Origin of the sequence: Streptomyces sp. C10-9-1 (assembly GCF_024497955.1) — a bacterium.
Taxonomy (GTDB): Bacteria; Actinomycetota; Actinomycetes; order Streptomycetales; family Streptomycetaceae; genus Streptomyces; species Streptomyces sanyensis.
On record NZ_JANHKP010000011.1, the window covers coordinates 173,014 to 228,192 of the forward strand.

A 55,179-nucleotide genomic window follows, 5' to 3' on the forward strand; every position below is an offset into this window, starting at 1 on the left:
TCGCAACGCCTTGATCGGGAGGCGGAGCAAGGTGCGCATGTGGTCGACGATGGGCCAGCCCACCAGGCGGCGTGAGAAGCAGTCGATCACCGTCGCCAGATACAGGACCCCGCCGTCGCCCACCGGCATGCAGGTGATGTCCCCGGTCCAGCGTCTTCCGGTGAAGCAGTTCTCGTTTGATGCTCTGGAAGAACGATCGGGCGAGGGCGTTGTCGTACGTACTGGGTGTTGGCGGACTCGCGGTGAAGTCGAGCCGGAGCAGGTCCGGCACGGGGCTGGCGGACGGCTCGGGCACGGTGGTGACCTGGCCCTTGCCCAGCGGCAGCCCGGCGATGCCGTACCTGCGCACGACCCGCCCGACGCGCTTGCGGTTCACGCGCTCGCCCGCCTCGCGGAGCTCGGCGGTGATGCGGGGCTGGCCATCGGTGGCGTCCCACTCGGCATGCACGGGGCGCTTTGAACTCGGGCGAGTAGACCTTCATCACCATGAGAGATCCCTCCTATCCTGGCCCCCTGCGGGGCCGGGCTCAGAGGTGTCCACCACGCGGGGACAGGTCCCCGATCATGTGCCGCAGCGTACGTGCGGCTCCGACCCATGGACTGGAATCCACGAAACCGCCCCTGCCAGACGATCTACGCCCCCGACTGCTGCTCGCGAGCAGTGCGAGCACCCCACCACAGCCCCGCACCAGCCCCCTGACCAGCCACTTCAAGATGGCGGAGCTTCATCACTGCCGCAGTCGATCACTACCGGTCACGCCCCAGCACGCAACCGCCACGCTCGGACTCACAACCTGAGAACGCATCGCCATGCCATCGCCGTCCGCTCCCGCACCCGAAGGCCCGGATCGGTCGGCCGGCCACCCGGCACACACTTCCTTCCCTGGCCCTCTGTCTATGGGCGCGCCATGGTAGCTGCGCAGTGAGGGAACCGGCGGACGGCCTGTTCCTTGAGGGAGCAGACGGGCGGCCCGGGCGCCCCCTCTCGGGAGCGCCCGGGCCGCCTGCATTGGTTGGTGGTGTCAGTTCCTTACACTTGCTCCCACAGCACCCCCAGCATGTTCGGTGGCTCAAATCCGAACGCCGCCCCATGTCCCGTGATGCAACGGTAGGTCGTCCCGTTGTAGGTCACCGTGTCGCCGACGTAGTACCAGGTTCCTGCCGTCCACGTGCCTCTCGAGTCACCGGAATCCCCCGAGTCACTGGAGCCACCCGAGCCACCGGAGCTCTAGTCGAAGGTGAGGCTCCAGCGGTCGATATAGCCCACATCACCTCCGGCGTTGTCCTCCACCTTCAACCTCCACAGGCCCTCGGCGGATTGGGAGGAGGCGTTCACGGTGTAGGTCTTGAGGAGGTTGACACCGCTGCCGAGGGGGTCTTCCAGGAGCCATTGCCCGCCCTGGGGGCCGACGAGCCAGATCTTCAGGTCCCCGATGTAGGAGTGCTTGATGTCCACACTGACCTTGAGATTGGACGGGGCGCTGCCGGAACCGAGACCCGACGCGGCGATCGGGCTCTCCACCGTCGTGTAGTCGGAGATGGTCTTGTTGTCGGTGTTCTCGAAGTCCCCAGCGGTATAGTCCGAGGAACTGCCGCCGGAGGAGCCGCCGGAGGAGCCTTCGTTGGGGAAGGTGAGGTTCCAGGCGTCGATGTAGCCCTCGTCACCGGTGTAGGTGTCTCGTACGCGAAGCTGCCACGTACCGTTGGAGGATTCGGAGGAGGCGTTGACCGTGTACGACTTGAACACGTCGTCACCGCTGTCGCCGTTGGGGATGTCCTCCAGGTGATAGCTGCTCCCGTCGGGTGCGACGACGTGGAGGTCGAGGTCACCACGGTAGGTGTGCTTGATGTCCACGCCGACTTGGAGGTTGGACGGGGCACTGCCGCCGATGTCGTTGACAGCGATGGGACTGTGCACCGTGCTGTTGTCGACGATGTTCACATCGGTCGTGCTGCGCTTGGAGATGTGGTGACAGGGGTCCAGACTGCCAGACGGCATGGGGCAAGAACCACTACCCGAGCCGCCGGACCCGCTGGTCTGAGCGTCCTCCGTACCGGTCGACGGACCGGGGACCGGCACGAAGTCCCAGACGTAGGGGAGGTCCCCAGTCCTGATCCACCGCTGCTCCGACCTGTCGGGCTGGCACACCTGCCCCCAGGCTTCACCGTCGAGATGCTTCATGCAGGCGTCCCACGCCAGATTATAGAGCAAATTGGTGTCCTCCTTGTGTACCCATTTCTCGCTTATATCCCCACTGCAGTGGCCGAAATTAGGATCAGGATCATCGATATCAACGAAGATTTGAACCTGAAACGGTACAGGCTGGCTAGCTGCTTCGATGCACCTTACATGGTCTGGCGTCTCCAGATAGAATCCAAGAGTTGGGTGCATGCCGAAATTAGTCGCGTTGACGTCGTCACATGGCCTTACCTGGGCGATGTGATCGGAGATTTGCGGGGCGTACGCTAGGCACCGCCTCGGATCGTCCTCGAGGTGAACCCGGTTCTCGCCTTCGGGTCCGCCGTGGGCCTGCCACAGGAACTCGACGGGGTAGTGGTCGGAACTTGCGCCGTTGAGGCGGCGTCCGTTCCAACCGATCATGTTCGATCTGTCGTTGGAGACCATGTAGTCCAGTTCGCCGCCACCCTGTTGGGTGCCCTGATAGGATCGGTAGATCTGCGAGCCGGCGGGGATGGTGAAAAGGTTGACGGGGTTACGGTTGAAGTCGCCGAGGACGGCCCACTGCCCTCCACGACTGCTGACCTCGAACAGCATGTTCTGGGCGTCGTTGGATCGGTTGTCGCCGTTGGAGCTGGCGTGGAAGCTGTAGAACCAGCTGCCGTCGGAGAGTCGGACGCCGAGTGCTGGGCGCATGCCCCAACTGGTGTTGTTGGCCTGGCGCGCGGCCACGACTGTGGGAGGGGTTCCTGGGTCTTCGTAGGTGACGATGGCGACGTTGTTTCGGTTGCCGGTGGGGTCGGTGTTCAGCCAGGTGATGAAGACATCCCGGCCGCGGCTCGCGCTGCCGACACGCCATCTGCGGACTTCGTAGTCGTATGTAGCCTGCCTGCCGTTGACGTTGGTGATGGTGCCGGCGCGCAGAACGGCGCCGGGAAGGCTGCTGCGGGGGCCGGCTTCCTGGAGAGCGACCACGTCGTGGGACCGGTAGTTGTGGCCGCCCGTGAGGAGGCGGGAGACGGTGGTGGTCCATTTGCTGTCGCTGGAGCTGGAGGCGCCCTGCATGTTCCAGGTGGCCGGGCGGTGGTTGCCTGGTGATGCGTGGCTGGCGGTGGCGGTGGCCAGGACGATGGAAGCGGCAAGGAGTGTGGCGGTGAGGAGGTAGGCGAGCACGGCTCGCAGGGTCATGCGTGCCGGGTGTGGTTGTGTCACAGGTTGCGGCGGGACTGTGGTCGACATGGTGACCTCTGTCTTGGGGGGAGGACCGAGTGTTGGGCCGCGGGGGCCGGGGATGCTGCGACGCGCGGGTTGAAGCACGTCCCGGAGCGGAACGGCGGTGGGGTTCCCGTTGGGTGCCTGGGTGTGCCTGCCTTCCGATCCGGGGCGGATTGGCGTGCCGCATGTTCCGTGCCTGCTGGATGTGGTGGGCCGCAGGCGAGGGGTGCCGGTGCCGTGCGGCCGCGTCGGCGGTGCGCGGGGGCGTGGAAGGGTCAGGTGCCGTGGCATGGAGGCTCTCCTGTCAGTGGACCCGCCTTGCGGGCGTCACAGGTGCGTGCCGGACTCGCCGGAGGTCGGTGGGGGACGGCGGTGCGCGGACGGGTGCTGTTGCCGGGGGTGCCGTGCGGGCAGGCCAACTGGGCGGGAGTCTCGCCCGAGGCGGGTGACGATCGTGGGGGTGGTGCGTCCTGCGCCGGGAACTTGTTCCGGCTGTTCCCCGGCCGGGAAGTCAAGGGCAAGGACATGGCGGACGCCTCCTTACGGGGCAGCGACCGGTACACACGGTCCCGATCAAACACTGTCGCTGGAGCGGACCGACAGGAAAGCATCCGGACCTCGACCGCCACATGCGTAGCACACACCCAAGCCCCACACCGCCGGGCCCCGTGCCAGAGACAGCGGCCCCCGGCACGACCCGAGTCGACAGGGACCCGAACAAGGCTCCGCAAGCAGCCCCAGGTAGGGCACCGACTGGACAGCACCGGCCCGGAGAGATCCTGTGGACGCCGGAACCGGGCGTACGGCCCTGAGCCGGTTGGCGTGGATAAGGCCCTCAACGCGCTTGCGGTTGACGGATGTCCGAAGTCGCGAAACTCGACATGGACGCGCTGGACTTCGTAGGTGCCCTTGTGCTGGGTGGCGATCTCACGGATCTCCACAAGCAGGGCGTCGTCGGTGGCCTGCTGCTCCTGGCGGGTCTGCGCGCCGGCGGTCCACCGGCAGCAGTCCGAGCGCGAGAGCCGCCCGAGTTCGGCAGCTGGTGGGCATGCGGCGGGGCGGATCTGAGGGCTGACCTGCGGTGATGGGCATGAGGAGGCTCCGGCGCCGCTTGCCCACGGCTCCGGAGTACGTTTTCCCAGGTCAGTGGCTATTCTTTCGGGGATCTCGAGATTCCCGGGACGGTGCCATCGGCGGTTCAGGACACTTCGGATGGTTCGTGTAGCCGTGGCCTCCCAAGGTGATCAGTGTCCGTTCGTCCCCGGACCGGTGCGATGGTGCCAGAGCTCACGGCTCGGATGGCACGAGCCAGCACCCCTCGCGCCACAACGGCGATGTAGGTGCGCGACCACCTTGACAGGCTGTGGAGTGACCATGGATTCATCTCCTGATACCCACGCGATGGCCGCCCCAGTCTCTCTCCTGCTCAACCTGTCCGACCGGCAGGCGGCGGAGACGGTCCCGTGCCGCATCGACATCAGGTACGCCCTGGCCCTGGAGTTGGATGGGCGGATGCGCATGTAGCCCCTCCGGCAGGGATGGAGAGCTGGGCTGCGGCCGCCCTGCGAGGGACGCGCGGTGCCCGGCAGCTCGGGATGCGGGGGACGAGCCAGGACCCGACCCGGGACCCAGCAGAACGCACCTGCCCTGCACCGCGCTCCGACTGCACGGTCGGCGCTGGCCCCACCGCCGTACAGCGCCGCCTCCCACTACGCGGTGCAAGGAGCCAAGTACTCCGCGTTCCAGACCGCACCCTGCGCTCAGGCGACACCACTTCGCCACCCCGTGCCAAAGTGCCGCCTCCAGCGGGAAGGCAAGGCGCGACGTGGCCGGATGGCTCCCTCACGAGAGCGGAACGCCACATCCGGCGGGGGATCCACCACTTGGCGCCCCGCGGATCCCGGCGCCCTTGAACCCCAAGGCCATCGGTCGGTCACCCGGCGGAACACCCCTTGCGCAGAGCGTTCCGCCCCAGCCCCCCAGCCTCCCGCCAGGTTGGGCTGCGGACCCGCCCGGGGTGCACCCCGGCCGTGCCATTTGGGTGCGAATCACCCATGTCTTCCGCTTCGCCCGGATGCTTGGCTGTCCGCTCACCCACAGGACAGCACCCCGACCTGCGCCGCTGCGCCCCCTTGTCCCGGGTGGCCCTCCAGGCCGGCGTCGCCCTGGATCCACCACCGCCCGGCACACCGCGCCGGCCCTCTCCTCAGCAAGGAGCCATTCAGACATGCCCTTCCTCCCCTCCCCGTCCCGCACAGCCCGCCACGCCGCCCCCCGACAGCGGGGACCCCAGCGCCTCATATCCGCCCTGGCCCTGGCCGGCGCCTTGAGCGCCGGGGGCACGCTCGCCGCGGCGGCGACCGCCAACGCCGCCCCGGCCGATGCATGGGACACGGTCGCGGCATGCGAAAGCAGCGGCAACTGGTCGCTGGACAGCGGCAACGGCTACTACGGCGGGCTGCAGTTCCAGCCCAGCACCTGGGCCGAGTTCGGCGGGCACGAATTCGCCGAGAACGCCCACCAGGCCACACGCGACCAGCAGATCACCGTGGCCGAACGGGTCCTGGCCTCACAGGGCCCCAGCGCCTGGCCCCAGTGCTCACCCGGCGCCGGACTCGAACCCGCCACACCCCCGGCCACCGCTACCCCTCCGGCCGACCCAGACACCGCCGCCAGCGCACCCCTCGACAACGGCTGGACACACCAGCCCGGCGCATGGGCCGAGACCGGCAGGCACGACTGCACCGAGACAACCCACCAGGCCCGACGCGAACAGCAGACAACCGTGGCCGAACAGGGCCCGGCCGTGAAGGACCCCGACACCTGCCCGCAGTGCCCCGACAACGAACCCGAACCCGCCACGCCCCCGGCCACCGCCACCCTCCCGGCTCCCCCCGCCGATCACCCCGACACCAAGAACACCGGGGACAGCGAGAACACCGCGCACGCCGAGAACACCGGACAGGCCCTCGAAACCACCCAGGAACAGTCACGCCTGACCGCCAGTGCCCCGCTGGAGAATCCCACGATCACCGCCGTCTACGGCCAGCCCGGCTCCTGGGCCGCCGGCTACCACACCGGCGTCGACTTCGCCACCCCCACCGGAACGTCAATCAAGGCCGTGGCCGACGGCACCGTCGTGTCGGCCGGATGGGACGGCGCCTACGGCAACGCCGTCGTCATCCAGCACACCGACGGCATCTACACCCTCTCCGCCCACCTGTCCACGACCAGCGTGACCGCCGGCGAAAACGTCACCGCCGGCCAGCAGATCGGCCTCTCGGGCAACACCGGCAACTCCACCGGCCCGCACCTGCACTTCGAGGTCCGCACCAGCAACACCTACGGCGCCGACATCGACCCCCTCGCCTACCTCCGCAGCAACGACATCACCATCTGACCACCCCACCGCACGCACACCGACACACACCCCGCAGCCCCACCAACACACCAAGCCAAGGACATCCCGCCGTGCATCCCATCCTCCACCTCAGGCGCGCCACCCTCGGTCTCGTCTCTCGCCTCGCAAAGACCTCCGTAGTCGCCGTCGCAGCCCTCCTCCTCGGCGCAGCCCTCGCCCCAGGCCCGGCCGCCGCGGCACCCGCCAGCGACGAACGCCTCGACGGCTGGATCCGCCACTCCCTGGTCGTCATGGACATCCACGGAATCCCCGGCAGCTACGACGGCATCAAACGCAACCTGATCCGCGAATCCAGCGGCGACCCTCTCGCGATCAACCTCTGGGACTCCAACGCCCGCGCCGGCACCCCGTCCAAAGGCCTGATGCAAGTCATCGACCCCACCTTCACCGCCTACCACGTCGACGGCACCTCTTGGGACATCTACGACCCCATCGCCAACATCACAGCCGCCTGCAACTACGCAGCCCACCGCTACGGCTCCATCGACAACGTCAACGGCCCCTACTAGGTGCTCCAGTCTGGTTTCGCGATCTTGCTGGTGGACCCGGCTGGGAACGCGTGCGGCCACCGCGTGATGTGTGGACTCCTGAAGATCGTGCGGTGGCCGCAGGCCATAGCATAGACCCAGCCCGCTGGCTGGCGATGTTCGACCAGGGCGAACGCCCTCGCCCCTATCCAAGCAGGGCAGGGCCGAAGGAACGTCTACGCGGCGATCGTGAGGGGTGTTTCCATCCGCTCCCAGGCCCCGAGGACGGCCTTGTGCGCATCCGGTTGCAAGTGAGCGTAGCGCTGGGTGGTCTGGAAGCTCTCGTGACCGAGGAGGTGCTGGACCTCGTAGAGCGAGACCCCATTCTGAACCAGCCATGAGGCGCAGGTGTGGCGCATGGAGTGGGGCGGGTAGTGCGGGAGGACCTGGTGCTCGCCGTCTTCATCGAAGTGCTGAGCGCCTTCAACGGCTGGCCACCAGGTCTGTCGGCGCCAGTTTCCGTCATCGAGGAGCCGCCCGGCCCTGCCCTTGGTGACGGTGGTGAACACCACGGCGTCCCGGTCGAGGCGATATATGTGACGTTCAAGTGCTTCCAGGACATGAGCCGGGAGAGGAACCTCCCGACGACTCCTGGAGCTCTTGGGGTACTCCTTGATGCTCCCTTTGGTGTTGACCTCGACCACGAAGAGGCGTGAACGGCGCTGGTCGATGCGGTGACGGTGAAGGCCGGAGAGTTCGCCCCAGCGCAGTCCGGTATAGACGCCCAGTAGGCACATCGTCTTCCCAGGGGCAGGAAGCTCTTCGAGGATGCTCTGCGCCTGGTCGGGCGTAAACCACTGCGGCGGCTTGACAGCGATCTGGGGCAGGTCGATGCGACGGCACGGGCTCAACGCGATCACATCGTCATCCACGGCCGCGCGCATGATGGACGAGGTCAGGTTGTACGCCCGCTTGATCGCGGCAGCGCCCACGTCGTTCTCCACCAGTGAGCGGATTGAACCGTTCCGGGTTCGGTAGAGATCTCAGATGTTGGTTGTGACCTGGGGTTTCGTGGTTGCGAGGTAGTGGTTGTTCTCGTTTTCGGCGGGTGGGACGTGGCCCATCTCACCGTGGAGTCATCGGTGGTTGTACCAGTCGACGTACTCAGCGGTAGCGAGCTCGACATCGGACAGCGTCTTCCATGGTCGTCGGGGCTTGGTCAGCTCCGTCTTGAATAGGCCGATCGTGGACTCCATCAGCGCGTTGTCGTACGCGTCGCCGACCGATCCGATCGAGGCGGCGATGCCGGCCTTCTCCATATGCTCGGCCAGCATGAAGGATGTATATGGCGACCCTGCGTCCGAGTGATGCACCAACTTGCCTGGAAGGGGCGGCTGTTGGTCGCGGTCGCGTTGCCACAGTCCCATGTCCAGGGCGTCCAGGACGAGCCGGGTCTGCTTCGTGGTCGAGGCGGACCAGCCGACGATCCGGCGGGAGAAGGTGTCCACGACGAAGGCGACGTAGACGATGCCGGCCCAGGTCTTCACGTGGGTGAAGTCCGCGACCCAGCAGCGGTTCGGGGCACCGGCGACAAAGTCCCGGTCCAGCAGGTCCGGCGCCCGGTCGGCCTGCCCGCCGGGCAGCGTGGTGATGACGCGCCTGCCGCGGACCGCTCCGGCGATACCGAGCTCGCGCGTCAGGCGTTCGACGGTGCAGCGGGCCACGTCCTGGCCCTGCCGGTTCAGCTCCCGCCAGACCTTCCTCGCCCCGTAGACGCGGTAGTTGGTGTCGTAGACGTGCCGGATCAGCTCTTTCAGTTCGCCGTCCCGCACGGTCCTCGCGGACGGCGCGGCCTGGCGTTTGTGGTGGGCATAGTAGGTGGAGGGGGCGATCTTGCAGTCGTGCGTGGTCAGCACGCGGCAGATCGGCTCGACACCGCCGAAGCGGTCCCGGTGCTCGTCGATGAACGCTACGAGCGCGTGTGTGGCCGGTCGAGCTCGGCCGCGAAGAAAGACGCAGCGGCCTTCAAGATCTCGTTCGCCCGCTTCAGCTCCGCGTTCTTTCTCTTCAGCCGCTTCAGCTCGGCCGATTCCTCGGTCGTCACGCCCGGCCGTGCTCATTTGCAGGGACTTTATCGCGCCCAAAGTCGCCGACTTCCCGGCGGGGTGGTAGAGGGCATTCGCTTACGGCAGACGAGAATTGATGGCAAGGGGCTGGAACCTAGGCCGGGAGCATGTCAACGTACAACGTCCCGAAAATTTCAAGGCGGATGAGGAGGTGCTCGACAGGAATCGAGGGAGAGATTGCGATCCCAGTCTTGTGCGACTGGCGGCCTGGAGTGGTTCCTGCGTAGGAGGTCCGTGTATCTGGGGTCGCGACCGCGCCGTTCTCGTGCATATTGCAGCGCACCCGGCCACGAGGAGGCGCGTGGCCCGGGCCGTGCGTGTTCCCGAGCGCCGCGCAGCGCGAAATCTGGACTGCCTAGTAGATGACGGTCTGCTGGTGCTCGTTGCAGACGGCACCTCGCCAGCCCTGCGCTCGTACCGGTTGACTTACTGACGGAAACCCATCCGAGGCACTGCGAGCTCAACGGTGCGGCGCGCGCAACATAGCCGACGATCGCCGGTTAGCCAAACCGGCGATCGTCAGGACCATTCAGGTGTTCACATCCGACTGCGCTTGGCGGTGGAGTCGTAGTGGACGCGGGCTGCCTGGGCCCGTTCTCTTTCGTCTCCCACAGGAAGCGCTCTATGCCTACACGATCGCTGGCCGCCCCCTCGGCTGTGCCTGACTCCACCAGTGCTGAACGCGCCTGCTTTCTCAACGTAAAGGATGCCGCCGCGTACCTCGGCATATCACCGCACACCCTCTATGTCTGGCGGCACCGACGGCAGGGGCCGCCGAGTTTTCGCATGGGCCCTCGTGGTCGCGTCATGTATCGACGGACAGCTCTCGATGCCTGGATCCATGAGCAGGAACGCGCGGACTCTCGCTCTAACCCTGCCCTGAACCCGCTGAGCGAGCCTCCGCAGCGACGTAGGAGCCCTGCTGCTTGATGCATCGAAATGTTGTCGAGCGTCGTTCGCATCCTCTTGAAAGGAAACCTGTTTGGCCGGCTATATCGAGGATCGTTGGCTCAAGAAGAAGAAGGATCCGGTCACCGGGAGAAGGGAGAAGACCGCTCGCTACGGTAAAGGAAAGCGGTACAAGGTCGCTGGCATACCTGGGGTGCGGGACCGATCCTTTGATGTGCTGGAGGATGCCAAGGCGTGGCTTCGCCGGGCGGCCCCGGATGAGGAGCGAGGCGAGTTCGTGGACCCGCGCGACGGGTCCATCACGCTGGCCGACTACATCGCGACGCACTGGGCGCCAGGGCGAGGCGGTGCTCCGAAGACCCAGGACAGTCAGGAGCGCAGGTGGCGTCTCCATATCATCCCGCACCTGGGCCGGCTTCCGCTCAGGAGTATCGCTGCAACGGATCTGCGCGCGTTCATAACCAAGCTGGAGTCGACAGTCTCGTCAGTCGACTACCAGCGCGGCATCCTGTCCGAGCTTTCCTCCATCCTGGAAGCGGCCGTCGACGACAAGCGCCTCGCGCGCAACCCGATGCACGCGAAATCCGTGCGGTGGCCCAAGTCGCCACGGGAGCGGCGCGACGTGTGGTCGGTGGAGACGGCACTGCGAGTCCGCGATGCCATCAGCGAGCGGAACAGGATCGCCGTCGTGGTCGGCCTGGGGTGCGGACTCCGCCAGGGCGAGGTCTTCGGGCTCAGTCCGGAGGACATCGACTACGGGCGCGGCCTGCTGCACGTTCGGCGCCAAGTGCAGGCGATCCACGGAAGGCTGTACTTCGCCCTGCCGAAGGGGAAGAAGATCCGCACGGTGGATCTGCCCCCTTCGGTAGCCGAGGAACTCAAGCGTCACATGGAAGCGTTCCCGCCGGCAGAAGTGGAGCTGCCGTGGGGGAAGCCGGAGGGGGAGAGGAAGAAGTTCTCCCTGCTGCTCACCACGCGTTTCGGCAACGCTGTCGCGGTGAACACGTGGAACACCTACACCTGGAAGCCCGCCTTGGCCGAGGCGGGCGTCATCCCGCCGCGCGCCGAGGGGGCGAAAGCCTGGCAGTGGGCGGCGGCCCCGAAGGACGGCTTCCATGTGCTTCGGCACACCTACGCCTCGATCATGTTGGAAGCCGGAGAGTCCGTCGTGACCCTGGCCCGGTGGCTCGGACACTCCTCGCCTGCGATCACTCTCGGTTACTATGCTCACTTCATGCCGGAGGCCGGCAGCAAGGGGCGCGGCACCATCGACGGTCTGCTTGGGGAGCGCGGGGGATCAGCTTGCTAGCCGAAACTCCCCAGATTCTCCCCAGCGCTGTTGACCCGTGTCTCCGGCCTCTGCGCTCCGGAGAAGCCTTCCGTGGATTGGAAGGTTGAAGAGATGGGTGGCCTGGGAAAGTGTTGAAAAAGGTCGCGGCAACCCGCTATGTCACGCCCCTACGTGAGGGCGGATCGCTCCCCGGGATCGTCGAGGCCGACGATCTCGGCACGTACGTCATGAAGTTCACGGGCGCGGGGCAGGGGCGCAAGACCCTGGTCGCCGAGGTCGTGTGCGGGCGGCTCGGGCGTCGGCTCGGGTTGCGCGTGCCCGAACTCGTGGCGATCCAGCTGGACCCCGTGATCGGGCTCTCCGAGCCGGACCAGGAGGTGCAGGAGCTGCTCAAGGCGAGCGGCGGGCTGAACCTCGGCATGGACTACCTGCCCGGCTCGCTCGGCTTCGATCCGCTCGCCTTCGAGGTGAGCCCCGAGGAGGCGGGCCAGGTGGTCTGGTTCGACGCACTGGTCAACAACGTCGACCGCTCCTGGCGCAACCCCAACCTGCTGGTCTGGCACGGCGATCTGTGGCTGATCGACCACGGCGCGACCATGATCTGGCACCACAACTGGCCCGGTGCGGCGGCCTCCGCGGCCCGGCCCTACGACGCCTCCGACCACGCGCTCGCCCGCTACGCGCCCGATGTGGCCTCCGCGGCGGCGGAGTTGGCGCCGCGGATCACCGAGGAGCTGCTGGACGAGGTCACCGCCGAGGTGCCCGACGCCTGGCTGCTGGGCGAGCCCGGCTTCGAGGACCCCGACGCCGTGCGCCGGGCCTACGCGCGGGCGCTGTTCGACCGGGCGGCGACGATCCACGAGCGGATCACCCTCGGCGCCCCGAGCGGGCCCCGGGTGCCGCAGCCCCCGGGCTGGCTGACCGACCACCTGGGCCCCTGGCCCCACACGGCGGGCGAGAGCGCGGGGACGGACTCCGGCACGGCGGGGCGCACGGCGGAAGGGAGCACGCGGTGAGCGAGCGGGAGGTCTTCGAGTACGCGCTGCTGCGCGTGGTCCCGAGAGTGGAGCGCGGGGAGTGCTTCAACGCCGGTGTGGTGGTCTACTGCCGGGCGCGTTCCTTCGTGGCCGCCCGCACCCATCTGGACCCCGTCCGGCTGCGCGCCCTGGACCCCGGGGCGGATGTGACGGGGGTCCGGGCCGCGCTGGCGGCCGTCGAGGGTGTGTGCCGCGGCGGCGACGACGCCGGGCAGGCCGCCCGTGACGACGCGGGTCGGCGTTTCCGCTGGCTGATCGCGCCCCGTTCCACCGTGGTGCAGCCCGGCCCGGTGCACACCGGTCTGACGAGCGACCCGGAGGCGGAGGTCGAGCGCCTGCTCGACCTGCTGGTGCGCTGAGCGGCGCCCCCGGCCGGAGCGGCGCCCTCCGGCCGGGTGTGAGTGGCTCCGACGGCCCCCGGCGGCGTTGACACCGGGTGCCGGGGCTTCTAGCGTCGCTCCTGTCGAGGTACTAAGCGGTCGCTCAGGGGTGTCGCCCCGTGGCCCGCACCGGAACCCGGCTCAGGCATTGACGGGCTCAAGGGCGAGGAGAACCAGCATGTCCACCACCGAGCAGCGCGTGGCCGTCGTCACCGGCGGAGCGCGCGGCATTGGCGCCGCCACCGCGGTCAGGCTCGCGGCCGAGGGCCGCGCGGTCGCCGTCCTCGACCTCGACGAGGCGGCCTGCAAGGACACCGTCGAGAAGATCACCTCGGCGGGCGGGCGGGCCCTCGCGGTCGGTTGCGACGTCGCCGACGCGGCACAGGTCGAGGCGGCGGTCGCCCGGGTGGCCGAGGAACTCGGTGCGCCCACCATCCTCGTCAACAACGCGGGCGTGCTGCGCGACAACCTGCTCTTCAAGATGAGCGAGTCGGACTGGGACACCGTGGTGAACGTCCACCTCAAGGGGGCGTTCCTGATGGCGAAGGCGTGCCAGAAGCACATGGTGGACGCGGGCTTCGGCCGTATCGTCTCGCTCTCCTCGTCCTCGGCCCTGGGCAACCGCGGCCAGGCCAACTACTCGGCCGTCAAGGCCGGCCTCCAGGGGTTCACCAAGACCCTCGCCAAGGAGCTCGGGAAGTTCGGCATCACGGCGAACGCGGTGGCCCCCGGCTTCATCGCCACCGAGATGACCGCGCAGACCGCCGCCCGGGTGGGCATGGGCTTCGAGGACTTCCAGGCGGCCGCGGCCACCCAGATCCCGGTCCAGCGGGTCGGCCACCCCGAGGACGTCGCGCATGCGATCGCCTTCTTCGCCGGCGACGACGCCGGGTTCGTCTCCGGCCAGGTGCTGTACGTGGCCGGCGGCCCGCTCGACTGACACGGAAAGGGACGACGGACATGACGCAGCAGACCGCGGAGAGCGGGAAGGTCGCCCTGGTCACGGGGGCGAGCCGGGGGATCGGGTACGGGGTCGCCGAGGCGCTGGTGGCCCGGGGAGACCGTGTGTGCATCACCGGGAGGGGCGAGGAGGCCCTCAAGGAGGCCGTGGAGAGGCTGGGTTCGGACCGGGTCGTCGGCGTGGCGGGCAAGGCCCACGACGAGGCCCACCAGGCGGCGGCGGTCGAGGCCGCGATGGAGGCCTTCGGCCGGGTCGACTTCCTCGTGAACAACGCGGGCACCAACCCGGTCTTCGGCCCGATGGCCGAGCTGGACCTGAACGTCGCGCGCAAGGTCTACGAGACCAATGTGATCTCCGCGCTCGGGTTCGCCCAGCAGACGTGGAGGGCGTGGCAGAAGGAGAACGGGGGTGCGATCGTGAACATCGCCTCCATCGCCGGTGTCTCCGCCTCGCCGTTCATCGGCGCCTACGGCATGAGCAAGGCGGCCATGGTCAACCTGACGCTCCAGCTCGCCCACGAGTTCGCTCCGGGGGTCCGGGTGAACGCCATCGCGCCGGCCGTGGTCAAGACCCGGTTCGCCCAGGCCCTCTACGAGGGGCGCGAAGCAGAGGCCGCCTCCGCCTACCCGCTCGGGCGGCTCGGGGTGCCCGAGGACATCGGCGGGGCGGCGTCTTTCCTCACCTCCCCGCAATCCGACTGGATCACGGGGCAGACGCTGGTCGTCGATGGGGGTATCTTCCTCAACGCGGGCGTGCACTGACGCCGCCCATCGGACCGCCTTGCGGCGGTTTGTACCTGGATGATGCAAGTGCCCCGCCGGGACCTCTCCATGTGCCGGCGGGGCGCTGCGGTATGGTTCGCCGACCGTGGGTCGAACGAGGAGCGTGCACGTGTTCTACCGGACCTGTCTGCAGGCGACTGCAGCCCTAGCGTCCATATCCCTGCTGGCGGGATGCGGCCTGATCTCGGGCGACGACGGCGACGCAGAGCAGAAGATCACCGTCGGCACCACCAGTGAGCCGAGCACGCTCGACCCCGCGGCCGCCTGGGACGGGTCGTGGGAGCTCTACCGCAACGTCTTCCAGACTCTGCTCAGCTTCCCCACGGGCTCCACCACCCCGAAGCCGGACGCCGCCGAGTCCTGCCGCTTCCCCGACGCCACGAACACGGTCTTCGAGTGCAAGCTGCGCCCGGGCCTGAAGTTCACCAACGGGGACAAGCTGGACGCCGCGGCGGTCAAGCACTCGATCGACCGCATCCGGACGATCGACGCCGAGGGCGGCCCCAACGGTCTGCTCGGCTCCCTGGAGTCGGTCAGCACCACCGGTGAGGACGTCGTAACCTTCCGGCTCACGTCCGCCGACGCCACCTTCCCCTTCATCCTCGCGACGCCGGCCATGTCGATCGTCCCGCCGTCCGAGTACCCGGCCGACGCGCTGCGCGAGGACGGCAAGCTCACCGGCTCCGGACCGTACGCGCTCGACTCGTACACCACGAGCGAGAGCGCCGAGATGACCCGCTTCGCGGACTACAAGGGCTTCGCGAAGATCAAGAACGACAAGGTGACGATCCGGTACTACCAGGACTCGGACGTCATGATGCAGGCGCTCAAGGACCGGACGATCGACGCGATCAACCGCGGTCTGACCGCCGAGGAGGTCGTCGAGCTCCAGGAGAAGCGCCCGGAGAACGACCACCTGCAGCTCGTGGAGACCGTCGGCGCGGACATCCGCTACCTGGTCTTCAACCCGGACGACCCGAACGCCGGCAAGCTGGCCGTCCGCCGCGCGATCGCCCAGACCGTCGACCGCGGCGCGCTGGTGCAGAAGGTCTACCGCGGCACCGCCGAGCCGCTGTACTCCATGGTCCCCAAGGGCATCGCCGGGCACACCACCGAGTTCTACGACCGCTTCGGCGAGCCCGACGCGGCCAAGGCGGAGGAGATCCTCGACGAGGCCGGGATCGACACCCCGGTCTCCCTGAAGTTCTGGTACACCACCGACCGCTACGGGTCCTCGACCGCTCCGGAGTTCGCCGAGATCAAGCGGCAGCTGGAGGAGACCGGCCTGTTCCGGATCACCCTCCAGGGCAAGCCGTGGACGGAGTTCCAGGAGGGCTACCAGAGCGGCGACTACCCCGTCTTCGGTCGAGGCTGGTTCCCCGACTTCCCGGACCCGGACAACTTCATCGCCCCGTTCGTCGGCGCCAAGAACGTGCTCGGGACCCCGTACGAGAGTCCCGAGATCACCGAGCAGCTGCTGCCGCAGTCCCGCCGGGAGAGCGACCGCGGCGCGGTCACCGGGCAGTTCGAGCGGGCCCAGGAGATCCTGGTGGACGACGTCCGGCTGCTGCCGCTGTGGCAGGGCAAGCTGTACGTGGCGGCCAACGAGGAGATCGGCGGCGGCGAGCGCGCCCTCGACCCGCAGACCGTCATGCAGATGTGGGAGCTGTACCGCAAGAAGAGCTGGTGACCCTCGGTTGTCAGTGGCGGCGGGTAGGTTCTGTGATCACGGTTCCCCGATCGCGGAACCGCCCGCCCTACGGAGGTTGTTGACGTGACCGACACCGACAAGCTGCTGCCCGAGTCCTGGCGCGGTGTCCTCGGCGACGAGCTGAGCAAGCCCTACTTCGGCGAGCTGATGGAGTTCGTCGAGAAGGAGCGGGCGAACGGGCCGGTGTACCCGCCGCGGGCGGAGGTCTTCGCCGCCCTGGAGGCCACCCCCTACGACCGGGTGAAGGTCCTCGTCCTGGGCCAGGACCCCTACCACGGGGAGGGGCAGGGCCACGGTCTGTGCTTCTCCGTCCGCCCGGGTGTCAGGACGCCTCCCTCCCTGCGCAACATCTACAAGGAGATGCAGGCGGAGCTCGGGCACCCGGTGCCCGACAACGGATACCTCATGCCCTGGGCCGAGCAGGGCGTCCTGCTGCTGAACGCGGTGCTCACGGTGCGCGCGGGCGAGGCGAACTCGCACAAGGGCAAGGGCTGGGAGAAGTTCACCGACGCGGTGATCCGGGCGGTCGCCTCCCGCCCCGACCCGGCCGTGTTCGTGCTGTGGGGCAACTACGCGCAGAAGAAGCTCCCGCTGATCGACGAGAGCCGCCACGTGGTGGTCAAGGGGGCGCACCCCTCCCCGCTCTCGGCCAAGAAGTTCTTCGGCTCCCGGCCGTTCGGCCGGATCAACGAGGCCGTCGCCGCCCAGGGCCACGACCCGATCGACTGGCGCATCCCGGATCTCGGCTGACGTCACACCTCCGGCCCACACCCCGGGCGCCGGGCCACGCGCCTGACGGCCCTCGCCCCGCGCGGCGGCTAGCGTCGGTGCGTCGGCAGTGGCGTGGCGCAACGGGAGGACGACGTGACGGAGCAGCACGAGGCGTGCCCCGGGGGCACCCCGACACGGATCGGGCAGGCCGTCATGCTGCTCCACGTCGGCGACCGAGAGGAGGCGCGGCAGCGCTTCGCCGCCCTGTGGGCCGAGACCGCGGACTCGGGCGACGCCCTGCACCGGTGCACCCTCGCCCACTACATGGCCGACGCCCAGGACGACCCCGAGGACGAGCTCGCCTGGGACCTGCGCGCCCTGGCGCTGGCCGAGGGGGACGGACGGGGAAGCCGCGGCCGCGGCGAGGCGCTCGCGCTGCGGGTGCTGCGGCCCTCCCTCCACCTCAGCCTCGCGACCGACTACCTCAAACTGCGGTGCCCGGAGGCCGCAAGGGACCACCTGGACCGGGCGCGCGCGACGACGGATGCCCTGGCGGACGACGGGTACGGGCACGGGGTGCGGGCCGAGATCGCCCGGCTCGGCCGGGCGCTGGGCCCCGGCTGAGGGTGCGGGGCGGCCCCGTCCGCCGCTCCGGGCAGGCCCGGAGCGGCCCGTCCGGCGCCTGTCCCCGGGGGCGGCCGCACGGGCTCACCGGGCGGCCCCCTGTCCGTAGACCCGGCCGCAGACGCGCGCCTGCGGACTGTCCGGAAGCCATCCGCCGTACTCGCGTCCCAGCGCGCACACCTCCGCCGGCCCTCCCTCCGCGAGCCGGCCGAGGTCCACGGCGCCGGGCTCCGGAGGCACCGTGGGCCGGGCCGTGTGCGGCCGGGCCGGGCGGGGCGCGGGCGCGGGCCGCGGCTCGGCGGGCCCGGGAGGTGCGGCCGGTGCCGCCTCGCGGGGCGGGGGAGGGGGCGAGGGGACGGGATCGGGCAGGGCGGCCTCCAGGGCCTCCCGGGCCGGCCCCTGGAGGGTCAGCGGCTCGACGGACGGTCCCGGTGGAGCCCCGGTCGTGGCGACCGGGGCGGTGGGCCCCAGGTTCCGCGGCGCCTCGACGGTGACGCACCCGGCCGTCGCCAGGACGGCCAGGCCGACCAGTGCCTTCGCTGTGGTTCTCGTTCGCTGCACGTGGGCAACTCTGCTGTGCGCGCGGGGTGTTGCCGTGCCGTACAGGCCGTGATTGGTCCGCACGGGTGACGCGGGATCCGGCCGCACCGGGTGGCCTGGCTCATTCTCCCGTGCGGCCGTCGATCGCCTCGCGCAGGAGGTCGGCGTGGCCGTTGTGGCGGGCGTACTCCTCGATCATGTGGGTGAGCACCCAGCGGAGGCTGACGGCCGTCCCCCGGTGGGGCCTGCCGTCGCCGAGCTGTTCGAGCTCGCGCGCAGCGGTGACCGCCCGGGCCGCCGCGACCTCGGCCTCCCAGTCGGCGAGGGTGGCGCTCCAGGTGGTCCCCGCCGTCGTGCGGAAGTCGCCGTCGGGGTCCTCGGCGGAGTAGTAGAGGGTGGGGAGGTCCTCGCCCGCGGTGACGATGCGGAACCACCAGCGCTCCACACCGGCGAGGTGGCGCACCAGGCCCATCAGCGTCAGCGTCGACGGCGGGACGGACGCCGTGCGCAGCTGGGCGTCGCTCAGACCGGCGCACTTCGCCCTCAGCGTGGCGCGGTGGTAGTCCAGGAAGCCCTCCAGCGTCTGCCGCTCACCGGCGGCGGTGGGGGGCTCGCTGCGGTCCTCGATGGTCATGGGCGCCATCCTGGCGCGGCGGCCGGTCCGGCGGCGAGCGGTTTTTGCCGCACCGGCCCCGGCCCGCGCCCCGGCCCGCGCCCCGGCCCGCGCCCCGGCCCGCGCCCCGGCCAGCGGCGCCCGGCCAGCGGCGCCCGGCCCGCGGCGCCCGGTGCGCGGGGCCCGTGCGGCTGCGGCCCTGCGCGGGTCCCCCCGGCGCGTGCGGGTCACGGCCGCGCGGCCCCGGGCGGGCCGCCGCCCAGCATTCCGCGCAGCAACTCGTCCAGGTCCCGGTGCAGTTCGTCCACGCTCGGCACCGACCGGTGGTATGAGCCGATGGCGCACGCCAGCATCAGCCCCTCGCACCAGGACACCAGGGACAGCGCGTGGCGCTCCGGTTCCGCCGAGCCGGCGGCCGCCATCATCGCCGTCAGCGGCTCGCGGAACCGGGCCCCCGTGCGGTCGTAGAACTCCCGCAGCTCCGGGCGCCGCCCGGCCTCCAGGGCCAGTTCGTAGCGGGCGACCAGCAGCGCGTGGTGGCCGTCGAGGTAGCGGTGGACGGCGAGGGCCATCGCGTCGAGCGGTGCGGGGCGGTCGCCCGACGCGGGCGGCAGCTCGTCCACGGCGAGCACCGCGGCCTCCCGCTCGGCGAGCCGGCGCACGGCCGCCTGGAGCAGGGCGAGGCGGGTGCGCGCCTGGTTGGACGTCGACCCCTGCGGCAGGCCGGCCGCCTCGTCGACGGCGCGGTGCGTCAGGCCGCGCATGCCGCGCTCCGCCAGCAGGGCGAGGGCGGTGTCGGCGATCAGCGCGGAGCGGGAGCCGCCGGTGGCGCGGTGGGCGGCGGATGCGGTCATGGGAGCCGATCCTACCCGCCTCACTACGCCTGTAGTAGCCTGCTGGGGCCACTACAGATGTAGTCCCCGTGGAGGAGCCATGCCCGGAACCGGATCGGACCACCGCGCCGTCGTCATCGGCGGCGGAGTCGGCGGACTCACCGCCGCCGTCGCCCTCAGCCGCCGCGGCTGGCGCGTCACCGTCCTGGAGCGCGCCCGGGACCTGGAGCCGGTCGGCGCGGGCATCGTCCTCGCCCCCAACGCGCAGCGCGCCCTCGACACCGTGGGCCTCGGCGACGCGATCCGCTCCCTCGCCAGCTGGCAGGGCGAGGGGGGCATGCGCACCCCGGCCGGGCGCTGGCTGTCCCGCACCGACGCCCGCGCCGCGGCGGAGCGCTTCGGGGGGCCGCTCGTCCTGCTCCACCGGGCCGCCCTGGTCGACCACCTCGTCCGCACCCTGCCGGAGGGAACCGTCCGCACCGGCTGCCCCGGCGAACTCCTCGACCCCGGCACCGCGGACGGCCGGCCCGCCCGGGTGCGCACCCCCGGGGGCGAGCTGGAGGCGGCCCTGGTCGTCGGCGCGGACGGCATCCGGTCCGCCACCCGCGCCGCCCTGTTCCCCGGGCACCCCGGCCCCGTTCACGCGGGCTTCACCACCTGGCGTTTCGTGGTCCCCGCCCCCGCACGGCCGTTCGCACCCCACGAGTCCTGGGGCCCGGCCTCGCTATGGGGGAGCCAGCCGCTCGGAGACGGACGGGTCTACGCCTACGCCGCCGCCACCGCCCCGGACGGGGCCCGCGCCGCCGACGAGAAGGCCGAACTGCTGCGCCGGTTCGGCGACTGGCACGACCCGATCCCCGCCCTGCTCGACGCCGTGTCCGCGGACCGCGTCCTGCGCCACGACGTCCACCACATGATCCGGCCGCTCCCCGCCTACCACCGGGGGCGCACCGCGCTCCTCGGCGACGCCGCGCACGCCATGACGCCCTTCCTCGGGCAGGGCGGCAACCAGGCCATCGAGGACGCGGTCGTCCTCTCCCACCACCTGGCCCCGGACGCAGGCACCGGCCCCGCACTGGCCGCCTACAGCGCCGAGCGCCTGCCGCGCACCACCGCGGTGGTGCGCCGCTCGGCCCGCGCCACCCGGCTCGTGGCCCTGCGCAGCGCCCCCGCGGTGGCCCTGCGGCAGGCGCTGGTGTCCGCGGTCTCCCGGTTCGGACCCGAGCTCGTGCTGCGCACCTTCGACGGCATCGCCGACTGGCGGCCCCCGGCGCCGACGTATGCTGCACCTGCACACGGGGACGTCCACGAGCCCCCGGCGGGCCGCTGAACGCGGCCCCACGGGCCGGGCCGCCCCGTGCGGGACCTCGCCCCGCGAGAGCCCCGCACCGTGCACACCGCCCGGCACACGAATCGCACCGCCCGGGCCCCGGCACCGGCCGCACGCCAGGCGCCGGGGCGGCCGGGCGACTGCGCGGCAGCGAAGGAGAACCACCGGTGAAGGTCGGCTGCATCGGTCTCGGCGACATCGCGCAGAAGGCGTACCTCCCGGTGCTCAGCACCCTTCCGGGAGTCGAACTCCACCTCCAGACGCGCACCCCCGCGACGCTCGCCCGCGTGGCCGACATCCACCACGTCCCCGCCGCCCGGCGCCACACCGAACTCGACGCCCTGATCGCCGCGGACGTCGACGCGGTCTTCGTCCACGCCTCCACCTCCGCGCACGCCGCGCTCGTCACCCGGCTCCTCGACGCGGGCATCGCGACCTACGTCGACAAGCCCCTCGCCTACGAGCTCGCCGACTCGCGGCGCCTCGTCGCACTGGCCGAGGCCCGGGGCACCAGCCTCGCCGTCGGCTTCAACCGCCGGCACGCCCCCGCCTACGCCCAGTGCCTGGAGCACCCCCGCGACCTCGTGCTGATGCAGAAGAACCGCGTCGGCCTGCCGGAGGACCCGCGCACCCTGGTCCTGGACGACTTCATCCACGTCGTGGACACGCTGCGCTTCCTGGCCCCGGGCCCCGTCGAGCACACCGACGTGCGCGCCCGCGTCGTCGGCGGACTGATGCACCACGTCGTCCTCCAGCTCTCCGGCGACGGCTTCACCGCCATCGGCACCATGAACCGGATGAGCGGCTCCGCCGAGGAGATCCTGGAGGTCTCCGGACAGGACTCCAAGCGCGAGGTGCGCAACCTCGCCGACATCGTCGACCACAAGGGCCAGCCGAGCCTGCGCCGCCGCGGGGACTGGGTGCCCGTCGCCCGGCAGCGCGGCATCGAGCAGGCCGTGCTCTCCTTCCTCGACGCGGTCCGCGACCGGCGCACCCTCAGCGCGCAGGACGCCCTGCGGACGCACGAGCTGTGCGAGGACGTCGTGCTGCGCGCCCTGGAGCAGACCGGAGCCTGACCCGCGCCGCCGAGGCCGCCGCCACGGCGAGCACGGCGAGCGCGCCGTACACCGGCCACTCCCCGAACCGGACGAACAGCGTCGTCCCCGTCGCGCCCGGCACCTCGTAGACGGCCGTGCCGACGGTGCCGGTCCCCAGCGGGGCGCCCACCGGGCGCCCCGTCGGCCCGAACACGGCGCTGACGCCCGTGAGCGTGGCGTGGACCACCGGGCGGCCGCTCTCCGCCGCCCGCAGCGCCGCCAGCGAGGCGTGCTGCCCGGGAGCCCAGCTGCCCTGGAAGGAGGACGTCGACGACTGCGCGACCAGCAGGCCGGCCCCGTCGCGCACCAGACGTCTGCTCATGTCCGGGAAGGCGGACTCGAAGCACACCAGGGGCCCGATCCGCGCCCCCGCGTCCGGGCCGTCCGGCAGCGTCATCACCACGGGCGAGTCCCCCCGGAGCCGGTCCTCGCCCGCCGCCCTGCCGACCGAGGTCGCCCAGCCCAGCAGCCAACGGGCCGGTACGTACTCGCCGAACGGCACCAGCCGCATCTTGTCGTACCGGTCACCGGTGGGGCCCTCGGGTCCCACCAGGACGGCGCTCTTGTGGATTCCCGCCGCACCGCCCGTGGGCCCGGCGCCGCGCGCGTCGACGTTCACCAGCAGCGGCGCACCCGCCCGGCGGGCCAGTGCCGCCAGGCGGTCCGCCAGATCGGGGCGGTCCCTGAGGTCGGCGCCCACGCTGCTCTCGCCCCAGACCACCAGACCGGGTGCCGCGCCGCGCTCCAGCGCCCCGAGGGTGAGCCGCTCGCCCCGGTCGAAGCGGCGCTCCACGCTGTCGGGCCCGGCCACCACGCCCGGCTGGACGACCAGCACCCGCAGCCCCCCGCCGACCCGGGGCACCGGTGCCCACGCCGAGACCGCCGCCACGGCCGCCGCACCCGCCACCGCCGCGGCCACCACCGGGACCCTGACCCGGGGCACGGCCACCAGCAGGGCCACGGCCGTGTTGACCGCCACCACCAGCAGGCCCACCAGCCACACCCCGCCCACGGAGGCGATCCGCAGCGCCGGGCCGACCTGCCACTGCGAAGCGCCGAGCAGCCCCCACGGACCCCCGAGCCCCTCCCAGGAGCGCACGAGTTCGATCGCCAGCCACCCCGAGGGCACCAGGACCAGCGCCGCCAGCGCCCTCCGCGCCGTCGGCGGCCCGCCGGCCACCGACCGCACCAGCCAGCCCCAGGGCGCCCACAGCAGACCCATCAGCGCGGCCAGCACCAGCAGGAAGACATGGAGGCTCGGGAACAGCCAGTGGTGCACCGCGACCATGAAGCCGATCCCGCCGAGCCAGCCCTCGGCCAGCGCCCGGCGCGGGGACCCGGCGGTGCGCAGCAGCAGCATCCAGGGCACCAGCGCCACGAAGGCGAACCACCACAGCGAGGGTTCGGGGAAGGCGAGGGCCGGCAGGGCGCCGGCGGCCACCGCGCCGGCGGCCCGTGCCCACGCGGTGCGGTCCCCGGAGCGGCGCCCGGCCCGGCCTCCCCGCCCCGCCGGGCGGGAGGACGGACGGCGCGAGGCGAACGGGCCCCGGGGGACGTGCGGCTTGCGCATCTGCGGCTCCTCACCCACCAGTGTGGGGCACGGGGGCACCAGTGTGCGCCGCCGCGGCGCCCCGGCGCAGCGCGCCACCCGTGTCGCACGCGCATCACCCCGACGCACCCGTGCCCCGGTCCGCCCTCCGCCGCCGCCCCCGGCACCGGACGGTCCCGCCCGCACCGCGCCGCGTCGGGGGAACCGGTGCACCGGCGGGATACTGGCCCCATGCGCATCGACCTCGACCCGGCCGCCTGCGGCCGGGACACGTTCTACCGCCTGCTCACGGCGACCGTCGTCCCCCGCCCGATCGCCTGGGTCTCCACCACGTCCCTCGAAGGGACGGACAACCTCGCCCCGCACTCCTTCTTCACCATCGCGTGCGTGGCCCCGCCGATCGTGCAGTTCACCTCCGTCGGCCGCAAGGACTCCCTGAACAACGTCGAGGACACCGGCGAGTTCGTCGTCAACCTCGCACCGGAACCACTCGTCGAGCAGGTCAACGCCACGGCCACGGACTTCCCCCGCGGCATCGGCGAGTTCGACGCGGTGGGCGTCGCCCGGGAGCCCAGCCTGCGCGTCAAGCCGCCGCGGGTGGCAGCCTCCCCGGTCGCCCTGGAGTGCGTGCTGCACAGCACCCTGCGCCTCGGTGACTCCACCGTCGTCCTCGGGCGCGTGGTGCACGCCGCCGTCCAGGAGTCGGTCCTCTCCGACGGCCACCCGGAGATCACCCGGCTGGCACCGCTGTCCCGGCTGGGGAAGGACGAGTGGGGGACCGTGGGCGGGGTGCGGGAGATCGCCCGCATCCGCTACGCCGACTGGCCCGAGGGCTCCTGACGGCACCTCACGACCCGCCCGTCCCGCCCCGGGGGACAGGGGTGTGACGGGCGGTCAGCGAGCGGCCCGGCGCACGGCCCGCAGCACCACGAACCTGGGCTCGGCCGCGACGACCTCGCAGGACCCGAACAGGCGGCGCAGCCGCACGTGGTAGCCCAGGTGCCGATTGCCCACGACCCACAGCTCCCCGCCCGGCGGCAGCACCCGCCGGGCGTCCGCGAACATCCGGCGCGCGGTGGCGTCGGTGGTCGCCTGGTGGGAGTGGAACGGCGGGTTGGTGAGCACCAGGTCCGCCGAGGCGTCCTCCAGCGCGGACAGCGCGTCGCCCGCGACGAACTCCGCCTCCCCGCCGGGGACGTTCTCGCGGAAGGTGGCCCGTGCGGAGGCCAGTGCCGAGAAGGACTCGTCGGCGAAGGTCACCCTGGCGCCGGGGTTGGCCAGCGCGGCGGCGGTGCCCACCACCCCGTTCCCGCAGCCGAGGTCCACCACGTGCTCGGGTCCGCTCCGCGCGGGCAGGTGCCCCAGCAGGAAGCGGGTGCCGACGTCGAGCCGGTCCGCGCAGAAGACCCCCGCGTGGTTGGTCACCGGCCGCCCCGACAGGGGGCCGATCCCCTCGGGCAGGTCGTACCGCAGCGGCCAGGGGTTCGCCTCGGCCGCCCGCTGCGGGGCCGGGGCGGCGGACACCAGCCGCGCCTTCTTCACGGCGAGGGAGGTCCGCGTCGGCCCGACCAGCCGCTCGAACAGGCCCAGCGTCGACGTGTGGATCTCCCGGACCATGCCCGTTCCCAGCACCACCGTGCCCTCGTGCAGGGCGGGTGCCAGCCGGTGGAGCTGGTCCTGGAGCAGGGAGAGCGCCTTGGGGACCCGGACGAGGAGCACGTCGATCCGCTCCGGAGGGGTGTCCCGGCTGGTCAGAAGGCGGACCGCGGCGGGGTCGACCCCGTTGCGGGCGAGGTTGTCCCGGGTCGCCCGCTGGCCGAGCCAGGAGTCGGTGATCTGGACCACGGGGTGGTGCCCGGCCAGCGAGACGGACAGTGCACCCCAGCGGTCGCCGAGGACGGCGACCGTGCCCGACAGCGGGACCGCCGGGCCCTCGGCCTCGCCGCTCAGGCGGCGCAGCAGGTACTCGTCGGCGGCGTCCCAGGCGCGAAGCGTGTCGCGCGGGTCCTGCGGGTGGCGGGCGAGCTCGAACGAGCCCCATGACGTGGTCAGACGGTTCATCGTGGGCACCAGGCTAGCCGAGCGCCGGGGCCCTTCCGTCCCACCGGGTGGACCGAGGCCGGCCCCCGGCTCAGGCCGCGGGCCCCACGTCCGCGCGCGTGGCCGCCGCCCACTCCAGGACCAGGGCCTCGTACTCCGACCGCCGCGCCTCGGGCAGCTCCCCGTCCAGCCACAGCTCGCGGATCCGGGCGTTCAACTCGGCGGCGGTCATGGCGCGGACGGTGGCGGCGGGGTCGGTACGAGACGGGGACATGGGCCCAGATTACGGCCTCGCCCCCGGGCGCCCCGGCGGCAGCGTCCCGGCGCCGGCCTGCCGACCGGGTCGCGACCGCCGTCCCCGCGGGCCCTCCGACCAGCGCAGACGCGGCAGGCTACCCCGCCGCCCGGGTGAGCGGATGCGGATTCCGCATGATCGCGAAGTGATGCATGTCATGCGCGCCACCGGCCCCGGATGACCGGTGGGCGCCGCCTCGCGGCCGTATCACGCCTACTCGCAGCCCACCCCGTCGCCGTCGCGGTCCAGATGGCGCCCGTAGCCGGGGTCGCCGACACGCACCGGTGCGGCCCCCGCGGCCCGCGCTGCGGAGCAGTTGGCGTAGGAGGCCGAGCCGCCGCCGTCCTCTCCCTCGACCGCACCGGAGCCGCCCTCGCCGGAGCCGCCCACCGTCACCGTGACCCGGACGGTCTCGGTGACGGTGGGGGCGGGTTCCGGCTCCGCCGTCACGGTCTGCGTGACCGCGGGCTCCGGGGGCGCGGTGACCGTGGCGGTAACCGTCACCGTCGGCGCCGCCTGGGCGCCGGCCGCGGCGACCTTCGTCTCCCCGCCGCCTCCGTCACCGGAGGAGCCGATGAGTGCGCCGAGGAAGAGGACCCCGACCGCCGACGGCAGGAGCACCCGCTTGCGCGTCCAGCCGGGCCGGGGCGGGTCAGGGGGCGCGGGCGGCTGGTACGGAGGCGGAACGGGCTGGTTCCAGGACATGTGGCCCCCCGGGGGTGGGTGTGCGGAGGCACGAACGTAGCCCGCCGCTCCGCTCCCGGTGCGGTGAAGTCCCTCTTGGTGACGGATTCGTGACCGTGTGGTGGGGGAGGCGTGTGCGCAGGGGGCCCGGCCCCGGGGGCCGCCCGGAAACGGCCCGGAGCAGCGCCCCGGGCCCGCTCCGTCAGTCCCCGGACTCGCCCGCGTGCGGGCTCAGCACGTCCGTGCCCACCAGGACGTACAGCGCCGGACCGAGCACGAAACGGTAGATGAGGGAGACTCGGCGGACATCGAGTTCCTCTACGGCAGGCCGTGCGTACACCACGAGCCTACGTACACGGTGATGACCGATCCCCGCCGTTCGACCAGCAGCAGCCGGACCACCTGGGACGGTACGAGGGGTTCGGCGGCGCCCCTCCGCCGCCGGGTGAACCGACCGCCTCGTACGCGCCGCCTACGACCCCGACCGCCTCCCGCCCGCCGGCACCCCGGCCCGTGCCTACGCCGCGCCGCTCGAAGTGACCGGCCGCTGCGAGCCCCGCGTACCGCTGGCCTCCGTCCTTGTGGGGGCGTGAGGCGGCTCGCAGCTCGTGGAGCCGTGGCCCGGCGTCCGGCAGAGAGTTCAGGGCACGAGGCTGTCGAGGTCGATGTCGAGGGGGATGGGGACGGAGACCTTCAACCGGTTGCGGTGGATGCCGGTGGCCACGTAGCTGCTGGTCATGACGTCGAGTTCGTAGGTGTGGACGGTGGGGGCGCCGGCCTCGTCCTCGACCCGCCAGAAGTGGGGGATTTTCGCCTGTGCGTACTTGAAGGGCTTCAGGGACCGGTCGCGGTCCGCCGACTCCTCCGAGACGACCTCGATGACCAGGGCGACGTCCTCAGGCGCGTACCAGGTCCGGTCGGGGTCGTAGGAGGCGGTGGTGAGCAGGAGGTCGGGCTCGGGGCGGCTCTTCTTGTCGAGCCGGACGGTCATCTCACGCTCGGCGTCGAACCCGTCGGGGGCGGCCTGGCGCAGGGCGAAGGTCAGGTTCTCCACCAGCCGGGCGTGCCAGGACCGCTGCGGCGACATCATGAAGATCAGGGCTCCGTCGATGAGTTCGGTGTGCCGCGGTGCCTGGGTGAGGCGGTCGAGGTCATCGGCTTCCCAGCCGCTGATCCTGGGCGGGATCATCCAGTCGGGGAGTTCGGCGGTCACGGCTTCCTCCAGGCGCCTCGAAGAGGTCAGGGGCCTTCATCCCGGATCGCGGACACGGGCCCAACGCTGGTGTCAGCGTAGTCGAGCGACCGGAACTCTCACTCGGCCCCGTGCGGGCCCGACGCGCCGGACGCCGGTGATCATCTCGGTGTCGCCCGACGACTCACCGTCTCCCCCCGCACCACGGACCGCCTCGGCGCTGTTCAGCTCACCGGACTTGCCTCGCCCCGTTCCGTCACGGCCCGGCGGTACCAGCAGCACAGGGACTCTGAGCTGATCCCGGGCTCCCGGGCGACGGCGGTGACCGTCCTGCCCGAGGAGCCGATGCGCCCGATCGCGCCCCGCTGGAAGTCCTCGGTGCGCCCCTCGGGAGATGATCATGGCGCGGTGCTGCCATCAGGCGCGAGGAAATGCCTGATGGCGCTACCTGTACGGCCCTGGTTCAGTCCCCGGACTCGCCCGCGTGCGGGCTCAGCACGTCCGTGCCCACCAGGACGTACAGCGCCAGACCGAGCACGATCCGGTAGATGACGAAGGGCATGAAGCTCCTGGTGGTGATGAACTTCATGAACCACGCGATCACCGCGTAGCCCACACCGAAGGCGACGAGGGTCGCGAAGATCGTCGGCCCCCAGGAGACGTGCCCCTCGGTGGCGTCCTTCAGCTCGTAGACGCCGGAGGCCAGCACGGCGGGGATCGCGAGCAGGAAGGAGTACCGCGCCGCCGCCTCGCGGGTGTAGCCCATGAGCAGGCCGCCGCTGATGGTCGCACCGGAGCGGGAGACGCCGGGGATCAGCGCCATCGCCTGGCACATCCCGTAGACGAGGCCGTCGCGCACGCTGAGGTTCCGCAGGGTCTTGCGCTCGCGCACGGCGCGGTGGCGCCCGCCCGCCTCGTCACGTGCGGCGAGGCGGTCCGCGATGCCGAGCACGATGCCCATCACGATCAGCGTGGTGGCGATCAGGCGCAGATCACGGAAGGGTCCCTCGATCTGGTCCTTGAGCGTCACCCCGAGCACACCGATCGGGATGGAGCCGACGATGACCAGCCACCCCACCTGGGCGTCGTGGTCCTGCCGCATCGCCTTGTCGGTGAGCGAGCGCGTCCAGGCGGACAGGATCCGGCCGATGTCCTTGCGGAAGTAGATCAGCACGGCGGTCTCCGTGCCGATCTGGGTGATCGCGGTGAACGCGGCACCCGGGTCCTGCCACCCCGCGAACGCGGCGGTCAGCCGCAGATGGGCGCTGGAGGAGATCGGCAGGAACTCGGTCAGCCCCTGGACGAGCCCGAGGATGAATGATTCGAACCAAGACATGGAAAGCTGTGCCACCCAAAGGGATCACGGGCGGTCCGGCGGACGCACGGACCGGCGCTGCTGAGGTATCGGTCGCCGCTGCCGGGGCCCCGAAGGACCCGCACCGGCATGGTCACGGGCAGGCGCGCTCCACGGTGGTCATTCGGACCCTTCGCTGACGTGTCCGACGGGTGGTCGGGCGCACCCCGCAGGGCCCCTCGACGCGCGCGGGGTGCACCGGTCGGGGGCAGCGTAGCGTCCCGAAATGACGGACCCTCCCGCGGGCCCCGCCCAGCGGACTCCCCCCGGGATCAGCCGGACGCCAGCCGGTGGCGCCTGCGCCAGGCGACCACCGCGGCCACGGCGCCCGAGGCCACGATGAAGCCGAGGGCGACGAGGAACACCGGCGAGTCCGGGGAGCCCGCCCGGCTCCCCGCCACCACGTACGCGGCGGTGTTCGGGATCGAGCCGAGGCCCGTCGCCAGCAGGAAGGGGGCGTAGCCCATCCGGGAGACGGCCGCGCAGTAGTTGGCCGCCGCGAAGGGCACCCCGGGGAAGAGGCGGACGGCCAGCATCGAGCGGAAGCCGTGGCGGCTCAGCTGCCCGTCCGCCGCGTGTATCAGCCGTCCGCGCAGCAGCGGCCGCAGGGCGTCCCGGCCCAGCACGCGCCCCAGGGTGAAGGCGATGCCGGCACCGAGGACCGTTCCGCCGAGCGCCGCCACCAGCCCCGCCTGCGACCCGAACAGGGCGCCCGCGGCGAGGTTCAGCACCGGCCGGGGCACGAAGGCGGCGGCACACACGCCGTACCCCGCGGCGTACAGCGCGACGGCCGCCGGGCCCGCGACCCGGAGCGGCCATCCCGAGGAGAGCAGGTGCTGCGGTTCGTACACCACCACCGCCGCCGCGGCCGCGGCGAGCAGCGCCAGGAGCACCGACAACCGGGACCAGGGGGAGGACAGGACCCGGGCCGTGCGGGCGGCCGGGCCGGAGGGGGGCCGGAGGGCGGGGGCGAGCATTCGGGGAGCGTAGCGGACGGGGGGACCGGGCCGCCGTGAGGTGCATCCCGTCGCGCCCGCCACCGCCCCGGCCGCTCCTCCCGGCCGGTCTCCCCGGCACGGCGGGGAGCACCGGGAAAACCGTTCGACGCGGCGCCCCGCCCTCCGGGACCATCGGGGCATGGTCCGGCACGCCTTCCCCGCAGCGCCGTCCGCCGTCGCGGACGCGCCGAAGGCTGCCGTGCTCCCGGCGGCGGCCGCGGCCGCCGCAGCCGCGGCCCTCGACGGCGCCCGAAGCTGACCCTTCCCGGACAGTCCCGCGGACCCCGCAGGGGGAGGGTCGGCAGGCCCAGGGGTCCCCACGGCATCCGGTTCCGGAAGGGAACAGCAGACCAGTCATGGCCAAGACGCCATTCGTGCGCACCAAGCCGCACCTCAACATCGGCACCATGGGGCACGTCGACCACGGGAAGACCACCCTGACCGCCGCCATCACCAAGGTGCTCAGCGAGCGCTCCGGCGGCACCACCTCCTACGTCGCCTTCGACCGCATCGACCGCGCCCCCGAGGAGGCGCGCCGCGGCATCACGATCGACCTCGCGCACGTCGAGTACGAGACCGGGACCCGGCACTACGCGCACGTCGACATGCCGGGCCACGCCGACTACGTGAAGAACATGGTCACCGGCGCCGCCCAACTGGACGGCGCGATCCTGGTGGTGTCGGCGCTCGACGGGGTCATGCCCCAGACGGCCGAGCACGTGCTGCTCGCCCGGCAGGTGGGCGTGGACCACATCGTGGTGGCGCTCAACAAGGCGGACGCGGGCGACGAGGACCTCACCGAACTCGTGGAGCTGGAAGTCCGCGAGCTGCTGACCGCGCACGGCTACGGGGGCGACGCCGCCCCCGTGGTGCGGGTCTCCGGCCTGCGCGCCCTTGAGGGCGACCCCCGCTGGACGGCCGCCGTCGAGGCGCTGCTCGACGCCGTGGACACCTACGTCCCGCTGCCCGTCCGGTACACCGACGCGCCCTTCCTGCTCCCGGTGGAGAACGTGCTCAGCATCACCGGCCGCGGGACCGTGGTCACGGGCGCGGTGGAGCGCGGCACCGTGTCCGTCGGGGACCGGGTGCAGGTGCTCGGCGTCGCCGACGCGGAGACGGTGGTCACCGGCCTGGAGACCTTCGGCAGGCCGATGGACTCCGCCGAGGCCGGCGACAACGTGGCCCTGCTGCTGCGGGGGCTGTCCCGGGACGCGGTCCGCCGCGGGCACGTGGTGGTCGCGCCCGGCAGTGTGCGGCCCGCGCGGCGCTTCACGGCGCGGGTCCACCTGCTCTCCACGCGGGAGGGCGGGCGCCGTACACCGGTCTCCTCCGGGTACCGGCCGCAGTTCTACCTGCGGACCGCGGACGTCGTCGGTGTCGTGGAGCTCGCGGGGGAGGGCCCGGCACACCCCGGGGAGACCGTCGAGATGACGGTCGAGCTCGGGCGGGACGTCCCGCTGGAGCCCGGTCTGGGCTTCGCCGTCCGCGAGGGCGGGCGCACCGTCGGTGCCGGCACGGTCACGGCGCCGGCCTGAGCGCCCGCGGCGCGCCCCCGAACGGCGCGGGCGGGCGGTCCTCCCCGGGGGGACCGCCCGCTCCCGCGGCCGGGGCCGCCCGGCAGAATGCTGTCCGTGAACGACCCGATCCCCGTGCTGCGCACCGTCGACGGCGGTACCGCGAGACTGCTGCCCGACGTGGACCGTGCGCGGGCCTGGCTGCTGACGCTCGACGGCTCCCCGCAGTCCTACGTCGACCTCGACGACCCGCTCCACCTGGAGTTCGAGTACGCCCGCAGGCTCGCCCACGCGGTGGACTGCGCGGCCGGGGAGGGGGAGCCGCTGGACGTGCTGCACCTGGGCGGCGGGGGGCTGAGCCTGCCCCGCTGGATCGCGGCGGTGCGCCCCGGCTCCCGCCAGGCCGTGGCCGAGTGGGACGGACCGCTGAACGAGCTGGTCGCCGACGTGCTGCCGCTGCCCCCGGGCTCGGGGGTCACGGTGCACACCGCGGACGCCCGCGCCCACCTGGAGTCGCGGCCCTCGGAGAGCGCCGACGCCGTGGTCGCCGACGTCTTCGGCGGCGCCCGCGTTCCCGCCCGGGTCACCTCGGTGGAGTACGCGCGGGAGGTGCGCCGCGTGCTGCGGCCGCGCGGGGTCTACGCGGCCAACCTGGCGGACGGGGCGCCCTTCGCCTTCCTCCGCTCCCAGCTGGCCACCTTCGCCGCGGTCTTCCCCGAACTGGCGCTGATCGCCGAGCCCTCGGTGCTGCGCGGCCGCCGCTTCGGCAACGCCGTGCTCGTGGCCTCCCGGGCACCGCTCGACACCGCCGCACTGGCCCGGCGGGCCGCGGCGGACGCCTTCCCCGCCCGCGTCGAGCACGGGCCCGCGCTGCGGCGCCTGACCGGCGATGCCCGCCCGGTCTCGGACGAGGAGGCGACGGACTCGCCCGAGCCGCCGGGCGGAGCGTTCTCCCTGGGCTGACGGCCGGCCTCCGGGTCCGGTGGGCCGTCGTGGAGCCCCGCGCCGCGCGCCCCGCCGGGACGGGGCGCGCGGCGCGGGGGGCGACCGGTCGCGGTCAGGAGGCCGGAGCGGGCTCCGCCAGGCGCACCGAACTCATGATCTTCTCGATCGTCGCGTCGTCCAGCTCGTCCTCGACGCCCGCGGCCGCGTAGAGCACCCAGGACTTGAAGTCGCCGTTCGGGTCCTTGAAGGAGAAGGCGACGGCCTTCCCGTCCGTCTCGCACTTGTGCGCCTTGGTGACACCGGTGGCGGTCGCCCTGGACATGCTGCCCTTCAGGCCCGAGGACGTCGTGTAGTCCACCGCCTTGGTGATCTTCACCTTCTTCGGCTCGGTCTGGGCGTAGGCCGCCCACACCCAGTTGCCGGCCTCGTTGTAGGCCGCCTCGGCCGTGTTCTTGGCGCCCTTTCCGCCCTTGGAGCCGGTACCGCTCAGGCTCCAGTCCTCGACCTTGCCGTCCTTGTCCGAGTCGTACTCGCACCAGCTGCTCTTGAGGAACGCGGGCGCGGTCATCATCACCGCGGGCGAGCCGTCGCCCTTCTCCTCGTCCTCGAAGCCGGAGGCCAAGCCGCTGCTGGCCACCTCCCAGTCCTGCGGGACGTCGAAGCGCGTGCCGTGCTTGGGGTTGGTGACGACCTTCCATCCCTCGATCACGGGCTCGGCCTCGCCCCCGGCGCGCGGGTTGTCCGCGGGGGCCGGGGACGCCGACCCGCCCGGCTCCTCGGAGGCGGAGGCCGAGGGGGCCGCGGCTGCGGTGCCGCCCTTGCCCGAGTCGCCGCCGTCGTCCTTGCCGAGCACCAGGTAGCCCGTCACCCCGGCCGCCGCGACGACCGCGGTGGCCGCGGCGATCGCGACGAGGGTCGTCCTCCGCCGGTCCTCGCGCCCCGGCCCGGGCGCGCCCGGAGGCTGCCCCGGGACCGCGTACTGGGGCGCGGTCGGCTGCTGGTAGGGGTTCGGCTGCTGGTACCCCGGCTGCTGGTAGGGGTTCGGCTGCTGGTACCCCGGCTGCTGGTACGGGTTCTGGTCCTGCGGGTTCTGCTCGCCCCCGGGCGGCTGCTGTCCTGGCCACATGGCCAGTAACCATAGAGGGACCCCTCCGCCGCCTGAGCGCCCACCCGGGGACGGCTGTGGCCAAGGGCGACTACTCGTGGGTAACATGCGGCGCATGAGCGCAGACGAGATGTCCCTGGGCGAGCTGCTCGCCGCCACGGTCCCCATGGTGAAGACCCTCAATCTGGAGTACCTGGAGACCACCCCCGAGCGGGCCGTGCTCCGGCTGCCCGACCAGCCCGAGTACCACAACCACGTCCAGGGCCCGCACGCGGGCGCCATGTTCACCCTGGCCGAGTCCGCGAGCGGCGCCATCGTGCTCGCCGCCTTCGGCGACCAGCTCTCGCGGGCCGTGCCGCTGCCCACCACCGCGCGGATCGACTTCAGGAAGATCGCCCGGGGCGTCGTCACCGCCACGGCCACCCTCGGCCGGCCCGCCGCCGACGTCGTCGCGGAACTGGACGCGGGCGAGCGCCCCGAGTTCCCGGTGAACGTCGCCATCACCCGCGAGGACGGCGCCGTCACCGGCGAGATGGACATCGTCTGGACGCTGCGCCCGAACGGCTGAGCCACCGTCCCGCCGCCGCCGCGCCGGACCCCGCGTCCCGTGCGGCGGCGCCGGCCGCCGGGGCCCTGACCGGCTCAGCCGCCCAGCGCCGCGCGGTGCTGCGCGGCGAGGTCCAGGTACGCCGCCGCGTTCACCCGGATGCCCTCGCGCTCCTCCTCCGTGAGCTCGCGCCGGACCTTCGCCGGGACCCCGGCCACCAGCGACCCCGGCGGGACCTGCATGCCCTGCGGCACCAGCGCCTGCGCGGCGATCAGCGAACCCGCCCCGATCCGCGCCCCGTTGAGCACCGTCGCACCCATCCCGACCAGCACGTCGTCCTCTACCGTGCAGCCGTGCAGCACCGCGTTGTGGCCCACCGAGACCCGCTCGCCGACGACCACGGGGAACCCGGGGTCCGTGTGCACCGTGCAGTTGTCCTGGATGTTGCTGTCCGCACCCACCGTGATCGGGCCCATGTCCGCCCGCAGGACGCTGTGGTACCAGACGCTCGCGCCCGCCGCCAGCACCACGTCCCCCAGTACCACCGAACCGGGCGCAGTGAAGGCCCCCTCGTCGACCCGGGGCCTGCTGCCGCCCACTTCCGCCACCAGTGCGCGCTCCGTCATCTGCCTCTCCTCGGGTGATCGTGCCGCCGGGCCGTCCCGCCGCGCCCACCGCACGGTAGGGGACGGCGGGGGCGCCCCGGCCACCGGGGCGCCCCCGCCCGCGTCCTGCGGCCGTCCGGCCCCGGTGCACGCGGCGGGGCCCCGGCCGCCGGGGCGCGGCTACCCGGCCACCGGGGTGAAGCGCACCGGCAGTTCCGTGGGCCCCCGCATCCACACCGAGGGCCGCCACGCCAGCTGCTCCGGCTCCACGGCCAGCACCACGTCCGGCAGCCGCTCCAGCAGTGTCTCCACCGCGGTGCGCGCCATCACGTCGGCCAGCAGCGGAGCCGGGTAGGGGCAGCGGTGCTCGCCGTTGCCGAAGGACAGGTGCGCCGCGTTCTCCGCCCCGACACGGCCGTCCGGCCAGATCCCCGGGTCCGTGTTGGCCGCTGCCAGCCCCAGCACCACGCAGTCGCCCGCCCGGATGCGCCGCCCGGCGAGCGTGGTGTCCCGCACCGCCCACCTGCCGATGAAGTTCTGTATGGGGGTGTCCAGCCACAGCACCTCGTTGAGCGCCTGCCCCACGCTCAGCCTCCCGCCGGACACCCGCAGCGCGAACCGGTCGTCGGTCAGCAGCAGCCGCAGGGTGTTGCCGATCCAGTTCCCGGTCGGCTGCTGGGCCCCGGCGATCAACGCGATCAGGTCCTGCACGACCTGCTCGTCCGTCAGCGCGGCAGGATGCGCCAGCATCCGGGAGGCCACGTCCGGGCCGGGAGCGGCGCGCTTGTCCTGCACGAGCCGCTGGATGCGCGCCTGCACCCGGGCGTAGGCGCCGACCGGGTCGTCGCCCTCCCCGACGTCCAGCGAGACTCCCAGGTCGCGCACCAGCTCCTCGGCGTCCGGACCCCGGTCGGGCAACCCGCACATCCGGATCGCCGCCCGCATCGGCAGGGCGTGCGCGTAACGGGCCATCAACTCGGCCTCCCCGCACCCGGCGAAGCCGTCGATGAGCAGCTCCGCGATCCGTCGGCAGCCGTGCGCCAGCTCGAACTGGTCGACCGCCTCCAGCGCCTCGGTGATCACCCCCGCGCGCAGCTGGTGCTCGGCCCCCTCGGTGAACAGCACCGAGGGCCGGTACCCCACGAACGGCAGCAGCGGCCAGTCCGGCGGGACGGAGCCCCACCGGTTCCAGCGCCGCGAGTCCCGGGCGAACAACTCGTCGTGGGCGGTGACATAGCCGAGCTCGGCATACCCGAGGACCAGCCAGGCGGGCACGTCCCCGTCGAGGAGCACCGGCGCCACGCCGCCGTGGCGGCGGCGCAGTTCACGGTAGAGCGCGGCCGGTGCCCGCTGGTACTCCGGACCGCCCAGCCGCACCGCGGCCTCGGCGGGGCGGTCCGCGCCGGGCGGTGCGGGTGCGGGTGGTGTGGCGTCGTTCATGGCTTCCCTTCCCGGGCCCCGGCCAGTGCGCGGAGATGGTCGACGAGGGTGATCAGCACGTGCTTGCCGGAGGAGCGGACCCGGGCGTCGCAGTCGATCAGGGGCACCCCCGGGCCCAGGGAGAGCGCCTGGCGGATCTCGCCCAGCGAGAAGGCGGCGAGGTCGCCGTCGAAGCGGTTCACGGCGACGACGAAGGGGGTGCCGTGGTGCTCCAGGCGGTCGACGGCGTACCAGGAGTCGCTCATCCGGCGGGTGTCGACCAGCACCACCGCGCCGAGGGTGCCGGAGAACAGCCGGTCCCACAGGAACCAGAAGCGCTCCTGTCCGGGGGCCCCGAACAGGTAGAGCACCCTGCGCTCGTCCAGGCTGATGCGGCCGAAGTCGAACGCGACCGTGGTGGTGCTCTTGCGGCCCACGCCCGCCGTCTCGTCGACGCCGACCCCGGCCCGGGTCATCACCTCCTCGGTGTTCAGCGGGCGGATCTCGCTGACGGAGCGGACCAGGGTCGTCTTGCCCACGCCGAAGCCCCCCACGACCACGATCTTCAGTCCGGTGTCGGCCGCGCGGCCGAGGGGGACGCGGGCGGCCGGGACGGTCCCGGCGGGGGCGTCAGAGCCTGCGGAGTCCATGCAGCACCTCCTCCAGGAGCGCGGAGTCGGGCAGCGGCACGCCCGCTCCGGCCCCCTGCTGCGGATGGCGTGCGGTGATGCGTCCGGTGGCGAGCAGGTCGCCGAGGAGGATCCGGACGACGGTCACCGGCATGCCCAGGTCCGCCGAGATCTCCACGACCGCGGAGGGCGTGCGGCACAGCCGCAGGATCCGGACGTGCTCGGACTGCATCCAGGGGGCCGGATCGCTCTCGGCCACGATCAGCGTGACGAGGTCGAAGGCGTCGCCGTCGGCGCGGCTGCGCCCGCCGGTCACGGTGTAGAGCCGCTCCGGATCGCCCACCTCGACGGGGCGGCGCGTCATGAGGCGGGGGCCTCCTGCACGGTCAGCCGCGGCTCGGCCCGCAGGTGGTCGCCGATCTGCTCGACCAGTGCGGTCATGTGGTGGCCCACCACACCGGGGTCGGCGCCGCCCTCGGCGACCACGCCCAGGTGCGCCCCGTCGCCCGCCTCCACGATGAACAGCAGGCCGCCGTGGAACTCGGTCATCGAGTGCCGCACGCCGCCGCTTCCGTCGCCGAACTCCGCGGACGCGCCCTGGGCGAGGGCCTGGATGCCGGAGCAGATGGCCGCCAGCTGGTCGGCCTGGTCGAGGGTCAGGTGCGGGCTCCAGCAGAGCTTCAGTCCGTCGCGGGAGAGCACCAGCGCATGGCGGGTGCCCGGAGTCCGCTCCAGCAGGCTCTCCAGGAACCAGGTCAGGCTGTTGTCGGTGGTCTGCATGATGTCGCTGGGCCTCGTCCCGGCCGGTGGCCGGGCGGCGGGCCGCTCCTCCTGTCTGGTACGGGACGTCGGGCCGTCGCGGAAACGTCCCCGGGACGGGTCCGCGGAGTGGCGGGGGACCGGGCCCCCGGCCGGGCTCAGGAGGCCCCGGCGGGCGGGTGCCCCGGGGTCCGGGGCTCGGGCACGGCCCGGGCGGCGCCCGGGTCCGGCGCGGTGTTCCCCGGGTCCGCCGTCCGGGGCTGCGGGCGGTGCGCCCCGTCTGCGCTCCCACGCCCGGCCCGGGCCTCGCCCTCCGGCGAGCCGGGGGGCCGGGCGCGGGCCAGGCCCTCGGCGAAGGCTCCGAAGCGCGCACCGGCGTCCCCCGCCTCCCGGGCACGCGGCGGCGACTGCCCCGGGTCGTGGCGGCCGCGGTCCGCGGCCGCCATGGTGCGGCCCGGGGGCCGGACCGGGAGCCCGCCCGGGGTGGCCACCCGCCGGTCCGCGGCCGGGGGAGGCGGTCCGGGGACGGCCCGGGAGGTGCCGGCGCCCGGCGCGGCGGTCGCGCCCGCGGGGAGCGGTGCACGCTCCGCGGGACGGGCCGGTGCGCTGCCCGACCCGGACCCCGCCGCCGTCGGGGCCGAGGGCTCCGGTGTGAGGACGTCGGTGCCGGGGGCGGGCTCCCCGGTCCCCGCGCCCCCGGGCCGCGAGAGCACCTGCGGGGGGAAGAGCACGACCACTCCGGTGCCGCCGCGGGAGGAGGGCCGGAAGCTGACGCTCAGCCCGTAGCGGGAGGCGATGCGGCCGACGACGGTCAGACCCAGCCGGGTCCCCTGGAGCCGGGCGAGGTCGTCGGAGCGCCCGGAGACGGCCTCCTCGGCCCGGCGCATGGCGGCGTCGGCCATCTTCAGACCGCTGTCCTCGATGGTCACCACCAGCCCCGCGGTCCGCTCCTCCACGTAGACGTGCACCTCGTCGACGGGGGGCGAGAAGTTGGCCGCGTTGTCCATGAGTTCGGCGAGCAGGTGCATCACCCCTTCGGCGGCGAACCCGGCCACGCAGGCGGTGCCGGAGGAGTGCAGCCGCACCCGCCGGTAGGCGGCGATCCGCCCGGCGGCCCCGCGGAGCACGCTCTCCAGGGGAAGGGGCCTGTTCCACGCCCGGCTCGCGCGGCCGCCCATGAGCAGGGCGAGCCGGTCGGTGAGCAGGCCCAGCTGGGAGGTGCTGTGGTCCAGGCGGAGCAGGTCGCCGAAGACCTCCTCGCCGTGCCGGTCCTGCATCTCCCGCAGATCGGCCAGCATGGACACCACCGCGGCCTGCACCCTGCTCAGCGCTCGGGCACCCGCTTCCCGGGCCGCGGCTGCGCGTCGCTCGCCCAGGGCCAGTTCGCGCACGGTCGCCTCGGCGAGCACCCTCAGCCGGCCGTCGGGCGGCAGTTCCAGCCGGCCGAGGACGGTGTCGGCGGAGGAGCCGTCGCGCAGGCGGGCGACGGCGGCGGGCAGGGTCACCGCGGTCAGCCGGTCGACCCCGTCGGCGGCCAGCGCCAGCTGCCGTACGGCGCGTCCGCCGTCGTCCGCCGCCTGCCGCGTCCGCCGGGCGGCGTCCTCCAGCTCCTGGGCGAGCAGTCGCAGCAGGCGGTGCAACCGGGGGTCCTGCGGCGGCGGCAGCGAGGCGAGCACCCGGGCCGCCGGCTCCCCGTCGCGCAGCCGCGCGGCGAGGGCGGGCAGGGCGGTGTCGGCCAGCTGTGCGGACTCGGCTGCGGCCCGGGCGGCGCGGGCCCGCAGGGTGCGCAGTTCGGCCTCGGAGGCCGCGGCGGCGCGGCGGGCCCGGTTCACGGCACCCGCCCCCGCGACGACCGCCGCCGCGAGGCAGAGCCAGGCCGCGCACACGGTCGCGGCCGCCCAGGGGCCCGCCGCCCCGGGCGCCGCGGCGACCGCTGCGGCACCGGCGGCGGCGGCCGCGGCGACGAGGGCGGCCTGGGCGGCCGCGGACACCGGCCGCGGTGCGTGGCTCCTGCGTTGCGGGGGAGTGGCTGGCACTGGCATTGCGCGATCCCTCGCTGCTCTCGTGCGGGATGTTCACCTGGAACGGGACGGGCCGCCCGTCGACCCGGGGCGGCCGGTGGCGCGGCGGTCGCCCCGGGAGGCGGCGGAGGCCGCGGCGTCAGGTCCGCGATCGCGCCCTGCCTGATGGTTGCCGGGAGTGATCGCTCGTGTGCGTGCGGTGCTCATGCTAGCCACGGGGGTGTCCCGCGCCGGCGGGAGCGCGCGTATGTCCACAGAACGGTGGAAGCCCGTGCGAAGTCGCGCGCGGGGGCGCGTTCCCGTGGTAGACCGCGGGTCGCGGGGCGCGTGGAGCCGGTCGTGCGCCGGGGGCGCGTGTGGGGTGAACGTCACAGCGCACCAGGGCCTTTGCGTCCGGGAGCCCGACTACCGTGTGCGGGTGCCCAGGAACCGAAACACGTCCTCCCCGCTCGCCGCGTGGCGGCGGCGTGTCCTCGCGCGTGCCGTCCACCGCGGGTGGCGGTGGGTGCAGGAGGCCGGGTCCGTCACCGCGTCCCACCCCGGGCGGCTGCGCTTCCGCCGCATCGGCGAGGGCACCCGCCTGGCGTTCCCGCAGGGGACGGTGTTCGGCGAGCGGTGGATCGAGCTCGGGGCACACTGCATCATCGCCGAGCAGGTGACCCTGACCGCCGGGATGATGCCCGGACTCGACCTCGGGCCCGACGCGATCCTGACCCTCGGGGACGGGGTGGTGCTCGGTCGCGGCAGCCATGTCATCGCCGACACCCGGGTGTCCATCGGCTCGGACACCTACTGCGGGCCGTACGTCTACATCACCTCCACCAACCACAGCTACGACGACCCCGAGCAGCCGGTGGGCCGCCAGTGGCCGCGCGCCGACCCGGTGGAGATCGGTCCCGGGTGCTGGCTGGGCACGGGGGCGGTGGTCCTCCCGGGCGCGCGCCTCGGGCGCAACGTGGTGGTCGCGGCCGGGGCCGTGGTGCGCGGCGAGGTGCCCGACCACGCCGTGGTCGCCGGGGCGCCGGCCCGGGTCGTCCGGCGCTGGGACCCGGAGGCCGGCTGGCAGCCGCCGCTGCGCACGCCCGCCCCGGTGCCCGTCCCCGAGGGCGTCACCCCCGAGCAGCTGCTGGCGCTCGCCGAGCTGGAGGAGGGCTGAGGCGGCGCCGCCGTGCCCGTCGGCGCGGCGGCCGGCCGGCTCTCAGCCCGTGGCGAGCAGGACCGTGCCCATCAGCGCCAGACCGGCACCGGCGGCCTGGATCGCCCGCACCCGCTCGCGCAGCAGCACCAGCGCGGCGAGCACCGTGACCACGGGGTAGAGGTTGGCCAGCACGGCCGCCATGGTGACCGGTCCGAGCTGCGCCGCCGTCGCGTAGGTGCCGTTGGCCGCGACGTCCGCCAGGCCGACGAAGGCCAGGGCCGGCAGTGAGGCCGCCACCACGGCCAGGCCCCCCTCGGCGGGCAGGGCCCGCCCGCCGCGCCGCACCGAGACCCACAGGGCCGCGCCGCCCACCGCGACATTGGCGACCCGCTGGACGAAGAGGGCCAGAAAGAGCCCCGTGACGCTGGTGGAGGCCTCCGCGATCAGGGCCATCACGGCGCCGAAGCCGAAGGCGGCGACCAGTGTCAGCCAGATCGCCTGGCGCTGCACCGGTGCCCCGCGCAGTTCGGGTCCGCCGGCCAGCACCACTCCCGCGACGGCCACGCCGATGCCCGCGAACTGCAGCAGCCCCGGCCGCTCGCCGAGCAGCAGTCCGACGCCGACGGGGACCGCCACACCCAGGGAGCCGAGGGGGGAGACCACGCCCATGGGGCCGAGTGCGAGGGCCTTGTAGAAGGAGAGCATCGCCACGGGGCCGACCACCCCGGCCGCCGCGGCGTACCAGAGGCGGGGGCCGGCCTCCGCGAACCCGCCCGTGGCGAGAACCACCGCACCGAGGACGACCACGGCGATCGACTGGGAGGCCACCACCACGGTCAGTGCCGGCATGCGACGGGTGAGCAGGCCCCCGCCGAAGTCCGCCAGCCCCCACAGGAGGCTCGTCGCCAGCGCGAAGAGTGCGGTCATCAGGGGCCTCGCAGTACAGTGTGTTGAACGGTGGAGTGCACCACACGGTAGTGCAGTCCATTGCATCCTGTCATTCACTATATTGGACGGACCGTGTCTGACCTCGACCAGCTCACGCAGTCCCTCGCCCGCAACCTCAAGCACTGGCGGAGCGAACGCGGCTTCACCCTGGACGCCCTCGCGGCCCGCTCCGGCGTCAGCCGGGGCATGATCATCCAGATCGAGCAGGCGCGCACCAACCCCAGTGTCGGCACCACCGTGAAGCTCGCCGACGCCCTCGGCGTCAGCATCACCACCCTGCTCGACCACCAGCAGTGCGCCCAGGTGCGCCTCGTCCCCCCGGAGCAGGCCGTGCGGATGTGGTCCACCTCCACGGGCAGCTCCACCACCCTGCTGGTGGGCAGCGAGCGCGGCGGACCCCTGGAGCTCTGGTCCTGGCGGCTGACGCCCGGCGACGAGAGCGCCTCCGACCCCCACCCCGACGGCACCACCGAACTGATCCACGTGACCGCCGGGGTGCTCACCCTGATCGCCGACGGCCAGGAGCACACCGTCCCGGCGGGCACCTCGGCCACCTTCGAGGCCAATGTCGCGCACACCTACCGCAACGACGGGGACGAGACCGTGGAGCTGATGATGGCCGTCTCGGTGCCCCCGGTGCGCTGAGGCGGGGCGCGCCGGGGGCTGGCGCGCCCGGCGCCGGGAGCGCGGGGCGCCCGACGCCGGGGAGTCGCCGGGCACGCCCCACCCGACGGGGGCCCGCCCGGCACGCCCCGCCGGGGCGGTTCAGCCCAGGCGGGGGAGTTCGATCGCCGGGCAGCGGTCCATCACCATGTCCAGCCCGGCCGCCCGCGTACGGGCGTACGCCTCCGCGTCGACCACCCCCAGCTGGAACCAGACGGCCCGGGCGCCCACCGCCACGGCCTCGTCGGCCACGCGGCCCGCGTGCTCCGTGTTCACGAACACGTCCACCACGTCGACGCCGAAGGGGATGTCCGCGAGCGAGGCGTACCCCTTTTCGCCGTGCACCGTCTCGGCCTTCGGGTGCACCGGCACGATCCGCTTGCCGTGCTGCTGCAGCGTCCGCGCCACGCCCCACGCCGCGCGCGCCCGGTTGCCGGACAGCCCCACCACCGCCCAGGTGTCGCCCGTGTCGTTCAGGATCCGGCGGATCGTCTCCTCGTCAGCGTCCATGCCCGCACAACCCGGCGCGACCCGTCGGGCATTCCCGCGCCGGGTACGCCGTCCGCAGGCCCCTCCCGGCGCCCGGGCGGCACCGCCGGGCGCATAGGGTGGCGGGATGCAGGACCAGTACCGGACGGTCGCCCGCGAGGGCGTCCACGAGAGCGAGATCAACCGCTCGCGCTTCCTCTGCGCCCTCGCCCCCGCGGCGACGGAGGAGGAGGCGCAGGCGTTCGTCGCCCGCATCCGCAGGGAGCACCCCGCGGCCACGCACAACTGCTACGCCTACGTCGTCGGCGCCGACGCCTCCGTGCAGAAGGCGAGCGACGACGGCGAACCCGGCGGAACCGCGGGCGTTCCGATGCTCCAGATGCTCCTGCGCCGCGAGGTCCGCTACACCGCCGCCGTCGTCACCCGCTACTACGGGGGCGTGAAGCTGGGCGCGGGCGGCCTGATCCGCGCCTACGGAGGCGCGGTCGGCGAAGCGCTCGACGCCCTCGGCACCGTCACCCGCCGGCGCTTCCGCATCCTCGCGGTCACCGTCGACCACCAGCGCGCGGGCAAGCTGGAGAACGACCTCCGGGCCACCGGGCGCACCGTCCGCGAGGTCTCCTACGGCCACGCGGTCCGCATCGAGATCGGGCTGCCCGACGCCGAGGTCGGGGCCTTCACCGCCTGGCTCGCCGACGCCACCGCGGGCACCGCCGCCCTGGAGATCGGCGGCGAGGCCTACGGCGATGCGTGACCCGCACCGCACCCCGTCCGCCGCGCCCGCCCCCGATGTCCGACCCCGCCGATACCCTCACCGATCATGAGACTCCTGCACACCTCGGACTGGCACCTGGGGCGGTCGCTGCACCGGGTGAGCATGCTCGACGCCCAGGCCGCCTTCCTCGACCACCTCGTGGCCACCGCCCGCGACCGGGAGGTGGACGCGGTGCTCGTCGCCGGGGACGTCTACGACCGCGCGGTGCCCCCGCTCGCGGCCGTGGAGCTCTTCGACTCCGCGCTCCACCGCCTCGCCGAGGCCGGCGTCCCCACCGTGATGATCTCCGGCAACCACGACTCCGCGCGCCGTCTCGGCGTCGCCGCCGGACTGATCGAACGGGCCGGGATCCACCTGCGCACCGACCCCGCCGGCTGCGCCGCCCCCGTGCTCCTCGACGACGCCCACGGCCCCGTCGCCCTCTACGGCCTGCCCTATCTGGAACCCGCCCTCGTCAAGGACGAGTTCGGCACCGACAGGGCCGCACACGAGAGCGTGCTCGCCGCGGCCATGCGGCGCGTCCGCGAGGACCTCGCCGGCCGTCCCCCCGGCACCCGGTCCGTCGTCCTCGCCCACGCCTTCGTCCAGGGAGGGCAGGAGAGCGAGAGCGAGCGGGACATCACCGTCGGGGGAGTCGCCGCCGTCCCCGCGGGCGTCTTCCACGGCGTCGACTACGTCGCCCTCGGCCACCTCCACGGCTGCCAGACCCTCACCGAGCGGATCCGCTACTCCGGCTCCCCCCTCGCCTACTCGTTCTCCGAGGCCGCCCACCGCAAGTCCCTCTGGCTCGTGGACCTCGGCCCCGGCGGCGAGCTGTCCGCGGAACGGGTCGACTGCCCCGTCCCCCGCCGCCTCGCCCGGCTCCGCGGCACCCTCGACTCCCTCCTCGCCGACCCCGCCCACGCCCGCCACGAGGACGCCTTCGTCGAAGCGGTGCTCACCGACCCCGTGCGCCCCGCCGACCCCATGGCCCGCCTGTGCGAGCGCTTCCCCCACACGCTGAGCCTCGCCTTCGCGCCCGAACGCGCCGGGCAGGACGACACCGCCGGCTACGCCCGGCGGCTCGCCGGCCGCAGCGACCAGCAGATCGCGGAGGACTTCGTGGCCCATGTGCGCGGCGGCAGCGCCCCCGACGCCGAGGAGCGCGCCGTCCTCCGCGACGCCCTCGACGCCGTCCGCGTCGACGGCCGGGTGCGCGAGGTGGCCGGGTGAGGCTCCACCGGCTGACCGCGACCGCCTTCGGCCCCTTCGCCACCGCCCAGCACGTCGACTTCGACACCCTCTCCGAGGCCGGGCTGTTCCTCCTGCACGGCCAGACGGGCGCGGGCAAGACCTCCGTCCTCGACGCCGTGTGCTTCGCCCTCTACGGAGCCGTGCCGGGCGCCCGGCAGAGCCCCGGCGCCTCCCTCCGCAGCGACCACGCCGACGCCCGCACACCCACCGAGGTCCGGCTCGACCTCACGGTCGGCGGCCGTCGCCTGGAGATCACCCGCAGACCCGCCCAGCCGCGCCCCAAGGCCCGCGGCACCGGACTCACCACCGAGCGGGCCCAGAGCCTGCTGCGCGAGTACGACGCCGCCACCGCCACGTGGAAGGCGCTCAGCCGCTCGCACCAGGAGATCGGCGAGGAGGTCACCCGCCTCGTCGGCATGAGCCGGGAGCAGTTCTGCCAGGTCGTGCTGCTGCCGCAGGGGGACTTCGCGCGCTTCCTGCGTGCCGACGCCGAGTCCCGGGCCAAGCTCCTCGGACGGCTCTTCGACACCCGCCGCTTCGCCGCCGTGGAGGAGCGCCTCGCGGAACTGCGGCGCGCCGCCGAGCAGCAGGTGCGCGCGGGCGACGAGCGCCTGCTCGCGCTCGCCCACCGCATGGAGCAGGCCGCCCACGCGCCCCGGGACGGCGAACGCGCCCTGCCGCGGCTCCGCCCCGGGGACCCCGGACTCGCCGGGGCCGTCCTCGCCTGGGCCGCCCTCGCCCGGGTGGAGGCGCGCGAGGAGCACGACGCCGCGCTCCTGCGCGCACAGGCCGCGGAGTCGCGGCAGGCCGGCGCCCGCGCCGCCCTCGACGCCGCCCGCGAACGGGCCCGTCTTCAGCGCCGGCACGCCGAGACCGCCGGCCGCCTGGAGGCCCTGGAGGCCGCCCGCCCCCGCCACGAGGCACGCCTGGCCCGTGTGGACCGCGCCCTGCGGGCCGGGCCCGTGCTGCCCGCGCTCCGCCTCGGGCAGGACGCGGACCGCGCCCTCGCCGAGGCCCGGGACGGCCACGACCGCGCGCGGGCGGCCCTCCTCCCCGCCGACCGCGCCGCCGCCCCGGGCACCGGAGCGGAGCCCGGCCCCGAGGCGCCGGCCGAGCGGGAGCACGCCCTGCGCCGGGAGCTGGGCGCCCTGGAGTCCGCCCGCCGTGCGGAGCGGCGCGCCGAGGAGATCGTCCGGGAGCGCGCCCTGCTGGAGCGTGAGGCCCTGGCCGACGAGGAGGCGCTGGCGGAGGCGTCCGCCTGGCTCGCGGGCTGGGAGGCCCTGCGGCGCGGCCACCTCGACCGCATCGCCGCCGCGCAGGAGGCCGCCACCCGCGCCGAGCACCTCGCGGGCCGCCTCGCCCCCGCCCGCGAACGCCGGGACGCCGCCCGCGAACGCGACGAACTCACCGCCCGCGCCGAGCAGGCCGCGTCCCGGCTCCACCGGCTGCACGGCGCGGCCAACGAGGCGCGCAGCCACTGGCTGGACCTCAAGGAGCGCCGGGTCCTCGGCATCGCCGCCGAACTCGCCTCGGCCCTCGCGCCCGGAGCCCCCTGCGCCGTCTGCGGCTCCACCGACCACCCCGCCCCCGCGCAGGCGTCCGCCGGCCACGTCGACCGCGCGGCCGAGGACGCGGCGTACGCCGAGAGCCGTCGTGCCGAGGAGCGCCGCGCGGAGGGCGAGCGCGCACTCGCCGTGCTCGGCGAGGCCCGCGCAGGTGCCGCCGCCCGTGCCCGGGGGGCGGCGCCCGCCGCGCCGGGCGGCTCCCGTGCCGCCTCCGACGGGCCTGCCGCCGCCCCCGGGGCGCCGAAGGCGCCGGAGGACGGCGGCGCGCACCTGCGCACCGCCCTCGCCGTCCCCGGCACGGACGACCCCGGCCGGGCAGGGGTGCCGGGACCCCGGGGGGCGGAGGACGAGCCCTCGGCCGGGGAGCTGGGGCGGGCGGTCGAGGAGCTGGAGCGCGCCCTCGCCGAGGCCCGCCGCGCGGCCGCCGCGAGCCACCCGGCACGGGCGGCGCTGGAGCGGGCCGAGCGGGAGCACGGCGAACGCAGCGACGCCCGCCACCTGGCCGAGCAGCGGATCGCGGCCCGCACCTCCCGCCGCGAGGCCCTCGACCGGGAGCAGGACCTCGTCGACGAGGAGCTTCAGCGGGCCCGCGGCGACGCCGGGACGGTCGCCGAGCGCGCCGCGCAGCTGGAGCGGCGCCTCGCGCTGCTCGCCGCGGCGGGCGAGGAGGTGCGCACCCTGGCCACCGCCGAACGGCAGCGCGAGGAGGCCGCCGAGCACCTGGACGCCGCCCTGCGCGAGGCGGGCTTCGCCACGGCGGAGGACGCGCGCGAGGCCGCCCTGGCCCCGCCCGAACTGGAGGAGCTCCGGGCGGCGGTCGACGCCTGGCGGACGGAGCACGCGGCCGTGGCGGAGCGCATGGCCGAGACCGACACCCGGGCGGCGGCCGGCCTCGCCCCGGCCGACCTCCCGGCCGCCGAGGCGGCGGCCGGGCGGGCCGAACGCACCCTGCGCGAGGCCGCCGAACGGCTCGCGGCCGCGCGGGAGCGGTCGGCGGCGCTCGACGGGCTCTCCCGCGAGGCGACCGCGGAGGTCCGCCGACTCGGCCCGGTGCGCGAGCGCTACGACCGGGTCGCCGCCCTGGCCGCGCTCACGGCGGGCACCTCCTCGGACAACGAGCGCCGGATGCGCCTGGAGTCCTACGTCCTGGCCGCCCGGCTCGAACAGGTGGCCGCCGCCGCGACGGTGAGGCTCCAGCGGATGTCCTCGGGCCGCTACACCCTGGTGCACTCGGACGCCCGGGCCGGCGCCCGCCGCGCCGGGCTGGGCCTGCACGTGGTCGACGCCTGGACGGGCCGCGAGCGGGACACGGCCACGCTCTCGGGCGGCGAGACCTTCTTCGCCTCCCTCGCCCTCGCCCTCGGCCTCGCCGACGTGGTGACCGACGAGGCGGGCGGGATGCGCCTGGACACCCTCTTCATCGACGAGGGCTTCGGCAGCCTCGACGACCAGACCCTCGACGAGGTCCTCGACGTGCTGGACTCGCTGCGCGAGCGGGACCGCAGCGTCGGCATCGTCAGTCACGTGCCCGACCTGCGCCGCCGCATCCCCGCGCAGCTGGAGGTGGTCAAGGCCCGTACGGGCTCGGCCGTCCGCCTGCGCACGGGAGCGCCGGCGGGCTGACGGCGGCGGGGCCGGGCGGCCGTCGGAGGGCTGCGGTGCTCCCGCCCGGTCCGCGCTTCCCCTTCCGCGCCGCGCCCTCGCGACCGGGCACGGCCCTCGTCGGGGTGCGGGGTCTCACGGGCCCTTCGTCCGGCGCCCGCGGCCGGCGTGCCCGCCGCCCGCCGCCGCAGGGGCCGGGTGTCAGCCGCCCACCGCACGCCGCGGCAGGGGGGAGGAGTACACCACGCTCGTGGTGACCGAGCCGAGGGCGCCGATCCTCCCCGACACCTCCTCCAGGTGCCGCATCGAGCGGGCGGTGACCTTGAGCACGAAGCAGTCGTCACCCGTCACATGGTGTGCCTCGACGATCTCCGGCGTCGTCTCCAGCAGGTCGTGGAAGGGCTTGTAGTTGCCGTTCGGGTAGCGCAGCCGCACGAACGCCAGGACCGGAAGCCCCAGCCGCTCGGGTTCGACCACGGCCGCGTAGCCCGTGATGACACCCGCGTCCTCCAGCCGCCGGACCCGTTCGGTGACCGCGCTCGCCGACATGGCCACCTCCCTGGCGAGCTGGGTGAAGCCGATGCGGCCCTGCGCCTGGAGGACCGCCAGGATGCGCCGATCCGTGGTGTCCGGTGAATATCCCGTCATCCGTCGATGATGACAGGGGATTCCACGGCCGATCACGGTGGACCCCGTGGAAGATGCCTTCAGCACGGCGAGAAGCAGCCATAGGTTTTCCGTCATGAACAGCACACCGCAGCCCACCGCCCCCCGGACCGACTGCCCCGTCCTGCGGGTTCCGCCCGCTTCGCCCGAGGCCGCCGCCGCCCACTTCCGGGCGAGCCTGGCCTTCCACACCGACGTCGCCGACGTCGCCGCCGCCCTGGCCGCGCCGGGCGGGCCCGGGTTCGTCCTCGTCGACTCCCGTTCCACCGAGGCGTGGGACCAGGGGCACGTCCCCGGCGCGGTCCACCTCCCCACCGCCCTCGTACCCGAGCAGGCGGAGCGGCTGCTCGACCGGGCGGTCCCGGTGGTGGCCTACTGCTGGGGGCCCGGATGCGACGGCGCCGCCCGCTCGGCCCTCGCCCTCGCCGAACGCGGCTTCCGGGTCAAGGAGATGCTCGGCGGTTTCGAGTACTGGGCCCGCGAGGGCTTCGCCTACGACACGGCCCGGGGGCCCGAGCGCCGCTCACCGGACCCCCTGACCGCCCCCACCGCCCCGGGCACCTGCGGCTGCTGACTCCCGGCCGGCACACGCATGCGGCGCGTGCCGGGCCCCTCCGCGGGAGCGGCGCGGAGGGGCCCGGTGCCGGTCAGAGCCGGGAGAGCTCGTCCACCAGGTCGTCCAGCCCGAGCGACCCCTGGGACAGCGCGGCCATGTGCCAGGCCTTCGCGTCGAAGCCGTCACCGTGCGCACGCCGCGCGTTCTCCCGGCCCAGCAGCCAGGCGCGCTCGCCCAGCTTGTAGCCGATCGCCTGGCCCGGCATGGAGAGGTAGCGGGTCAGCTCGCTCTCCACGAAGTCGGCGGGGCGTCCGCTGTGCGCGCCGAAGAACTCCTGCGCGAGCTCCGGCGTCCACCGCTCCCCGGGGTGGAAGGGGGAGTCCGCCGGGATCTCCAGCTCCAGGTGCATGCCGATGTCCACGATCACCCGGCAGGCCCGCATCATCTGCGCGTCCAGGTAGCCCAGGCGGCGCTCCGCGTCCGGGAGGAAGCCCAGCTCGTCCATCAGGCGCTCGGCGTACAGCGCCCAGCCCTCGCAGTTGGCGCTGACCGTGCCGATGGTGGCCTGGTAGCGGGAGAGGCGGTCGGCCACGTGCACCCACTGCGCGAGCTGGAGGTGGTGGCCCGGTACGCCCTCGTGGTACCAGGTGGACACCAGGTCGTACACCGGGAACCGGGACTCGCCCATGGTCGGCAGCCAGGTGCGGCCCGGCCGGGAGAAGTCCTCCGAGGGGGGCGTGTAGTAGGGGGCCGCGGCGCCTCCGGGCGGCGCGATGCACGACTCCACCCGGCGTACCCGGTCGGCGAGGTCGAAGTGGGTGCCGTCGAGCGCGTCGATCGCCTCGTCCATCAGCTTCTGCAGCCAGACGCGCACCTCCTCCTCGCCCTCGATGTGCTCGCCGTGCTCGTCGAGGTGGGCGAGCGCCTCCCAGGGGCCCGCGCCGGGCAGGATCCGCGCGGCCTCCGCCCGCATCTCGGCGAGCAGCCGGTGGTACTCGGACCAGCCGTAGGCGTAGGCCTCGTCGAGGTCGAGGTCGGTGCCGTTGAAGTAGCGCGACCAGCGGGCGTACCGTTCGCGGCCCACGGTCTCGGGCGCCCCCTGGACCGCCGGCGCGTACACCTCCCGCATCCAGTCCCGCAGGGACACCAGCGCCTCGGTCGCCCCGCGGGCCGCGACGTCCAGCTCCACCCGCAGGGAGGCGGGCCCCCCGGCGGCGAACTCCTCGAACCAGCCGCGGCCGCCGCCGATCCACTCGGTCAGCTGGCCGACGAAGGTGGCGGTCGCCCGGGGGCCGCCGTAGAGCCCGCGGTCGAGTCCGAGGGCCAGCGAGGCGCGGTATCCGTCCAGGGCCCTCGGGACGGCCCGCAGCCGCTCCGCGACGGCCGACCAGTCCTCCTCCGTCGCGGTCGGCGTGACCGTGAAGACCTCCCGCACCGCGTGGGCGGGCGAGTGGATGTTGCTCACCGTCCGCAGCCCCTCGCCCGCCTCGTGGACGGCGAGTTCGGCGGTGAGGCGCTCGCGCAGCAGGCGCGCGCAGCGCCGCTCGGTCTCGGCCTCGGCGCCGGGCAGCCGTTCCGCCGCGGCGAGCAGGTCCAGGGTGCGGCGCCCGAGTGCGGCCACCTCCTCCCGGCCGGCGGGGGAGAAGTCGGGGAGCAGCCCGGAGCTCTCCGGGATCCCCAGGTACGTACCGGTGATCGGGTCGAGTTCGACGAGTGCGTCGACGTAGGCGTCGGCGACCTGGCGCGGCAGCGCGGTGCTGGAAGTGGCTGGCATGGGGCCATCCTGGTACGCGGGCGGCCGCCGCGTCATCACCCTTCGCCGCGGGTGGCCTGACGTGCCGGGGCCGGCGGCAGCAGCGGACCGCACTCCCACTGCTGGAATATCAGCCTCGTCTCCACCCGGGCCACTTCCCGCTGCGAGGTGAACTCGTCCAGAACCAGACGTTGGAGGTCCGCCATGTCGGACACCGCGACGTGCACCAGGTAGTCGTCGGGGCCGGTGAGGTGGAAGAGGGCGAGCGACTCCGGCAGTGCCCTGATGCGCTCGACGAACGGTCCGATCAGCTCCCGGCGGTGCGGCCGCACCTGGACCATCAGCAGGGCCTGGAGTCCGCGTCCCAGGCGGGCGGGGTCGAGGGCCAGCCGGTGCCCGGTGATAACGCCGGAGCGGCGGAGCCGGGCGACCCGGTCCAGGCAGGTGGAGGGCGCCACCCCGACCTCGGCGGCCAGATCGCGGTAGGTGGTCCGGGCGTCGTTCTGAAGGAGCCGGAGAATGTGGAGATCCACCGGGTCCAGTGCGACGGATTCGGCCATGCGCCGAACGTAGCACGGGGTCAGGGGGCTACTTCTCGGTAACTGTTCACAGTGCCGCCCATGGAGAACGCAGCAGCGGCCGCGCCCGTATCCCGGGCCCTGGCCACCGACGCCGTGCACGCCGGCCGCGAGGATCTCGCGGAACTGGGCCTGCACGCCCCGCCGCTCGATCTTTCGACAACCTACCCCTCCTACGACGCCGCCGCCGAAGCGGCCCGGATCGACGCCTTCGCCGAGACCGGCGCACGCCTCGACGGCCCGCCCGTCTACGCCCGGCTCGACAACCCCACCACCGCCCGGTTCGAGACGGCGCTGGCCGCGCTGGAGGGCACCGAGGCGGCCGTCGCCTTCGCCAGCGGGATGGCCGCGCTCACGGCCGTGCTGCTGGCGCGGGCCGGCGAGGGCCTGCGCCACGTCGTCGCCGTCCGCCCGCTGTACGGGTGCAGCGACCACCTGCTGACCGCCGGGCTGCTCGGCACGGAGGTCACCTGGACCGACCCGGCGGGCATCGCCGACGCGCTGCGCCCGGACACCGGGCTGGTGATGGTGGAGACCCCGGCCAACCCCACCCTCGCCGAGGTGGACCTGCGGGCGGTGCGCCACGCCTGCGGATCGGTGCCGCTGCTCGTCGACAACACCTTCGCCACCCCCGTGCTCCAGCGCCCCGCGGAGGAGGGTGCCCGGATGGTGCTGCACAGCGCCACCAAGTACCTCGGCGGCCACGGCGACGTGATGGGCGGTGTGGTCGCCTGCGACGAGGAGTCCGCCCGGACGCTGCGCCGGATCCGTTTCGCCACCGGCGGCGTGCTGCACCCCCTCGCGGGCTACCTGCTGCTGCGGGGGCTGTCCACGCTGCCGGTGCGCGTCCGGGCGGCGTCGAGGACCGCCGCGGACCTGGCCCGCCGCCTGGCCGCGGACCCGCGTGTGGCCGCGGTGCACTACCCGTCCGTCGGCGGGGCCATGGTCTCCTTCGAGACCTACGGCGACCCCCTGGAGGTCGTCGCCGGGGTCCGGCTGATCACCCCCGCGGTCAGTCTGGGCAGCGTGGACACGCTCATCCAGCACCCGGCGTCGATCAGCCACCGGATCGTGGACGAGGGCGACCGGCGGTCGGCGGGCGTCAGCGACCGACTGCTGCGGATGTCCGTCGGTCTGGAGGACGTCGAGGACCTGTGGCGGGACCTGACCGGGGCGCTCGGCGGCCGGGGCCGTCCGGCGGCCGCGGCCCGGCCCGCGGAGCTGCTGGGCTCCTGACGGCGCGGCGGGCCGGTCCCTCGCGGGGCGGAGCCGCCCCACCGCCCTCCCCGGCGGCGGGGCGGAGCCGCCTCGCCGCCGGTCCGCCCGCCCGGCCGTCGTCTCGGTGTCCCGGGGGCCCGGCAGCGCCGCCCGCACGGCTCAGTGCTCGCCGCGCCCCGGTGTCCGCGCGTGCCCGCGGTACGTCTCCGGGAGGGCGGACGCGGAGGGGTCCAGGCGGGCGGTGACCACCAGCGTGCCCTCCTCGATCTGGTAGTCGAGCGGCAGGCCGAGTCCCCGCATCGCCGCGACCATGCCGGTGTTGGACGCCTGGGTCACGGCGTAGACGCTGGCGCAGCCCGCCTCCGCGGCGAGACCGACCAGCCGCCGCAGCAGCTCGGATCCGATCCCGCGCCGCTGCCAGGCGTCCTCGACGACGAGGGCCACCTCGGTCTCGTCCCCGTCCCACAGCAGGTGGCCCAGGGCCACGAGCCGGCCGGACGCGGTCTGCACGGCGAGGGTGCGGCCGTAGCGCGGGCTCAGCAGGTGGTTGAGGTAGCGGTCCGCGTCGGCCACGGGGCCGTGGTAGCGCAGCGAGCGCGTACGCTCCGAGCACCGCTCGTGCATGGCGAGCGCGGCCGGGACGTCCGCCTGGTCGGCGCGCCGGACGATGATCTCGTTGCCCGCGGGGAGCGTCAGCACGTCCTGGCGGCGCGGGACCCGGGGGCCGAGCCGCGCGTCCAGTTCGACCAGCGCCCGGGCCCGGGCGAACTCGGTCGGGGTGAACGGGAGGTACGGGCGCTCGACGGTGATCGCGCCCCCGGCGGGGTCGCGCAGATGCATAACGGTGTCCTCCAGCACGCCTTCCACCGGCGGCATGTCCCCGACGGGGCGACCGCTGAGGGAGACGGGCGGGCGCGAGCGGATGGTGCACCGCCCGAGCAGCTGGCGCAGGGCGAGGGGGAGTTCCGCCGCGTCCAGAGCCGTCCTGGTGGCGAGCCCCAGCACCCGGGTGGGGGTGTCCACGAGGTCGTGGGCGTCGGCCCGCTCGGTCCAGGTGTCCCGGCCCCCGGCCGCCGCGACCTCGCGGGACAGGCGCTGGGCGTCGACCTCGGCGGGGGCGCGCAGCAGGAACTCGTCGGCGGTGCCGTCGCCGAGGGGGTGGGTCTGGAGGGTGAGGATGTCCACCCGCAGCGCGGCCAGGGCCGCGCACAGCGCCGCCAGGCTCCCGGGTGCGTCCTCGACCGTGGTCCGCATCCGCCACAGCGCGGTCTCCCGGACCGCGCCGTCCCCGGCCGCCGCCGGGCCGGGGGCCCCGTCGTCGGGGGGCGGGGCGTGGCGGTGCCGGTGCGCCCACCAGGTGTGGAAGGCGGCGGTCGCGACGAGGACGGCGGCCGAGGCGACGAGCAGGAAGGGGCCGTCGGGTCCGTGACCGACCAGGTTCGCGAGGGCGTCGGCGACCGCCACCGCGGTGAAGAGGGCGGCGAGCTCGATCACGTCGCGCCGCCAGTGGGGGGTGCGGAGGGTCTTCTTCGCGGATGTCGCCTCAGTCATGTGGCCACTGTGGACGAAGGGTGTTGCGTGATCACGAACGCTTTGTGACTGATGAGTTAAAGGCCGATCGAGGCCGCTATCGTCCTTTTCCGGCCGAATCGCATGAGGTTTCGGCCGGATCCGCACAGGAATCCGCCCGCTGCCGGGAAGGCAGGGGCGCCCGGGGGCTGTGCGGGCGCCTGGTCAGCGGCTGCCGTCGAGGAGCACCCGGGCCACCAGTGCCGGATCGTCGCTCATCGGCACATGGCCGCACCCCGGCAGGCGCACCAGGCGGGCGGCCGGGATGGTGTGCTTGGCGCGCGGCCCCTGGCGGGGCACCAGCAGGCGGTCCCTGGTGCCCCAGGCGATGGTCACCGGGACACCGGGCACGTCGTCCGTGAAGCGCACCCGCCCGCCGGCGTCCAGGGTCCGGGCGAACCCCGTCGCCCCGCGCAGCGCCCGCGTCTCGGCGGCCGCCGCCTGCGGTGCGCGGCGGCCGGGGCGGGCGTAGATCGAGCTGACCAGCACGGCGCGTCCGGCGGTGGTCCGCGCCAGGCGCTCCACGGCCGGGCCGGGCAGGGA

55 protein-coding genes and 3 pseudogenes (2 of these 58 cut by a window edge) are annotated in these 55,179 nt (G+C 73.6%); 26 read left to right on the forward strand and 32 right to left on the reverse strand.

The features are described from left to right. The 4 genes and pseudogenes from NPS70_RS28915 to NPS70_RS17700 all read right to left on the reverse strand — a co-directional run. A pseudogene (locus NPS70_RS28915) lies at positions 1 to 153 on the reverse strand (DDE-type integrase/transposase/recombinase) (its annotated part extends 402 nt beyond the left edge of the window); the annotation flags it as partial. A gap of 76 nt (positions 154 to 229) precedes the next feature. Beyond that, positions 230 to 454: pseudogene (locus tag NPS70_RS17690) on the reverse strand (IS3 family transposase); the annotation flags it as partial. A gap of 576 nt (positions 455 to 1,030) precedes the next feature. Continuing rightward, positions 1,031 to 1,159, reverse strand: a pseudogene (locus NPS70_RS28920) (carbohydrate-binding protein); the annotation flags it as partial. A gap of 69 nt (positions 1,160 to 1,228) precedes the next feature. Continuing rightward, complete coding sequence (locus NPS70_RS17700; RefSeq protein WP_256525250.1) at positions 1,229 to 3,352, reverse strand: proprotein convertase P-domain-containing protein; 2,124 nt, start codon at positions 3,350 to 3,352, stop codon at positions 1,229 to 1,231. 899 nt (positions 3,353 to 4,251) lie between these two features. Between NPS70_RS17700 and NPS70_RS17705 the strand changes: the two genes are divergently transcribed. The 4 genes from NPS70_RS17705 to NPS70_RS17720 all read left to right on the forward strand — a co-directional run bounded on the left by NPS70_RS17705 (position 4,252) and on the right by NPS70_RS17720 (position 7,324). Next, positions 4,252 to 4,479, forward strand: a complete 228-nt coding sequence (locus tag NPS70_RS17705) for a hypothetical protein (RefSeq protein ID WP_256525251.1) — start codon at positions 4,252 to 4,254, stop codon at positions 4,477 to 4,479. Between the two features lie 316 nt (positions 4,480 to 4,795). Next, the gene (locus NPS70_RS17710; RefSeq protein ID WP_256525252.1) at positions 4,796 to 4,918 is read left to right on the forward strand and encodes a hypothetical protein; all 123 of its coding nucleotides are present in this window, start codon (positions 4,796 to 4,798) and stop codon (positions 4,916 to 4,918) included. 703 nt (positions 4,919 to 5,621) lie between these two features. Next, positions 5,622 to 6,794 (forward strand): peptidoglycan DD-metalloendopeptidase family protein, encoded by a 1,173-nt coding sequence (locus tag NPS70_RS17715; protein ID WP_305886003.1) that lies wholly within the window; start codon positions 5,622 to 5,624, stop codon positions 6,792 to 6,794. A gap of 71 nt (positions 6,795 to 6,865) precedes the next feature. Then, complete coding sequence (locus tag NPS70_RS17720) at positions 6,866 to 7,324, forward strand: transglycosylase SLT domain-containing protein (protein WP_256525253.1); 459 nt, start codon at positions 6,866 to 6,868, stop codon at positions 7,322 to 7,324. Between the two features lie 194 nt (positions 7,325 to 7,518). On the opposite strand, the gene NPS70_RS17725 is transcribed toward NPS70_RS17720, so the two are convergent. From NPS70_RS17725 to NPS70_RS28740, 3 genes are all read right to left on the reverse strand, one after another. Beyond that, the gene (locus tag NPS70_RS17725) at positions 7,519 to 8,286 is read right to left on the reverse strand and encodes a site-specific integrase (protein ID WP_256525254.1); all 768 of its coding nucleotides are present in this window, start codon (positions 8,284 to 8,286) and stop codon (positions 7,519 to 7,521) included. A 132-nt stretch (positions 8,287 to 8,418) separates the two neighbouring features. Further along, on the reverse strand, positions 8,419 to 9,246 hold the full coding sequence (locus NPS70_RS17730; protein WP_256525347.1) for an IS3 family transposase: 828 nt from the start codon (positions 9,244 to 9,246) through the stop codon (positions 8,419 to 8,421). A 5-nt stretch (positions 9,247 to 9,251) separates the two neighbouring features. Further along, the gene (locus NPS70_RS28740) at positions 9,252 to 9,386 is read right to left on the reverse strand and encodes a hypothetical protein (protein WP_256525357.1); all 135 of its coding nucleotides are present in this window, start codon (positions 9,384 to 9,386) and stop codon (positions 9,252 to 9,254) included. Between the two features lie 646 nt (positions 9,387 to 10,032). On the opposite strand from NPS70_RS28740, the gene NPS70_RS17740 reads away from it, so the two are divergent. From NPS70_RS17740 to NPS70_RS17780, 9 genes are all read left to right on the forward strand, one after another. Continuing rightward, positions 10,033 to 10,338, forward strand: coding sequence for an AlpA family transcriptional regulator (locus tag NPS70_RS17740; RefSeq protein WP_256525255.1), 306 nt, complete (start codon positions 10,033 to 10,035; stop codon positions 10,336 to 10,338). Positions 10,339 to 10,390: 52 nt separating this feature from the next. Next, positions 10,391 to 11,626 (forward strand): site-specific integrase, encoded by a 1,236-nt coding sequence (locus NPS70_RS17745; RefSeq protein ID WP_305886005.1) that lies wholly within the window; start codon positions 10,391 to 10,393, stop codon positions 11,624 to 11,626. 110 nt (positions 11,627 to 11,736) lie between these two features. Further along, entirely contained in the window at positions 11,737 to 12,624 is an 888-nt protein-coding gene (locus NPS70_RS17750) for a HipA family kinase (RefSeq protein WP_256525256.1), read from the forward strand. Then, entirely contained in the window at positions 12,621 to 13,004 is a 384-nt protein-coding gene (locus tag NPS70_RS17755; RefSeq protein WP_256525257.1) for a DUF3037 domain-containing protein, read from the forward strand. The genes NPS70_RS17750 and NPS70_RS17755 overlap by 4 nt, the downstream gene beginning before the upstream one ends. 199 nt (positions 13,005 to 13,203) lie before the next feature. Beyond that, complete coding sequence (fabG, locus tag NPS70_RS17760) at positions 13,204 to 13,965, forward strand: 3-oxoacyl-ACP reductase FabG (protein ID WP_256525258.1); 762 nt, start codon at positions 13,204 to 13,206, stop codon at positions 13,963 to 13,965. 20 nt (positions 13,966 to 13,985) lie between these two features. Then, a complete protein-coding gene (locus NPS70_RS17765; RefSeq protein ID WP_256525259.1) occupies positions 13,986 to 14,747 on the forward strand; it encodes an SDR family oxidoreductase in 762 nt (253 codons plus the stop codon). A gap of 130 nt (positions 14,748 to 14,877) precedes the next feature. After that, on the forward strand, positions 14,878 to 16,458 hold the full coding sequence (locus NPS70_RS17770) for an ABC transporter substrate-binding protein (protein ID WP_256525349.1): 1,581 nt from the start codon (positions 14,878 to 14,880) through the stop codon (positions 16,456 to 16,458). 84 nt (positions 16,459 to 16,542) lie between these two features. After that, positions 16,543 to 17,229 (forward strand): uracil-DNA glycosylase, encoded by a 687-nt coding sequence (locus NPS70_RS17775; protein WP_256525260.1) that lies wholly within the window; start codon positions 16,543 to 16,545, stop codon positions 17,227 to 17,229. A 114-nt stretch (positions 17,230 to 17,343) separates the two neighbouring features. Continuing rightward, positions 17,344 to 17,814, forward strand: a complete 471-nt coding sequence (locus NPS70_RS17780) for a hypothetical protein (RefSeq protein WP_374212019.1) — start codon at positions 17,344 to 17,346, stop codon at positions 17,812 to 17,814. Positions 17,815 to 17,898: 84 nt separating this feature from the next. Here the strand turns inward: NPS70_RS17780 and NPS70_RS17785 are convergent, their stop codons facing one another. From NPS70_RS17785 to NPS70_RS17795, 3 genes are all read right to left on the reverse strand, one after another. Then, a complete protein-coding gene (locus tag NPS70_RS17785) occupies positions 17,899 to 18,375 on the reverse strand; it encodes a hypothetical protein (protein ID WP_256525261.1) in 477 nt (158 codons plus the stop codon). Positions 18,376 to 18,475: 100 nt separating this feature from the next. Next, on the reverse strand, positions 18,476 to 18,988 hold the full coding sequence (locus tag NPS70_RS17790) for a DinB family protein (RefSeq protein WP_256525262.1): 513 nt from the start codon (positions 18,986 to 18,988) through the stop codon (positions 18,476 to 18,478). Between the two features lie 206 nt (positions 18,989 to 19,194). Beyond that, entirely contained in the window at positions 19,195 to 19,821 is a 627-nt protein-coding gene (locus tag NPS70_RS17795) for a TetR/AcrR family transcriptional regulator (protein WP_256525263.1), read from the reverse strand. 79 nt (positions 19,822 to 19,900) lie between these two features. Here NPS70_RS17795 and NPS70_RS17800 point away from each other — a divergent pair, with 79 nt between their 5' ends. Further along, positions 19,901 to 21,130 (forward strand): FAD-dependent oxidoreductase, encoded by a 1,230-nt coding sequence (locus tag NPS70_RS17800; protein ID WP_256525264.1) that lies wholly within the window; start codon positions 19,901 to 19,903, stop codon positions 21,128 to 21,130. A 167-nt stretch (positions 21,131 to 21,297) separates the two neighbouring features. After that, positions 21,298 to 22,206, forward strand: a complete 909-nt coding sequence (locus NPS70_RS17805) for a Gfo/Idh/MocA family protein (RefSeq protein ID WP_256525265.1) — start codon at positions 21,298 to 21,300, stop codon at positions 22,204 to 22,206. Here NPS70_RS17805 and lnt read toward each other — a convergent pair. Further along, entirely contained in the window at positions 22,127 to 23,797 is a 1,671-nt protein-coding gene (lnt, locus tag NPS70_RS17810) for an apolipoprotein N-acyltransferase (protein ID WP_256525266.1), read from the reverse strand. The genes NPS70_RS17805 and lnt overlap by 80 nt on opposite strands. Positions 23,798 to 24,007: 210 nt before the next feature. On the opposite strand from lnt, the gene NPS70_RS17815 reads away from it, so the two are divergent. Then, positions 24,008 to 24,616 (forward strand): flavin reductase family protein, encoded by a 609-nt coding sequence (locus NPS70_RS17815; protein ID WP_256525267.1) that lies wholly within the window; start codon positions 24,008 to 24,010, stop codon positions 24,614 to 24,616. 54 nt (positions 24,617 to 24,670) lie between these two features. On the opposite strand, the gene NPS70_RS17820 is transcribed toward NPS70_RS17815, so the two are convergent. The 7 genes from NPS70_RS17820 to NPS70_RS17850 all read right to left on the reverse strand — a co-directional run bounded on the left by NPS70_RS17820 (position 24,671) and on the right by NPS70_RS17850 (position 30,318). Beyond that, positions 24,671 to 25,837 carry a methyltransferase gene (locus NPS70_RS17820; protein ID WP_256525268.1) on the reverse strand — a complete coding sequence of 389 codons (1,167 nt, stop codon included), beginning with the start codon at positions 25,835 to 25,837 and terminating at the stop codon, positions 24,671 to 24,673. A gap of 70 nt (positions 25,838 to 25,907) precedes the next feature. Continuing rightward, a complete protein-coding gene (locus NPS70_RS17825) occupies positions 25,908 to 26,090 on the reverse strand; it encodes a hypothetical protein (protein WP_256525269.1) in 183 nt (60 codons plus the stop codon). Positions 26,091 to 26,324: 234 nt separating this feature from the next. Then, a complete protein-coding gene (locus tag NPS70_RS17830; protein WP_256525270.1) occupies positions 26,325 to 26,816 on the reverse strand; it encodes an excalibur calcium-binding domain-containing protein in 492 nt (163 codons plus the stop codon). 181 nt (positions 26,817 to 26,997) lie between these two features. After that, positions 26,998 to 27,135 carry a hypothetical protein gene (locus NPS70_RS17835; protein WP_256525271.1) on the reverse strand — a complete coding sequence of 46 codons (138 nt, stop codon included), beginning with the start codon at positions 27,133 to 27,135 and terminating at the stop codon, positions 26,998 to 27,000. A 300-nt stretch (positions 27,136 to 27,435) separates the two neighbouring features. Then, the gene (locus NPS70_RS17840) at positions 27,436 to 27,984 is read right to left on the reverse strand and encodes a Uma2 family endonuclease (protein WP_305886043.1); all 549 of its coding nucleotides are present in this window, start codon (positions 27,982 to 27,984) and stop codon (positions 27,436 to 27,438) included. Positions 27,985 to 28,450: 466 nt separating this feature from the next. Continuing rightward, on the reverse strand, positions 28,451 to 29,323 hold the full coding sequence (locus NPS70_RS17845; RefSeq protein ID WP_256525273.1) for an undecaprenyl-diphosphate phosphatase: 873 nt from the start codon (positions 29,321 to 29,323) through the stop codon (positions 28,451 to 28,453). 290 nt (positions 29,324 to 29,613) lie between these two features. Continuing rightward, entirely contained in the window at positions 29,614 to 30,318 is a 705-nt protein-coding gene (locus NPS70_RS17850) for a TVP38/TMEM64 family protein (protein ID WP_256525274.1), read from the reverse strand. 377 nt (positions 30,319 to 30,695) lie between these two features. On the opposite strand from NPS70_RS17850, the gene tuf reads away from it, so the two are divergent. Further along, positions 30,696 to 31,874 (forward strand): elongation factor Tu, encoded by a 1,179-nt coding sequence (tuf, locus tag NPS70_RS17855; protein ID WP_256525275.1) that lies wholly within the window; start codon positions 30,696 to 30,698, stop codon positions 31,872 to 31,874. 96 nt (positions 31,875 to 31,970) lie between these two features. Next, a complete protein-coding gene (locus tag NPS70_RS17860) occupies positions 31,971 to 32,816 on the forward strand; it encodes a fused MFS/spermidine synthase (RefSeq protein ID WP_256525276.1) in 846 nt (281 codons plus the stop codon). A 94-nt stretch (positions 32,817 to 32,910) separates the two neighbouring features. On the opposite strand, the gene NPS70_RS17865 is transcribed toward NPS70_RS17860, so the two are convergent. Further along, the gene (locus NPS70_RS17865; RefSeq protein WP_256525277.1) at positions 32,911 to 33,924 is read right to left on the reverse strand and encodes a hypothetical protein; all 1,014 of its coding nucleotides are present in this window, start codon (positions 33,922 to 33,924) and stop codon (positions 32,911 to 32,913) included. Between the two features lie 109 nt (positions 33,925 to 34,033). On the opposite strand from NPS70_RS17865, the gene NPS70_RS17870 reads away from it, so the two are divergent. Next, the gene (locus NPS70_RS17870; protein WP_256525351.1) at positions 34,034 to 34,471 is read left to right on the forward strand and encodes a DUF4442 domain-containing protein; all 438 of its coding nucleotides are present in this window, start codon (positions 34,034 to 34,036) and stop codon (positions 34,469 to 34,471) included. Between the two features lie 74 nt (positions 34,472 to 34,545). Here the strand turns inward: NPS70_RS17870 and NPS70_RS17875 are convergent, their stop codons facing one another. The 6 genes from NPS70_RS17875 to NPS70_RS17900 all read right to left on the reverse strand — a co-directional run bounded on the left by NPS70_RS17875 (position 34,546) and on the right by NPS70_RS17900 (position 39,904). Beyond that, on the reverse strand, positions 34,546 to 35,076 hold the full coding sequence (locus NPS70_RS17875; RefSeq protein WP_256525278.1) for a gamma carbonic anhydrase family protein: 531 nt from the start codon (positions 35,074 to 35,076) through the stop codon (positions 34,546 to 34,548). A 159-nt stretch (positions 35,077 to 35,235) separates the two neighbouring features. After that, the gene (locus tag NPS70_RS17880; protein WP_256525279.1) at positions 35,236 to 36,495 is read right to left on the reverse strand and encodes a cytochrome P450; all 1,260 of its coding nucleotides are present in this window, start codon (positions 36,493 to 36,495) and stop codon (positions 35,236 to 35,238) included. Further along, positions 36,492 to 37,124 (reverse strand): ATP/GTP-binding protein, encoded by a 633-nt coding sequence (locus tag NPS70_RS17885; RefSeq protein WP_256525280.1) that lies wholly within the window; start codon positions 37,122 to 37,124, stop codon positions 36,492 to 36,494. Before NPS70_RS17885 ends, NPS70_RS17880 begins: the two co-directional genes overlap by 4 nt. Beyond that, entirely contained in the window at positions 37,105 to 37,467 is a 363-nt protein-coding gene (locus tag NPS70_RS17890) for a DUF742 domain-containing protein (RefSeq protein ID WP_256525281.1), read from the reverse strand. Before NPS70_RS17890 ends, NPS70_RS17885 begins: the two co-directional genes overlap by 20 nt. After that, a complete protein-coding gene (locus NPS70_RS17895; protein ID WP_256525282.1) occupies positions 37,464 to 37,883 on the reverse strand; it encodes a roadblock/LC7 domain-containing protein in 420 nt (139 codons plus the stop codon). The genes NPS70_RS17890 and NPS70_RS17895 overlap by 4 nt, the downstream gene beginning before the upstream one ends. Positions 37,884 to 38,020: 137 nt before the next feature. Next, positions 38,021 to 39,904: an ATP-binding protein gene (locus NPS70_RS17900; RefSeq protein WP_256525283.1), complete on the reverse strand. Its 1,884-nt coding sequence runs from the start codon at positions 39,902 to 39,904 to the stop codon at positions 38,021 to 38,023. 397 nt (positions 39,905 to 40,301) lie between these two features. Here NPS70_RS17900 and NPS70_RS17905 point away from each other — a divergent pair, with 397 nt between their 5' ends. Further along, positions 40,302 to 41,039 (forward strand): acyltransferase, encoded by a 738-nt coding sequence (locus NPS70_RS17905; protein WP_256525284.1) that lies wholly within the window; start codon positions 40,302 to 40,304, stop codon positions 41,037 to 41,039. Between the two features lie 42 nt (positions 41,040 to 41,081). On the opposite strand, the gene NPS70_RS17910 is transcribed toward NPS70_RS17905, so the two are convergent. Then, positions 41,082 to 41,948 carry a DMT family transporter gene (locus NPS70_RS17910; RefSeq protein WP_256525285.1) on the reverse strand — a complete coding sequence of 289 codons (867 nt, stop codon included), beginning with the start codon at positions 41,946 to 41,948 and terminating at the stop codon, positions 41,082 to 41,084. A gap of 93 nt (positions 41,949 to 42,041) precedes the next feature. Between NPS70_RS17910 and NPS70_RS17915 the strand changes: the two genes are divergently transcribed. Continuing rightward, a complete protein-coding gene (locus NPS70_RS17915) occupies positions 42,042 to 42,614 on the forward strand; it encodes an XRE family transcriptional regulator (RefSeq protein ID WP_256525286.1) in 573 nt (190 codons plus the stop codon). A gap of 120 nt (positions 42,615 to 42,734) precedes the next feature. Here the strand turns inward: NPS70_RS17915 and NPS70_RS17920 are convergent, their stop codons facing one another. Beyond that, positions 42,735 to 43,142, reverse strand: a complete 408-nt coding sequence (locus NPS70_RS17920) for a CoA-binding protein (protein WP_256525287.1) — start codon at positions 43,140 to 43,142, stop codon at positions 42,735 to 42,737. 106 nt (positions 43,143 to 43,248) lie between these two features. Between NPS70_RS17920 and NPS70_RS17925 the strand changes: the two genes are divergently transcribed. The 3 genes from NPS70_RS17925 to NPS70_RS17935 all read left to right on the forward strand — a co-directional run bounded on the left by NPS70_RS17925 (position 43,249) and on the right by NPS70_RS17935 (position 48,317). Next, positions 43,249 to 43,875, forward strand: a complete 627-nt coding sequence (locus NPS70_RS17925; protein WP_256525288.1) for a YigZ family protein — start codon at positions 43,249 to 43,251, stop codon at positions 43,873 to 43,875. A 66-nt stretch (positions 43,876 to 43,941) separates the two neighbouring features. Continuing rightward, positions 43,942 to 45,108, forward strand: coding sequence for an exonuclease SbcCD subunit D (locus NPS70_RS17930; RefSeq protein WP_256525289.1), 1,167 nt, complete (start codon positions 43,942 to 43,944; stop codon positions 45,106 to 45,108). Next, positions 45,105 to 48,317 carry an AAA family ATPase gene (locus tag NPS70_RS17935; protein WP_256525290.1) on the forward strand — a complete coding sequence of 1,071 codons (3,213 nt, stop codon included), beginning with the start codon at positions 45,105 to 45,107 and terminating at the stop codon, positions 48,315 to 48,317. Before NPS70_RS17930 ends, NPS70_RS17935 begins: the two co-directional genes overlap by 4 nt. Before the next feature lie 180 nt (positions 48,318 to 48,497). On the opposite strand, the gene NPS70_RS17940 is transcribed toward NPS70_RS17935, so the two are convergent. Beyond that, complete coding sequence (locus NPS70_RS17940) at positions 48,498 to 48,944, reverse strand: Lrp/AsnC family transcriptional regulator (RefSeq protein WP_256525291.1); 447 nt, start codon at positions 48,942 to 48,944, stop codon at positions 48,498 to 48,500. A gap of 94 nt (positions 48,945 to 49,038) precedes the next feature. Here NPS70_RS17940 and NPS70_RS17945 point away from each other — a divergent pair, with 94 nt between their 5' ends. Next, positions 49,039 to 49,536: a rhodanese-like domain-containing protein gene (locus NPS70_RS17945; RefSeq protein ID WP_256525292.1), complete on the forward strand. Its 498-nt coding sequence runs from the start codon at positions 49,039 to 49,041 to the stop codon at positions 49,534 to 49,536. A gap of 73 nt (positions 49,537 to 49,609) precedes the next feature. Here the strand turns inward: NPS70_RS17945 and NPS70_RS17950 are convergent, their stop codons facing one another. Then, positions 49,610 to 51,292, reverse strand: a complete 1,683-nt coding sequence (locus NPS70_RS17950; RefSeq protein WP_256525294.1) for a DUF885 domain-containing protein — start codon at positions 51,290 to 51,292, stop codon at positions 49,610 to 49,612. Positions 51,293 to 51,327: 35 nt separating this feature from the next. After that, on the reverse strand, positions 51,328 to 51,831 hold the full coding sequence (locus NPS70_RS17955; protein ID WP_256525295.1) for an Lrp/AsnC family transcriptional regulator: 504 nt from the start codon (positions 51,829 to 51,831) through the stop codon (positions 51,328 to 51,330). Positions 51,832 to 51,891: 60 nt separating this feature from the next. Between NPS70_RS17955 and NPS70_RS17960 the strand changes: the two genes are divergently transcribed. Next, positions 51,892 to 53,085, forward strand: a complete 1,194-nt coding sequence (locus NPS70_RS17960) for a PLP-dependent aspartate aminotransferase family protein (RefSeq protein WP_256525296.1) — start codon at positions 51,892 to 51,894, stop codon at positions 53,083 to 53,085. A 141-nt stretch (positions 53,086 to 53,226) separates the two neighbouring features. Here NPS70_RS17960 and NPS70_RS17965 read toward each other — a convergent pair whose 3' ends face one another. Next, complete coding sequence (locus NPS70_RS17965) at positions 53,227 to 54,618, reverse strand: GNAT family N-acetyltransferase (protein ID WP_256525297.1); 1,392 nt, start codon at positions 54,616 to 54,618, stop codon at positions 53,227 to 53,229. Between the two features lie 183 nt (positions 54,619 to 54,801). Then, on the reverse strand, positions 54,802 to 55,179 hold the final stretch of the coding sequence (locus NPS70_RS17970; protein WP_256525298.1) for an alpha/beta fold hydrolase. The gene runs 453 nt beyond the window's last position; only the last 378 of its 831 coding nucleotides appear in the window; the start codon falls outside the window, past its right edge; the stop codon is at positions 54,802 to 54,804.

Excerpts from the sequence above, each read along its gene's own strand:
- fabG (WP_256525258.1), top strand. The coding sequence starts at position 13,204 with ATGTCCACCACCGAGCAGCGCGTGGCCGTCGTCACCGGCGGAGCGCGC.
- NPS70_RS17925 (WP_256525288.1), top strand. The coding sequence starts at position 43,249 with ATGCAGGACCAGTACCGGACGGTCGCCCGCGAGGGCGTCCACGAGAGC.
- NPS70_RS17965 (WP_256525297.1), bottom strand. The coding sequence starts at position 54,618 with ATGACTGAGGCGACATCCGCGAAGAAGACCCTCCGCACCCCCCACTGG.
- NPS70_RS17710 (WP_256525252.1), top strand. The coding sequence starts at position 4,796 with ATGGCCGCCCCAGTCTCTCTCCTGCTCAACCTGTCCGACCGGCAGGCG.
- NPS70_RS17795 (WP_256525263.1), bottom strand. The coding sequence starts at position 19,821 with ATGACCGCATCCGCCGCCCACCGCGCCACCGGCGGCTCCCGCTCCGCG.
- tuf (WP_256525275.1), top strand. The coding sequence starts at position 30,696 with ATGGCCAAGACGCCATTCGTGCGCACCAAGCCGCACCTCAACATCGGC.
- NPS70_RS17940 (WP_256525291.1), bottom strand. The coding sequence starts at position 48,944 with ATGACGGGATATTCACCGGACACCACGGATCGGCGCATCCTGGCGGTC.
- NPS70_RS17850 (WP_256525274.1), bottom strand. The coding sequence starts at position 30,318 with ATGCTCGCCCCCGCCCTCCGGCCCCCCTCCGGCCCGGCCGCCCGCACG.
- NPS70_RS17800 (WP_256525264.1), top strand. The coding sequence starts at position 19,901 with ATGCCCGGAACCGGATCGGACCACCGCGCCGTCGTCATCGGCGGCGGA.
- NPS70_RS17875 (WP_256525278.1), bottom strand. The coding sequence starts at position 35,076 with ATGACGGAGCGCGCACTGGTGGCGGAAGTGGGCGGCAGCAGGCCCCGG.
- NPS70_RS17880 (WP_256525279.1), bottom strand. The coding sequence starts at position 36,495 with ATGAACGACGCCACACCACCCGCACCCGCACCGCCCGGCGCGGACCGC.
- NPS70_RS17840 (WP_305886043.1), bottom strand. The coding sequence starts at position 27,984 with ATGATCCCGCCCAGGATCAGCGGCTGGGAAGCCGATGACCTCGACCGC.
- NPS70_RS17790 (WP_256525262.1), bottom strand. The coding sequence starts at position 18,988 with ATGACCATCGAGGACCGCAGCGAGCCCCCCACCGCCGCCGGTGAGCGG.
- NPS70_RS17930 (WP_256525289.1), top strand. The coding sequence starts at position 43,942 with ATGAGACTCCTGCACACCTCGGACTGGCACCTGGGGCGGTCGCTGCAC.
- NPS70_RS17960 (WP_256525296.1), top strand. The coding sequence starts at position 51,892 with ATGGAGAACGCAGCAGCGGCCGCGCCCGTATCCCGGGCCCTGGCCACC.
- NPS70_RS17820 (WP_256525268.1), bottom strand. The coding sequence starts at position 25,837 with ATGAACCGTCTGACCACGTCATGGGGCTCGTTCGAGCTCGCCCGCCAC.
- NPS70_RS17865 (WP_256525277.1), bottom strand. The coding sequence starts at position 33,924 with ATGTGGCCAGGACAGCAGCCGCCCGGGGGCGAGCAGAACCCGCAGGAC.
- NPS70_RS17845 (WP_256525273.1), bottom strand. The coding sequence starts at position 29,323 with ATGTCTTGGTTCGAATCATTCATCCTCGGGCTCGTCCAGGGGCTGACC.
- NPS70_RS17705 (WP_256525251.1), top strand. The coding sequence starts at position 4,252 with ATGTCCGAAGTCGCGAAACTCGACATGGACGCGCTGGACTTCGTAGGT.
- NPS70_RS17890 (WP_256525281.1), bottom strand. The coding sequence starts at position 37,467 with ATGACGCGCCGCCCCGTCGAGGTGGGCGATCCGGAGCGGCTCTACACC.
- NPS70_RS17765 (WP_256525259.1), top strand. The coding sequence starts at position 13,986 with ATGACGCAGCAGACCGCGGAGAGCGGGAAGGTCGCCCTGGTCACGGGG.
- NPS70_RS17895 (WP_256525282.1), bottom strand. The coding sequence starts at position 37,883 with ATGCAGACCACCGACAACAGCCTGACCTGGTTCCTGGAGAGCCTGCTG.
- NPS70_RS17945 (WP_256525292.1), top strand. The coding sequence starts at position 49,039 with ATGAACAGCACACCGCAGCCCACCGCCCCCCGGACCGACTGCCCCGTC.
- NPS70_RS17955 (WP_256525295.1), bottom strand. The coding sequence starts at position 51,831 with ATGGCCGAATCCGTCGCACTGGACCCGGTGGATCTCCACATTCTCCGG.
- NPS70_RS17950 (WP_256525294.1), bottom strand. The coding sequence starts at position 51,292 with ATGCCAGCCACTTCCAGCACCGCGCTGCCGCGCCAGGTCGCCGACGCC.
- NPS70_RS17830 (WP_256525270.1), bottom strand. The coding sequence starts at position 26,816 with ATGTCCTGGAACCAGCCCGTTCCGCCTCCGTACCAGCCGCCCGCGCCC.
- NPS70_RS17715 (WP_305886003.1), top strand. The coding sequence starts at position 5,622 with ATGCCCTTCCTCCCCTCCCCGTCCCGCACAGCCCGCCACGCCGCCCCC.
- NPS70_RS17870 (WP_256525351.1), top strand. The coding sequence starts at position 34,034 with ATGTCCCTGGGCGAGCTGCTCGCCGCCACGGTCCCCATGGTGAAGACC.
- NPS70_RS17825 (WP_256525269.1), bottom strand. The coding sequence starts at position 26,090 with ATGTCCCCGTCTCGTACCGACCCCGCCGCCACCGTCCGCGCCATGACC.
- NPS70_RS17740 (WP_256525255.1), top strand. The coding sequence starts at position 10,033 with ATGCCTACACGATCGCTGGCCGCCCCCTCGGCTGTGCCTGACTCCACC.
- NPS70_RS17910 (WP_256525285.1), bottom strand. The coding sequence starts at position 41,948 with ATGACCGCACTCTTCGCGCTGGCGACGAGCCTCCTGTGGGGGCTGGCG.
- NPS70_RS17815 (WP_256525267.1), top strand. The coding sequence starts at position 24,008 with ATGCGCATCGACCTCGACCCGGCCGCCTGCGGCCGGGACACGTTCTAC.
- NPS70_RS17920 (WP_256525287.1), bottom strand. The coding sequence starts at position 43,142 with ATGGACGCTGACGAGGAGACGATCCGCCGGATCCTGAACGACACGGGC.
- NPS70_RS17900 (WP_256525283.1), bottom strand. The coding sequence starts at position 39,904 with ATGCCAGTGCCAGCCACTCCCCCGCAACGCAGGAGCCACGCACCGCGG.
- NPS70_RS17885 (WP_256525280.1), bottom strand. The coding sequence starts at position 37,124 with ATGGACTCCGCAGGCTCTGACGCCCCCGCCGGGACCGTCCCGGCCGCC.
- lnt (WP_256525266.1), bottom strand. The coding sequence starts at position 23,797 with ATGCGCAAGCCGCACGTCCCCCGGGGCCCGTTCGCCTCGCGCCGTCCG.